We start from the raw sequence: 57,275 nt of genomic DNA on the forward strand, positions 1-57,275 counted from the left end.
TCTGGTGGAGATCGAGATTGCAGACGCAAAGGCCGGAGATGTTCTTCTCTTTGCCTTCAAGGAACACCTGCCTGCCAAACACTGCGCACTGCTGACTACAAACATCAGCGATCCGGTGGCAAAAATCATCCATGCCCATGAGAACCTGCCCGTTGCTGAGGTAGCGTTGTTCGACGGTTGGCGTAGAAAAATCCGCTTTGCCTTCCAGTTTCCAGGGGGTGTGTGATGGCAACGCTGGTGCTCGGAGCTGCGGCCACGGCCTTTTCTGGTGCAATCGGCGCCGGAGCCTTTACCTCGACACTGATCTCAGGCGCGGCAACGGTCGCCGGCGCCTATGCCGACAACCTGCTGGTCTCGGCGATGACGCCCACCAGGAACACCTCCGTCAATGGCCCGCGCATTGGCGATCTGCGTCTGCAAACCTCCACCGAGGGTGCACCGCTGCCGGATGCCTTTGGCCGTTTGCGGCTGGCCGGTCAGGTCATCTGGTCCACCCGGCTGCGGATGGAAGTTTCGACTTCGACCCAAAAAGTTGGCGGCAAGGGTGCCGGTGGCGGCCAGAAGGTCACCACGACCACTTATCTTTATTATGGAAACTTCGCGATCGGGATCTGCGAAGGCCCCATTGTTGGGATCGGCCGGGTCTGGGCCGATGGCAAACTTCTGGACCGGTCCACCTTGCCCCACCGGGTTTACCGGGGAACGGACGATCAGCAGCCGGATCCGCTCATTGAAACCAAGGAAGGAGCGGCGCCCGCCTATCGCGGCACGGCCTATATCGTCTTTGAAGACCTTCAGCTGGAAGGCTTTGGAAATCGGATCCCGCAATTCGAGTTTGAAGTCTTCCGGCGCCTCGGCGGGGTGGAAGAAGACGTTCAAGGGATGGTCGTCATTCCGGGCGCCGGGGAATGGGTTTATGCAGATGAACCGGTGCGCAAAGTCAATCCGGACATCGAAGGCGCCAGTGAGGCTGAAAACACCAACAATCAGGTGGGCGGCACCGATTGGGCGGTGGCGCTCGACAATCTCTCCTTCACCTGCCCGAATGTGAAATCCGTGTTGCTGGTCGTCGCCTGGTTCGGCACAGATCTAAGATGCGGCCACTGCCAGATAAGGCCGGGTGTTGAGTTCGGAACAGGCAAGGACACCACACCGCTGACCTGGTCGGTGCATTCCGACCTTCGCGAGACGGCCCTTGAGATCTCCAGAGACCCGCTCGATCCGACTCGGCCTGTTTATGGCGGGACACCGTCGGATCAGACCGTGGTCCAAGCCATTCGCGATCTGAAGGCCCGCGGTTATGATGTCATCTTTTATCCCTTCATCTTGATGGACGTGCCGCCCGGCAATGGGCTGTCGGATCCTTATGGCGGCGCAGAACAGGCAGCCTATCCCTGGCGTGGGCGCATTACCTGTGATCCGGCAGCGGGTCAGCCGGGAACTGTCGATAAAACCGCAACAGCGGGAGCACAGGTCGATGCACTGTTTGGGACAGCGGCTCCCGGCCATATCAGCCTGTCGGTCGATGCGGCGACGGACGCGGTTGCCTGCAGTTATTCCGGTCCGGCCGAATGGTCCTTGCGGCGCATGGTGCTGCATTACGCCAAGCTCTGCGCGGCGGTGAACGTCATCGATCCGGGAGCGATAAAAACCTTTGTCATCGGTTCGGAAATGGTCGGCCTGACGCAGATCCGGAGTTCTTCCTCGGCCTATCCGGCTGTGAGCCAGCTGGTCAGCCTCGCAAGCGATTGCAAATCGGTCCTGGGCGGCGGTGTCGATATCACATATGCGGCCGACTGGACCGAGTATCGCGGTCATGATCCGGCAGATGGATCCGGCGACTTCTTCTTCCACCTGGATCCGCTGTGGAGTTCCCCGTCGATCGATGCCGTTGCCATCGACAACTATATGAAATTGTCCGACTGGCGTGATGGCAGAACGCATCTTGATTTTCTGGATGGCACCAAGTCGATCTATTCCAAATCATATCTCGCCAGCAACGTCGAGGGCGGCGAGGATTATGACTGGTATTACGCCAGTCCGGCCGACCGCGATGCCCAGGTCCGCACACCGATTACGGACGGATCTGGAAAACCCTGGGTCTACCGCACCAAGGACTTTCGGAACTGGTGGCTCAATTCGCACTATGACAGGCCCGGCGGCGTTGAAAGTGGTGTGGCAACCGAGTGGGTGCCGCAATCCAAACCAGTGATGTTTACCGAATATGGCTTTCCCTCGGTCGACAAGGCTACCAACCAGCCGAATGTCTTTGTCGATCCAAAATCGTCGGAAAGCGCCTGGCCTTATTATTCGGTCCAGGAGCGGGATGACCTCATCCAGCGGCGGGGCATCCAGGCGCTTTTGGACTACTGGGATCCGGCTTCTGGCAACAATACGATCTCCGCTGTTTACGGCGCTCCCATGCTGGATCTTGAGCGGAGCCATCTCTGGACCTGGGATGCACGGCCCTATCCGTCGTTCCCGTATTATTTGAACGTCTGGTCGGACGGGAACAACTGGCCCTATGGCCATTGGGTGCAAGGCAAGTTCGGTGTTGTTGAGCTCGCCGATCTCATCAAGCACATCTGCGCCCAGGTCGGGTTTACCGCGGTTGACGTCTCGCTATTGGAAGCAACAGTCACCGGCTGGCTGCGGCCGGATCTGGCTTCGCCCCGTGACCAGATCGAGGTGCTGGCTCAGCTTTACCGCTTTGACGCGGTGGAAAGCGAAGGCCTGATCAAGTTCATCCCCCGCGGCCTGGCACCGGAGGATGAGATTGAAGCGAAAGATCTGGCCGCGCCTGACCGCCAAAACGCCGACTGGTCGATCACACGGGCTCAGGAGACTGACCTGCCGGTGCGGGCCATGCTCGTTTATTGGGATGCAGAGGGTGACTACCGCCAGACGAGCTCTGCTGCCGGACGGTTGGTGGCGTCGTCTGATCGGGTGACAAGGCTGTCGGCTCCCGCTGTCATCGATCCAGGCATCGCCGGCGGCATGATCGAGGACTGGCTCTACGGCGAGTGGGCAGGCCGGGAACAGGCCGGATTTGCACTGCCGCCATCGCTTATCCGGTTTGATCCGGCAGATGTGGTGTCAGTCGAGATTGCTGCTAGGGCCCGCGACATGCGGCTCAGCCGGATCGTTGATGGTGGCGCAAGGCACTGCGAGGCGGTTTCGGTAGAAACTTCACGTTATCGCCCGACACGGACGGATCCGCCGCCGCCGCCCGCACCGCCGCCACCGATCCCGACCTACGGCGATGCAGTCCTGGAGGTCCTGGACTTACCCGTCATTGAAGAGACCCAGATTGAGCACCGGCCGTGGCTGGCAAGTTTTGCTGATCCCTGGGCCGGTGTCACGGTGCTGGAAGGAAGCCGAATTGTCGGACAGGTGGTTGCTCAGGCAACATTGGGTATCACATCAACAGATCTCTATTCCGGAACACCGTACCGCTTTGACCGGGCCAACTCTGTTACCGTCAAACTCTCCCATGGCACACTTGCGTCCGCATCGGAAGAGACACTCTTGGCAGGTCCGGAGAACGCGCTGGCGATCCGGAACGGCGATGGTGACTGGGAGATCCTGCAGTTTGCCGAAGCGGAACTGGTTGCGCCGCAGACCTGGCAACTCTCCACTCTGCTGCGCGGCCGGCGCGGCACGGAACATGCGATGCGGGATCCGGTGCCAGCCGGCAGCCGCGTGGTTCTACTGGACGAGGCCCTGACACAAGTCGATGTGCCGCTGTCAGATCGCGGCATACCCCGGATTTGGGACTTTGGCCCGTCTCCGCTGCAGTCGACCGATCCCACGTTCAAAAGCCGTTCAAACAGCTTTGAAGCGGTGGCATTAAAACCGTTTGCGCCAGTGCATCTGCGTGGGCAGCGCGATCTAACCGGCAACCTGACCATCAGCTGGATCCGGCGCACACGGCGCAATGGAACATGGGCAAACGGCTCTGATGTGCCGCTTCATGAAGACAGCGAACGTTATGACCTCGAGATCCTGTCTGGATCCACAGTTGTCCGGACCATCACCGGACTGGCAGCACCCAGCCACACCTATACGGCTGCTGATCAAGCAGCGAACTTTGGTAGTGTCCAGGCTTCGGTTCAGGTTCGTGTCACACAAATCTCCGGCACGGTCGGCCGGGGCATTCCCACGGAGAAAAACCTATGAGCACCACCGCACGCCTGAACCTACCATTCATTGCAGCCAGTCAGGCGCAGAAGGAGATCACCCACAATGAGGCGCTAACAGTCCTGGATGCCCTTTCCCATTTGGCGGCACTCGATCGGGATCTGACCGCACCGCCTGCAGTCAGCGACGGCGACAGTTATATTGTTGGAATTGGCGGTTCCGGGGACTGGACCGGCCAGGACGGCAAGATCGCCCACTACGCCGACGGCGCCTGGACATTCCTGGAGCCCTTTGTTGGGCTGATTGCGTTCATTGCCGATGAAGGAACATTGGCGGTCTATACCTCTTCCGGCTGGGCTGACTACGGCGCCCTTCTCTCGCAAGTGGCCACACTCTCACGAACCCCATCAGGTGCCGAAAGCCGGATGTGTACGGTGGAAGAAGAACTGACCGGCCTGAGTGGCGTGAGCGTTGACACCTCGATTGTCATTCCGAACCGGGCGGTCGTCTGGTGTGTGTCGACCCGGACAACAACGGCCATCACCGGGGCAACATCCTATGACTGCGGGATCTCTGGGGAGACCTCCAAGTTCGGCGGTTCGCTCGGGATTGCGGAAGGCTCCACCAATGCCGGGGTGATCGGGCCGCAGGCGTTTTATTCAGACACGAATGTCCGGCTGACTGCGAATGGAGGCAGCTTTACGGCTGGGGCTGTGAAAGTGGCGCTGCATTATCTGCTGCCGGTGGTGCCGTAGGGATGAGACTCCGAAGGATTGTGACGATTGGCCGCTAGCTAAGCCATTTAGCCGGACGGTTTTTGCTGAACACCCTAGAAAAGAAGTCCGGTTGTGAAAGCTGTTTTCACATGCAAGTATCTATCGACACGAGTTGAACAATTGAGACATGCAGAGCGTAGCGCACCATCTTCAAATGCACGCCCACAACAACAATGGGCCAGAGCGCGACGCTTTTGCACGATCCGCTTACAACAGGTATTACTATGCGTGTTTTTTGTCGCTTAGAACGGCCTTTTCTGAAATGAATTCCGACTGGGCTCAAACCGCACACAGGAGCTACCCGGAAATCTTAAGCGGCTCGATTCAACGGCGTCTAAAAAATGAACGCAGGCGGGCCGATAAAGCCGATGATGGACAACTAGTTTCATTAATTGATGGGGCCCTGCGCGCAATCCCAGAACTGTGTAAAATAATGACAGAGGCGAATGCAGCAAGAGTGACTGCCGATTATGAGCCATCAATCCAAGTTGTTTTCAATCAGTCTGACCGATTTTCGCTTAACGGAGTCGAAGTTAGTAGAGCCCACGAATGGCACAACAGAGTGACTACACTTATAGCAAGTCTGCTCGATGCTTGGCGGCAATTCAATGCCTAATATAAAAGAACTCGAAGATACGCTTTCTAGCAAAGGAATAGAACTGGCCGGCCCAATTGTCGTAAACAATACTGACTTAGATGAATACTTTGTATTCGTAAATTCGAAATTGGATAAATCACGAAAGCGGTCTCCCAGCTCACATACGTTAAACCAGATCTCTCAGATGTATAAGGATTCTGGTGCCACTGTTTCTTTTGTAATTGTTGAAGGTGACCGGGATAATATTGATAGCAGCTTGAAGACTATGCTTTTCGGGAGATTTCCTGAAATGGTTCGAAACTCATTTGCATCAATTTCAAATACAAAAGCAGATGTTTGGATTGAACCAAAGAGAAGTTTGACCGAAACTGAAATCAATTCAATTACAAAGTCGATTAACGAGTTTTTAGATTTCCTTAGAATCGAACTTAAGTCCGCAAACTTTACTCAGACAGAATATACGCCGACGCCCATAGCAATTTTGCGTACATTGAGACTAATAGCTCCATGTGAATTGCAAACACTTGTCGCTGCACTAGAGAGCAAACACTTCAATGTACCGAATTCGGTTTGGATGAACCACACACTGGACAAAATGCGCAAAGCTGGAACTGTGGTTCGACGAAAGGACGGCGAATACTTTCTGTCGCTTCGGGGCCTCCATATTCTCGGTAGCGACAAGCATAGACATAGCCCGGATGTTGCAAGGGCTCTTGCACAAACGAAGCAAGGAGAATAATTTTGACGTGTGAGGGCCTCAGGCGCGGGTGTGTATCATGCCCACTAGCCAAGACTATACATAGAAGGGTTCCGACCATGCTGTCGGCGCTCCTTCGAACCACCAACAACATGGTCGGACACTTATGAAAGCCAGCTTTGCTAAATGAGGCTCTCACACAAATATATTGAAAAAATTGCGCTTGTTGCTGGTAGCGCAGAAGATTTGATTACGGCCTTGGGAAATTCTTGCTCACCCGAAGAAAAGGCAGAGATCCAAAGGCTGGTAGATGCTGGTTTGCCCCCGGTTACGTCTAGCGATGCACTGTCAGTTATGACCGGATTTAACCCAGGATTTATTTGGTCGCTAGTTTCGCGTCCAGAAAAGCAATACCGTGTATTCAAAATACCCAAAGGCCGCGAAGAACGGCAAATCGAAGCCCCACGCGTAGCACTAAAACTTATCCAGAAATGGTTTTCGGTACACTTCGAGAATAAATGGGTCGCACATAGTTCCGTACATGGATTTGTTAGAGGACGGTCCCATATTTCGGCTGCAAAGTCCCATTTAGGCGCCGAGTGGGTGGCATCCGTCGATATTCGGAACTTTTTTCCATCTACAACAGCATCTGAAGTAGACAATGCCCTCCGTGACTTGGGGTATGGGGACGAAAGCATAAAGTTGTTGAAGCGCTTATGTTGCTTTGGAGGGAGGCTTTCTCAAGGCGCGCCAACTAGTCCTATACTATCCAACATAGCACTTCATCGTATCGATCTAGATGCTAGTAATGTCGCAATCGAATTAGGCGCTGTATATACGAGATATGCTGATGACATTGTTTTTTCTGGAAAAGGACTTCCACCGCCCGATGTCTTAGAAAAATTGGAAAAACTCTTCACTGGTACGTGTTGGCAGTTGTCCGAGCGAAAGAGGCATATTGCCCAACTACCTGGTCGCTTGAAAGTTCACGGTCTTCTTGTGCATGGCGATAAGGTACGACTCACGAAGGGATACCGCAACCGAGTTCGCGCATATAAGCATCTGGTGTCAAAGGGTCGGATCAATCTTGATGATCGCAACCGAATTGGTGGTCATATCAATTATGCAAAGCAGATAGACGAAGCGAGCGATTAGCTTCCTCTATCAGGATTTTTTCAAAACAACTGTTCACCTGTCTGCGGAAATATACTCGCACCGGATCGAAGCTGACCACGAAACAGGTTTGAACTAGATGCCAAATGAAGTTGCGCGATTTGCCAAACGAAGTTGCGCGCTACATCTGAAACAGGAAAGAGAGAACACCGAAACGGCAATAACGATCAGCCGAATTCTGCTTACACAGTGCTTACACAGCTCTGTTTTCAACAAGTTGAATATATGCTAAGTTATTGGAAAATATGGCGCACCGGGGAGGATTCGAACCCCCGACCCCCAGATTCGTAGTCTGGTGCTCTATCCAGCTGAGCTACCGGTGCATCAAGAACGGTCCGTTTAAGAGAACGATGTGTTCATCTTCGATGGCCGTTCGGTCTGCGAGGCGTTGGTCCGCCCCGGACAGGGCGCTTATCTACTGCGGACCGGCGGGGGATGCAAGCGCCTTTTTGAACTTTTTTTGAAAGTTCTTTGCTCAGCGGCCGCCAACCTCAGAATTCCGCAAGTTCTCTTAAATTATTTGTACACAGGCCAAGCTGTTACGCGCTCACAGCTCCCGGCCTGTACAGGTCGTTCATAAGACGTAACCGTTTGTCAGGAATTGCGGTCCGGCAACTCGATGCGGAAGCAGGTGCCCGGCTGGCTGCAATCCAATTGGATGGTGCCGCCGTGGGCTTTCAGAAGTTCTGCAACGATTGCCAGCCCAAGACCAATGCCACCGGTCTTGGCCCCGCTGTGAAACGCCTTGAACAGCCCCCTTTGCGTGTTTTCCGGGATCCCCGGGCCGGTATCAGACACCTCAATATGTACACAACTTCCGCGCCGTTCCGCTGACAGGCAAATCCGGCGCACCAAAGTGGTATCTTTCTCCGCTTCCAATGCTTGCAGAGCGTTGCGTGTCAGATTGAGCAAGACCCGGAAGATTTGCTCTGGATCTGCATCCACCTCCAAAGTCTCAGCAATCTTGTTTTCAAACTGAACGGTCTCGTGATCGGCCAGCCCCAAAACATCGGCAACATCATCGCCGACACGTTTTAGAGCAATCAACCGGCGCTGCGGCGCCCGCTCCTGCGCCTTGCCGTAGGCCATAACCGCCTGGGTGTAGCTGACAGCCCGGTCAAGCGTTGCCAGGATCTTCGGCGCCAGCCGGTTGACTGTCGGATCAGGCACATGTTCCAGGCGCTCCAAGAACAACTGCGCGGAGGCTAGAAGATTGCGCAGGTCATGGTTGATTTTCGACACGGCCAAACCAAGATCAGCCAAGCGCTGTTTTTGGTGAAGCGCACGCGACAGGGCTTCTTCCATCGCTGCCAGACGGATTTCTGCATCCCCCAATTCATCCCGGCGCGGCGAGACTGTGATGATGCGGGAGACGTCTTCGGGATTGTCGGCGAACTGCTCCATCGAGCGGGTCAGCCGCCGCAAGGGCCGGATAAATAGGGCCTGCAATGTGATATAGACAAGCGTTGCCGTGATGCCCGAAATCACCAGTGACAACGCCAAAATCCGGCCCGAAAAAGCCAGCATATCCTGCTGAAGCAGCGCGATGGGGAACACCACGTCCACCCGTTCCGTATGGCCCATCTGCCCAGCAGCCACCGCCCGCATAACGCCCTTCCCCCGGTAGGTAAGCACAGCGAAACTGTCCAGAACGGACGTCCAGGGCGTGACTTTTGCCATGTCGACAACAAAGTCGATTTGAGCCGGCACGTCGCTCATGGCAATCAACCGGCGCTGAGAACCTTGATCGAGCGCAATGGCAATTGCTCCCGTTGTCTTGAGCAGTTCTTCTTGCAGCCGCGGCGCAATAGTGTTCGTTTCCGCCAGCACTGACGCGGCCACACCAGCAGTGGTCAAGCGGTCCATCAGCCACGTGTTGCGGAAATTCGCGATCGACGGCACGTAAATGAAAACTTCGGCAACCATGACAAACAGGATCGTCAGAAGCAGAAGTTTTCCGGACAAGCCGCCAAACCGGTGCCGGCCAAACTGGTTGCCTGATTCCGGCCTCCCGCTGGCGCCTAAACCATTCTCGTTTGGAGCGACGGCTCCTTCCGGCATGCCCTCATGCTTCATGACAGCTCCGTCCCAACACCGCAGCCAGAACCGTATCAGCCCAATTCATCTTATCCAAACTTACGCAACAAACCGATTCCACGACGTAGCCAAGCATTTTTCGGCGCATCCGCATAGTATGAAATTGCAGCCCGGCGCACCAGTTCACCGAGCGTCGGATAAGGTGCAATAAACCCGGCAAGATCTTTCATGGTCATCTTTTTTGAAATCGCCAGAGACAGAAGATTGATGACTTCACCGGCTTGAGCTCCGACAATATCTGCTCCCAAAAGCCGTCCGCCCGGTCCGGCGATCAGCTTGAGTTTGCCGATGATTTCGCCTTCCGCTTGTGCGCGGTCATTTCCGGCATAGGCCGCGCTCAGGACCTTGACCTTTTTGCCATGCCGCGCTCTGGCTTCTGCCTCGGTCAGCCCAATGTGGCCCAATTCGGGTGAGGTATACGTCACCCAGGGCACGATATCTGTTTGCATTTTGACCGGCAGCCGGAACAGGATCGAACGAATAACAAGGCCCGCCTGATGACCTGCGACATGGGTAAATTGAAGCCCGCCCGCAACATCACCGATGGCATAGATCTTCTTGTTGGACGTGCGCAGGCCATGATCAACGGTGATGCCCTTGTGGGAGTAGGAGACATGGGCGGCCTCAAGACCCAGCCGCTCAACATTGGGCGCTCGTCCGGCTGCCACAAGCATATGGCTGACAGCTCTGGTGACTAGTTCGCCGTCCTCTGACCGGGCCGTTATAAGAACCCCGTCATCGAAGCCTTCGACCTTCTCAACCGCTGTTTTTTCAAAAATTTCGACACCTTCGCTTTTCAAAGTGTCCAGCACGACACCTGCCAGTTCTGGATCATCCTTGCCGAGTGCGGTTTGCGCTTCGAAAACGGTCACTTTTGAGCCTAAGCGCCGATGCGCCTGCGCCATTTCCAAACCGATAGGTCCACCACCAATGATCCCGAGATGTTCTGGCGTCTCACGCAAGGTGAACAGTGTTTCGTTGGTCAGATACGGCACCTGATCAAGGCCAGGAATTGGTGGAACAAGAGCCGTTGATCCAGTCGCGATCACAATTCGCCGGGCGCGGATCTCATGGTCCCCTGCCACCACCACATCAGGTGCAGTGAATTCGGCAGCCTCCCGAAGCACGGTAACGCCAAGCCCTTCAAAACGTTCTTGAGAATCATGTGGCTCAATCGCCGCGATGACTTTCTGCACATGATCATTGGCTTTGGCGAAATCCACATCCGGTTCTTCAAATGGAACACCAAACCTGGCCGCTTTTTGAACATTCTTGACAGCTTTGCCTGCCGCCAGGAGCGCTTTGGACGGGACACACCCGTAGTTCAGGCAGTCACCACCCATTTTTCCCTTTTCAATCAGGACAACCTCAACGCCAAATGCAGCAGCAGCGGCAGCGACAGATAGTCCACCTGATCCAGCACCAATGACACAAATATCCGGGGTCAGCAGCTTCGACATATAAAGGTCCAATTAATTGATGGATTTCCCGCGCGGTTAGGCACTTCAGCGGGTGCGGAGCCGTTTGAGCGCAACCGGTATCAAGCTGGCGATGCCAAGCGCAAAGAAGGCAACTATCAATTGCGGCGTGACCAGGGCGGAGACTTCGACCGCACAGGTGCCAGCGGCCGCACATCCGGGGTTGGCGGCTTCTTGTGCTTCGATCACGCTATCAAGACCGGATCCGATAAAGGCAAAGGCAAATGTTCCAGGAATAATACCAACAAAGGTTGCTAGAACATAAGACCCAAGCGGCATTTGAAACACTGCCGGAGCAATGTTGACCAGCCAAAACGGGAAGACCGGCGTGAGGCGCAAAAAGAGAAGATAATTGAAGGCATCGCGCCGGAACCCTTCGGTTAGCCGCGTGAGAAAGGGCCCTGCGCGCTGGGTCAGCATGTCTCCAAAGGAAGATTTTGCGATCAGAAAAACCACGGCAGCTCCGACTGTCGCCCCGAAAACTGTCGCAAAACCGCCGATGACCCACCCAAAGAGAAAACCGCCTGCAATCGTGAAAAGCGAAGCGCCCGGGAAAGATAACGCAACCGCTACAGAATAGAGCGCGACATAACCAACAACAGTCATCATCAGGTTGTCTGTCACGAGACTGGCCAAATGCTGGCGCTCCATGATCAATGCGGAGAGCGTCAGATGATTGTGAAGGCCTTGGGAGAACGCTAGGATCATCAGCGAAAGAAGCACTGCCAATGGGCTCCACTTGCGCAGCAGTGCGCCTGACGACTTTTCAGCTTCCGGCTTTTGAACCCCGTTGGGCTCATCAGTTCCGTTCATCGCCTCCGCCTCATTTCCCCGCATTGGCCACTCCATTATCCTTAATTCTGCCGCGTTCGGGCGGCAACAGTGCCGATGTCTTACGTCAGGTGTACCTTAAAGCTTGTAAAAAGAAGCTGATTTCACTGATAAGTGAGACAGCGCGGTCAAGCATTCACCTGTGCGTGATCAAAAACGGGTGCGAGAATCTCTGCGGCAAACGTTGACTTCAACCGGCATGACGCTTATAAGCGCGCTCGATCGGGACATGCATTCGGACCCATGGCTGTTTAAAGCTGCGCTGGCTGAGCGCTTCGGGTGCTTCCTCCAAAGAATTTAAAATGAACAAGGGCCGCGCTTAAGCCGCGCGGGGAAGAACAATGAAGCGTACGTATCAACCGAGCCGTCTTGTCCGCAAGCGCCGCCACGGCTTCCGCGCACGTATGGCCACCAAGAGTGGCCGTCAGGTGCTTGCTCGCCGTCGTGCCAAAGGCCGTAAGAGCCTCAGCGCCTAAGCGGCGTCTGCTTGCAGCGCACCAGCTAGACGGTGTCTGCCAACAGCCAAACCGCTGCTATGAACACACTCAAAAAGCGCTCCGAGTTCCTTGCGGTTGCCAAAGGTGGCCGTTTGGGTCGGCGCGCTTTTGTTGTTCAAGGTCTTCAACGGACCAGCGGCGCGTCTTCGCGGATCGGCTATACGGTCACCAAAAAAACCGGCAATTCAGTCGTGCGGAGCCGCATCAAACGGCGTCTGCGGGCGGCTGTGGCTGAGCTGACGCAGGCCGACATACCAAATAATGCCGATTTTGTGCTGGTTGCACGCGATGGCGCGCTAACTCAGCCCTTCCAAAATCTGGTCACAGACCTTAAGTCTGGGCTACACCAGGTGCTAGATCCGGCAACACCGCGCGGCCGCGGCAAACCGCGCAAGGGCAATAGGCCCAAACAAACACATCACCGCGCAGGTAACAGGGGTAAATCCAGTTGATTTCTGAAAACCGCAATACGATTCTCGCGATCGTTCTGTCCCTGGTCGTTTTGCTGGGCTGGCAATATTTTTATGCCGGACCACAACTGGAACGCCAACAGGCAGCTCTTCAGGCCCAACAGGAAGCGGAAGCAGCTCGCCAGGCTGAAAATGGCGGCGTCAATCCAGATGCTCCGAAACCATCCACCTCCGGCACGGCCGTAGCCCCCTCGACCGGTGGTGCACAAGCATTTGCCTCACGGGATCAGGCACTGGCGTCCTCAAAACGTGTAAAGATTAACACCCCGCGACTGGAAGGCTCTGTCAACCTGACCGGCGGCCGCCTCGATGATCTGCGCCTGAAGGACTATCACGAGACAGTCGATAAGAGCAGTCCAACGATTGTTCTGTTCTCACCGACAAACTCCCCTTCGGCCTATTTCGCAGAACACGGCTGGACTAAGGATGCCAACTCCAATGTCCAAGTTCCGGGACGGGATACCGTATGGACTATTGAGGGCTCTGCTGACCTGACGCCAACGACCCCGCTAACCTTGACGTGGGACAATGGCGAAGGGCTCATCTTCAAGCGTGTGTTCTCTGTCGACGAAAACTACATGTTCACGGTTGGGCAATCGGTTACCAACAATTCCGGAGACGCCGTTACGCTTTATCCGTATGGCCTCATCTCCCGGAACGGCATCCCGGAAATGAGCGGCATTTATATTCTTCACGAAGGTCTGCTTGGGGTCTTTGGCGAAGAAGGACTGGTTGAAGTCGACTATTCCGACCTGGAAGAGGACGGACCTGTCCGGCCGGCAGCCGTAGACCGCGGATGGCTCGGAATCACCGACAAGTATTGGGCGGCAACTCTCATCCCGACCCCGGGTCAGGAATTCCAGCCGGGCTTCAGCTACGCGGCCCAGAGCGGCAACTTCCAAGCCGATTATCTTGGAAATGCGATTACCGTTCCAGCAGGCGGCACGGGTGAAACCAGCTCTTATCTGTTTGCCGGCGCCAAAGAAACAGCTCTACTGGATGCCTATGAAGAAGCCCTCGGCATTGAACGGTTTGAGCTTTTGATCGACTGGGGTTGGTTCTACTTCCTGACCAAGCCAATGTTCTTCGCCATTGACTGGTTCTTCAATTTCTCTGGCAATTTCGGCGTTGCGATCCTTCTGGTCACCGTTCTGGTCAAACTCGTCTTCTTCCCGCTGGCAAACAAATCCTATGTCAGCATGAGCAAGATGAAACTGGTGCAGCCGCAGATGACTGAAATCCGCGAAAAATACGCGGACGACAAACAGAAGCAGCAGCAAGCTCTGATGGAGCTTTATAAGAAAGAGAAGATCAATCCATTGGCCGGCTGTCTGCCAATCCTGATCCAGATCCCGGTCTTCTTCTCCCTCTATAAGGTTCTGTTCGTCACGATCGAAATGCGCCACGCGCCTTTCTTCGGATGGATTCAGGATCTGTCTGCACCGGACCCGACCTCCCTCTTCAACCTGTTTGGTCTGATCCCCTGGGATCCGCCACAGTTGTTGATGCTTGGCGTCTGGCCGTTGATCATGGGCATCACAATGTTCATCCAGATGAAAATGAACCCGGCTCCGCCCGATCCGACTCAGCAGATGATCTTCACCTGGATGCCGATCGTCTTCACCTTCATGCTGGCGTCCTTCCCAGCTGGTCTCGTGATCTACTGGGCATGGAACAACACATTGTCAGTCGCTCAGCAGTACGTGATCATGCGCCGCCAAGGCGCCAAAGTGGAGCTTTGGGACAATTTAGGGGCCCTCTTCAAACGCAAGAAACCGGCCGCGACAGACAAAAAGAGCTGACATTCAGGTTTCTAGCTGATAACAGGCAAGGCCTCGCCACACGGCGGGGCCTTTTTCATGACCAAAGATATTTCAGGAGTGCCCGGACAATGATCCACTAAAGCAAAGACCGATATCCCAAGGCGATACCGCCGGCCGGTTGGTCGACTGCGCATGATTAGCGCGCTTTCTTGCCTTGTTTCTTTGCTTCTTGGAGGTCCTATGCACGGTCCAAACCCTGACGTCCGTCACCCGTTCAACGGTGAACCACACACTGTTTTTCTGAAAAATGTTGTCACCCGCCCGAACATCGAAGTGGGCGACTATTCCTATTACAACGATGAGCAACACGCAGCTGACTTCGAAAATCGAAACGTCCGCTATCATTTCGATTTTGTAGGCGACAAACTCAAGATTGGCCGTTTTTGTGCGCTTGCATCCGGAACCACGTTCATCATGAATGGTGCCAATCACGCCATGACCGGATTATCTACCTACCCCTTCAACATCTTTGGAAAAGGCTGGGAAGACGGGTTTGAGCCGGCAACGATTTTTGACCATCTGCGCGGTGACACGCTTGTCGAGAACGATGTCTGGTTTGGCACAAATTCCGTTGTCATGCCGGGCGTGACCATTTGCTCAGGCGCCATCATTGGCGCGCACGCAGTTGTTGCCTCAGATATCCCGCCCTTTGCGGTCGCGGTTGGAAATCCGTCACGTATTGTCCGCCTACGCTTTGATGAAAGGACCATAGAGCGCCTTTTAGAGATCGCGTGGTGGGATTGGCCTGCTGAAAAGATCTCCCGGCACCTCAGCGCGATTCGAAAAGCAGACTTGGCCGACCTGGAAAAGGCAGCCGCAGAACCGGACTGCGTTCTCGACGCAGCCGTCAAGGCGGGTTAGAAGGCTCTCCATGAGTGAAGATCAAACCTATTCTGAAGAAAGCCTGGAAGCTGGGCGGCTTATGTTCGCCCGGCAGTGGGATTTTCTCACCAGCGTCACCGACATGGCCAACCTTCCAGCGACCGCAGGCACCGAAATTGCCTTTGCCGGCCGCTCCAATGTTGGCAAGTCGAGCCTGATCAACGCGCTGACTGGACGCAAGGGATTGGCGCGAACGTCCTCCACACCAGGTCGGACGCAGATGCTGAACTTCTTTGTCGCGCCCGAAACACCTTTGACCATCGTCGATATGCCGGGTTACGGTTATGCGCAAGCGCCCAAAGACCTGGTCGACGCCTGGACCAAACTGGTGTTTTCCTATCTGCGCGGCCGGCCAAACCTGCGCCGGGTCATTCTTCTGATTGATAGCCGCCACGGTATCAAGAAGAACGATCTTGAGACGATGGATCTGCTCGACAAAGCAGCCGTTGTCTATCAGGTGGTCCTGACCAAGGCGGACAAGATCAAGCCTCCGGCCCTCGCCAGACTGATCGACGACACCAAATCCGCCCTGGCCAAACGCGTTGCCGCGCACCCGGAAATCATTGCGACGTCTTCCGAGAAGAACAAGGGCGTTGATGAACTGCGTGCCGAGCTCTGCGTGCTTGCGAACCAATAGCCGGCAGAGTGTCCCAGATTGTTTGGCAGCGCCAAACCGGCTATAGCATTGTCCCCTCGCGCCAAACGCTCCGAATTGATTGAGAATTCCTAGAAATGACAACAGTTGAGTCCGAAAGCCGCGCCCATATCATTGCTCATGCGCTTCCCTATATGCAGCGCTATGACGGCAAGACCGTCGTCGTGAAATATGGCGGCAATGCCATGGGAGATCCGGCCCTAGGCCAGGCTTTTGCCCGGGACATCACCTTGCTGCGCCAATCCGGCGTCAATCCGGTAGTTGTCCACGGCGGCGGTCCGCAAATCGGTAAAATGCTGGACCGGCTCAATATTGTCAGCGAGTTCAAAGGCGGCTTGCGCGTGACCGACAAGGCAACCGTCGAAGTGGTCGAGATGGTACTCGCCGGTTCCATCAACAAGGAAATCGTCCAGCTGATCGATGCGGAAGGTGGCCGGGCCGTTGGCCTGTGCGGCAAAGACGGCAACATGGTGACCGCACGAAAACTCAAACGGACCGTTGTTGATCCAGACAGCAAGATCGAGAGCGTCATAGACCTCGGTTTTGTCGGCGAGCCGGAAAAAGTCGACCCGACCGTCCTCAAACTAGTCTTGAAAGAAGACATCATTCCGGTGGTTGCGCCGGTGGCACCCGGCAGCGATGGTGAAACCTATAATATCAACGCAGATACGGCCGCAGGCGCCATCGCCGGTTCACTCAATGCCAAGCGCTTGCTGTTCCTGACGGATGTTCCTGGTGTTTTGGACAAGGATGGCAAGCTCATCAAATCGCTGACCGTGGCGAAGGCCCGTGACCTGATGGCCGACGGCACTATATCTGGTGGTATGATTCCAAAAGTCGAAACCTGTATCGATGCGCTGGAACGCGGTGTGGAAGGCGTTGTGATCCTCAACGGCAAAGTACCTCATGCGGTTCTGCTGGAGCTCTTCACCGATGGCGGCGCAGGGACGTTGATCCGCCCGTGACCGGAAAACGTATTTTGCCTAAAGAAGGCCGGCATGCCCACCGGCAAGACATGCGGGTTTTCCGCGGTGTCGAGGCGTGGGTGTTTGATCTGGACAACACGCTTTATCCGCATGAAGCCAGTTTGTTCCCGCAAATCAACGAACAGATTGCACGCTACGTGCAAAAGGTTCTCGATTTGGGCCGCGACGAAGCGATGGCCCACCAAAAGGCGCTTTATCACGAATACGGCACCACCTTGCGCGGGTTGATGACCACCCACAAGATCGATCCGGACGACTATCTCGCCTTCGTGCATGATATCGATTATTCGTCGCTTGCACCGGATCCGGATCTTGGCCATGCCATCGAGGCGCTGCCTGGAAAGAAGTTCATCTTTACCAACGGCGACCGGCCGCATGCTGAACGTACTGCTGCCGCGCTTGGGATCTCAGAACACTTTGAAGATATTTTCGATATTGTATCGGCGGACCTGATTCCCAAACCCAACAAAGAAACCTACGACATGTTTCTGGATCGGACGGGCATTGCGCCAGCCCGGGCAGCCATGTTTGAGGACCTGGCGAAAAACCTGAAAGTTCCACACCATCTGGGCATGCGCACGGCCTTGATTGTTCCAAAAGGGTCCAGAGAAGTCCTTCAGGACAACCTGGACCTAGAAGGTGATCCCTACCCGCACGTCGACTTTGTGACCGAGGATCTGACTGGTTTTTTGCGGGCGGTCAAAGGCTCTTTAACCTAAGACAGAACATCGCTGGCCTCCTGAGCACAGATCTTCTAGATTGAGCAAAACTCAATTTTGGATCTGGCTTCTCTATGGCGTCGTTACGCGCACTTAATGCTTTTGCTCTTCTGGCCCGTCATGGCCGGGCAGCACTTGCAGCCGAAAAACTCGGCGTTTCCCCCTCGGCCCTGTCGCATCTCATGCGCAAGCTGGAAAGCGAACTGGGGGCAACGCTCGTCAACCGGGACGGGCGTGGTTTGACCTTGACCGAAGAAGGTCAACGCCTGGCGCTCAGCCTTGGTGATGCCTTCGACCGGATTGAAGAAGCCGTCGACAGTTTTAAGCGGCGCGGGCGGACGGAACTGCGCATCAGCACCGTCTCCACCTTTGCCACGCGCTGGCTGATCCCCCGGTTGCCCCAATTTCAGGCGAGCCAGCCGGATGTCGAACTGCTGCTGTCAACCTCGACCCGCATGATCGATCTGGACCGCGAGAATTACGATTGCGCTATCCGTCTTGGCACCGGCAATTGGCCGAGCGTGGAAAGCCATCTTCTTTGGAAAGAACACCTTGCGGTCGCATTGGCCCCAGGATTGCTGGCAGGAAAGGACGAAAACGATCCGGCAATTTTGGCCGACTTACCCCTGCTCCACAGCGCGTCAAGACGCAGCGACTGGAGCCAATGGCTTGCCGCAGCAGGTCTTGAACATACTGACACAAGTTCTGGCACCGTACTCCAGAGCCGGGATCTGGCCATTCAGGCGGCAATTGCCGGTATGGGCGCAATTGTCATCGACCGCCGGTTTGTCTCCCAGGAACTTGATGCCGGACACCTGGTTTGCCCGGACTGGGCCATTCTGGAACTGGAAACGGGGTACTGGTTTGTCCGTTCCCCTGCCCGCACATTGACCAGGCCTGTCGCCGCTTTCCGCGATTGGTTACAGGATACTGCCTAATTGCTCGATGCACTTCCCCAAAATGCGTCATTCCTGGAAAAGGCGACACATTTGACGCCGGGCAAACCGGATGTAACGGTACTATCCAACGCTCTAAATTGTCTGGGAGACTGAAATGGGAACCGCAATCAAATATGCTTTCATTGCGGTACTGGCGGCACTTACTTTCTGCGTGCAGACGTCGCCCAGTTCGGCCAGCTCTCTGCTCTGGCAGGTCAAAAGCAACCACCCCAACATTCTTGAGATCGAGTTTTATTCCGACACCCGCCGCGGTCACAGTTGGCCGGGCAACAATGAGATTTATCTTCTGGACGACTACTCCACCAAAACCGTGAACATATCCTGCCACCACGGAGAGCTGATTTGTTACGGTGCTTGGGTCCGGAACAGGACTGACATCTATTGGGGTGTCGGCTTCAAATACAGTCAATCCTGCTCAGACTGTTGTTACACCTGCAACGGCGGCCACACCAAGCTGATCATCCTCAACCCTTAAACGCATCGGCCAGGGATCAGCCCCATAAGATGATCCCTAGAACGGCAACAACGATTAAAAAACAGCCCGCAATCTCAGACCGGGCAATCGTTTCTTTGAACACCAACCAGGACGCAAGAAAGGTGAACACCAGCTCGACCTGGGCCAGAGCCCGGACATAGGCAACATTTTGCAAGGTCATCGCAGTGAACCAACCGATAGACCCGGCCACACCGGTTGCGCCGGCCCAAACTGCGACACGCCACGCAGCCAGACTGGCCCGCAGTTGATCTGGTTCACGCAGCACCATCCAAACAACCATTACCCCAGTCTGAAACAGCGTCGCATAAGCAAGCGCAAAGCCTGCCTGCATCGGGATGCCTGTTCCCTCAAGTGATAAGGACGCCACGCGATAAGCTGCAGCCGAAGCCCCGAACATAGCGGCCGAACCAAGCCCAATCAGAGCAGGACGGCCGAACAAAGATTGCCGGACTACGGATGCTGACAAGGTAGTATGCGCCAACGAAATGACAATCACCCCCAAAATGCCGATTAGAATGCACAGCCCGACAACCAGGGAAACGCTTTCGCCCAGTAGCAGAAACCCGAACAAGGCTGCCTGGATGGGTTCGGTTTTGGAATAGGCGGTTCCCACTGCAAAATTTCTGAAAGAGAACAAGTATACGAGCAAGAAAGTCCCGAAAATCTGAGCCAAACCACCCAGCGCGCCAGCAATCAAAAACACTGAGTTGATTTCTGGGATGGGATATTCGAATGCCAGGTGCAAGACGGCCACATAGAGGCAAGCAAACGGAAATCCATAACCGAACCGGACAAAAGTCGCGCCCGTGCTGCCCAACTGGCCTTTCAGATGCTTCTGGACCGCAGATCGCAAATTCTGGCAAAAAGCGGCAAACAGTGTGATTGGGATCCAGAGTTCCATCGGAGTTCCATAGCTATTCTTGACTTCTTCTCACACTACCCATCTAACACTCATTATAAAATATCTTCTTTTTCCATTTATAGATGAGTCATTCTCAAGTTTACGCGATGCCAGAGCGCACATTTGGCCTGTCAGCAGATTGGCCAATGGCAGGGAATTGACGTTTGCTGGTCGGATCCGGTCGCTGCCGTGCTTGACACTTGCCGGTCCGGACGCTTAGTTCCGCGCAGATTTCCTTAAGTTCCGGAGACATGCTTCCAGATGACACACGACCTTGCTGCCCTTTCCAAGACCATTGACGCAGCGTTCGAAGACAGTGCTTCGATCGACACGACCACGACTGGTGAAGTGCGCGATGCTGTTGAGACCACGCTGAACCTTCTCGATCAGGGACACCTTAGGGTCGCGGAAAAGAAAGATGGCGATTGGGTCGTCAATCAGTGGGCCAAAAAGGCGGTCCTCTTGTCCTTCCGCCTCAATCCGATGGACGTGATCAAAGGCGGTCCGGGCGACGCAACTTGGTGGGACAAGGTTCCATCCAAGTTTGACGGCTGGCGCGGTGTTGATTTCGAAAAAGCCGGTTTTCGTGCAGTCCCCGGTTCAATTGTACGGAGCGGCTCATTCATCGGCAAAAATGTTGTTCTGATGCCATCGTTCGTCAATCTGGGCGCTTATGTCGACGAAGGCACAATGGTTGACGGCTGGGCAACCGTTGGCTCTTGCGCGCAAATCGGCAAAAATGTGCACCTGTCCGGTGGCGTCGGCATCGGCGGAGTTCTGGAGCCCCTACAGGCAGGGCCGACAATCATTGAAGACAACTGCTTTATCGGTGCACGATCCGAAGTTGTTGAAGGCTGCATCGTGCGCGAAGGTTCGGTCCTCGGGATGGGAGTCTACATCGGCAAGTCGACCAAGATCGTTAACAGGATGACCGGTGAAGTGACCTATGGCGAAGTTCCACCGTATTCAGTGGTTGTTGCCGGTTCCATGCCGAGCGCCAATGTTATGGGCAATGGCCAAGCTGCCCCGAACCTTTACTGCGCCGTCATCGTGAAAACCGTTGATGAAAAGACCCGGTCAAAAACCGCGATCAACGATCTTCTGCGCGACTAATCAAAGTCTCGCCACCGCAAAAGCAATTGAAACCCCGCCCCCGAGGCGGGTTTTCTTTTGACCGAAGTGGAATCAGACCGCCCAGAGGCGTCCGGCCAGCTCGCCGATAATCAGAGAAATTAGAATATCCAGGAATACAATCCCGATCGCCAGACTTGCAGAAGCTTGCAGCGCGATCCGGGCAATCAAAAACCGGTACCAAAGCACCACGATCAGACAGGTGAACGACAACAGCACCATGATGCCCGATGGGATAATGCCCATCAAATACAGAAGCCCGGTCGCAAGGTACGGCACGGACGCCAGAAGGCTGGTCCAGTTACGCACCACAATGAAAGGCACATATTGGCGCGAAATCCCGATCGGCCCTGCAAGCATCGCCAGTACCAATGGCAGCATCACCCAATCGATGCCAAGGCTCAGGAATTGGGCTAGCCAATAAGTGTTTTCTGGAAACACCTCAGAAAGAATAACGTTCTCGGAAATCAGCAGTTTCTTTTCAGCTAGCGCGCTCACCAGAAACACCGGAGCCAGCAAAAAGATGACCAAAAACGAACGCCAGAACCCTTGGGTCGATTGGTCGAAATAATTCATCCCTTGCGACTGGTTGCGCAAAAGAAGCCAGGATCCATCTAGTGCTGCGCGTATCTCACTGGTGCTGATCAAATTCAGTCCGCTCCCGCAAACTTATGAGAAATAACTGGTTAGAAACCGCCGATAGATTGCCGCCAGGCGGTCAAGATCGTCCACCGCGACACATTCATCAACCTTGTGCATCGTCTGTCCAACAAGGCCAAACTCGACGACAGGACAATAGTTCTTGATGAAACGGGCATCCGACGTACCGCCTCCGGTGGAGAGCTCCGGCGTCCGGCCGGTTTCTTCTCGGATCGCATCACTTAAGGCCGCGATCAGCGTCTCGTCCTTTGTCAGGAAAGACTCGCTCGCATCACGCTTGAACGTAAGATCCATTTGAAGACCGCCGAGGTCGACAGCTTCCAGTGTCTCGGTAATCTTGGCCTTCAGACTGTCCAGCGTCCAAGTGTCATTGTAGCGAATGTTGAAACGGCACTCTGCGCGGGCAGGGATAACGTTGAAGGCCGGATTGCCGACATCAACTGTAACGATCTCTAGGTTGGACGGCTGGAAACGCTCATTGCCGTCATCCAGTTTTAATCCGTTCAGAGCCGTCATCAAGCGGGTTAAGCCCGGGATCGGATTGTCTGCCAGATGCGGATAGGCAGCGTGCCCCTGGACGCCGGTTACCGTCACGATCCCCGAGAGCGAGCCGCGGCGGCCGACTTTAATGGCATCACCAAGAATGTTTGGATTGGTTGGCTCGCCGACAATGCAAGCGTCAAACTTATGTCCCTGCGCTTCGGCCCATTCAAGCAGCTTAACTGTACCATTGACCGCCGGTCCTTCTTCATCGCCGGTGATCAGGAAGGATATGGTTCCGCCAAAACCTGGTCCTTGCGCTTTTACGAAGTCCAGAGCGGCTGCCGCAAAAGACGCTATACCGCCTTTCATATCGACTGCACCGCGGCCGAATAGCACCCCCTCCTCTATCGCACCTTCAAAGGGACCGTGTCGCCAATCGGCGTCCGCGCCAGCGGGGACAACATCGGTATGGCCTGCAAAAACAAAATGCGGCGCACCGGATCCAATGGACGCAAACAGGTTTTCAACGTCCGGCGTATCCTCATCCCGGAATGTCACCCGGTCTACCCGAAATCCGGCATTCTTCAAAAGGCTTTCAAGCTCTGTCAAAGCGCCGCCTTCCAAAGGTGTGACAGACGGGCACCGGATCAAATCACGGGCGATGGCAGAGGCAGGAGACAAGGACATAAGAGGGGGACTTCGTTCGACTTGGGATTGCGTTTCAGGAAGGTCAGCTTTTGCGCCAGTAGCTGTTTGGCAATGGACCGTGCCGATTGGGTTCAGCTTGGCTGGGCACAAAGCCGACGATGAGGACCATGAGGATATTCAACCCGGGGACAAAAATCAGCAAGGCAAAAAAGCCGCTGAAACCCATATCCTGAAGACGCTTAATCACCAGCGCCAATTCAAACCACTGCAAAATGAAGAACAGGAACGGGAAAAGAGGGTTGGATTCCATAAACTGCGAAATTGCGATGGTTTCATCGACAAATTCGATTTCTGCCGATCCCCACCACATGTTCACGGAGATTGCAATTACGGTCCAGACAAGAGCAAAACAAAGCCAATAGGGTTCACGCCCCATTCGCCCGATCGGACTGAGCAGGGCCCAAATTGGACCGGGGGCAATGTTGGCGCCGCGAGCGTTGGTCATAGGTTCCACTTGTAAATGAAAGTTCTGAAAAGGAGTTAGTCGCTTAAGAGATTGGGATCAAGCGCTGTTCACCAGGAAAACGCACGCCGGTACGCCCTCTGGCTTTTCTGACAATATCGCGCCATTAATACCCCAACGTAATTTTATTGCTGATTTCGCGGTTCGTGCAAATCACGCCAACATTTTCTGGAATCGAATTCTGAGAGGGCATCCATGATCCGTGCTTCAAGTAATAGAGACCTCATCTGTGTGCTTCTCTCGACTTTCCTTCTGCTCTTCCCATTGATATCCGCCACGCAAGCCCAGGAAACCGCTTCTGCTCTCCCTCCGGCACTCCAACAAGAAGCGATGGAAAAACTTGCTTCCGACCTTGATCCTCAACAGGTCGGCGCCTTGGCTGATTTGGTGACGCTGCTACAACAAGGGGCGGATGCCAAAAAGACTGCTGGAGCACTTTCCGGCGGAGGACCCGATCTGTTGGAGCGCTTGCAATCCGGCCTGAATGCTTTCGGTGCTATGGTTGTCAGCAATTTTCAAAGTCTACCTGCCCTTGCAACAGGGATCATTGGTGGCATCGGCGCCTTGTTTGCTGGGGATATTGCAGGACCGGTCCACATACTTTTTGGCGCAATTGGCCTGCTGCTCGTTGCCGGGTTTGGCGCAGAATTCCTTTTCAACCGTATTGTGGCCTCGCGAAGAGAGACAATTCAATCGTTAAAACCAACGTCTCTTTATGAAACTGTCAAAATCGTTTCGAGCCGGGCAGGCCTCGATCTTGGCGGCCTCATCATCTTTGCCCTTATCGTTCTCATCGTTGCGAGAGTAGCCGTCTTCGACCCGGTCATGCGGTCTTATGCCCTTCAAGCCGTTTTCTGGATCGTACTGCTGCCGCGTGCTGTCGCAGCCCTGTTGCGCTTTGCGCTTGCCCCGCATCGAAGTGAACTTCGGCTGGTGACCGCCAATGATGCGACGGCCAAATCTCTCTACCGCAGTTTTACAACTCTTTTCGCCTTTGTTGGCGTTGCCTTTTTCCTACGCAATGTGATGCAAGGAGCTGGCGCTGATGTCGGAGAGACCTACCGCTTTTTTGTCGGTTTTGGCGTCAATGCCTGGATTATCGCAATCATTTGGCAAGCCCGGCATGGATTAACCAGCATCATTCTGGGCGATGATGATGATCCGACCAGCGGGCTGGAACGCATGGCACAGTTCTGGCCCTACTTTTCCATGGCCTTCATTGCCTTCAACTGGCTTTTGATTCAGGTGACCTCCAGCATTGGTATCGATTCACTGACGGCTGGCCGCTCGCTTGCGGTCATCGCTTTGGTGGTCTTTGCGCCGTTTCTCGACACCATGGTGCGCGGGATCGTGTCGCACATTGTTCCGCCAATGCAAGGCGAAGGCCCCGTCGCGGAAGCAGCCCATTTGCAGACCCGATATAGCTATGTGCGGATTGCCCGTGTGGCATTGCTCGCATTTCTCATCCTTACCGTAGGCCGCATCTACGGGCTGAACCTGTTGGCCCTTGGAGGTGACGGGGGATCCGGTGTTGCCCGCAACAGCGTCATATTTCTTCTCATCCTCGCAGCTGGATATCTGGCCTGGGAAATTACAAACCTTTGGGTTAGTCAGCAGCTGGCGAAAGATTCGCCTCCACAGGAAACACAGGACGAAGAATCGGAAATGGGCGGAGCCGGCAAATCCCGCTTGGCGACGATTCTGCCTCTAGTCCGGATCGTTCTACAGGTCACCATAGTTACCCTCACCGTGCTGCTAGGCTTGAGCCAACTTGGGGTCAACATCACCCCGCTGATTGCCGGCGCCAGCATTGTAGGCTTGGCAATTGGCTTTGGTGCGCAAACGCTTGTGAGCGATGTCGTCGCTGGCATTTTCTTCCTGATGGACGATGCCTTCCGCATGGGCGAATTCATCAACACTGGCGGTGCTCAAGGCACGATTGAAAAAATCTCGATCCGGTCGATGCAGCTGCGCGGCACCAAAGGTGCCGTCCATGTCGTGCCTTATGGTCAGATTTCCAATCTCACCAACCTGTCGCGCGACTGGGTGATCATGAAGCTGAAGTTCACCATCCCCTTCGACACTGATCAGGAGAAGGTCCGAAAGATCTTCAAGAAAATCGGCCAGGAGATCATGGAGATGGACGAATATAAGGACGACCTTCTCGCCCCGTTCAAAGGCCAGGGTGTTGCCGATGTCGACGATGTTGGCATCGTGGTCCGCGGAAAGTTTACCACAAAACCAGGCAAGCAGTTTGGTGTCCGTAGAGAGATCTACAAACGGGTCCAAAAGGCGTTTGAAGAAAACGGCATTCAATTTGCGCGGAAAGAAGTCCGTGTCCAGCTTCCGGAGACTGCCAAATTGGACGAGCCACAGAAGGAGGCAATTGCAGCGGCCGCTGCTGAGGCTGCTACTCCGAAACCGGCTGTTTGACTGTTTTGAAAAAATACGCCCTTCTGCGCATTGGCGGCAGCACACCTGCAGGCTTATCATCTCCGCACAAGAGGAAATGAATTAAGCTTTTGGGAGGAAGCGGCCATATGAATGATCAGGAGACGCTGAATGCGGGTGTGCGGCCGATGCCGCAGATCAACAAGATTACCGTAAATGACGTCATTGATGCCCTTGCCGCCGGATTAAACGATTTTCGGGCAGCTCCGGTCTACGGTTTGGCTATCGGAGCCTTTTTTGCTGTCGGCGGCCTGTTCGTTATTCTCAGTGCTGCCGCACTTAATTTGAGCTACTTGTCATACCCAGCCGCAGCTGGTTTCGTTTTGATCGGCCCATTTGCCGCAGTCGGCCTTTATGAAGTCAGCCGGCGCCTGAAGACCGGTGAAGAGCTGTCCTGGTCGAAAGTTCTCGGCGCCATGTGGGCGCAAAAGGGCCGTGAACTCTCCTGGATGGCCTTCGTTGTCCTGTTCATCCAGATCATGTGGATGTATCAGGTCCGTTTGCTTTTGGCGCTGTTCTTGGGCTTCCGCTCATTTGCCTCGTTCGAGGAATTTCTGAACGCCGTTATTGGCAGCCCCGAAGGCTTGATGTTTCTCGCAGTTGGTCACGTCGTCGGTGCGGTCTTATCGCTGATCTTGTTCTCTCTGACGGTCATTTCCTTTCCAATGCTTTTGGAAGAAGACCGGGATTTCATCACAGCGATGATTTCCAGCGTCCGGGCCGTTGCGACATCCCCAGTACCAATGATCGGCTGGGCATTTGTGGTCACTGCTGTTTTGATTGTTTCAATGGCGCCCGCCTTTATCGGGCTGATCATCACATTGCCAATCCTCGGGCATACGACTTGGCATCTCTACAAGAAATGCGTGACAATTCCTGAAGAACCCGGCAGCGCTTAAGCGCTGCTGCTTCCGGCTGTTTCTTTATCAGCCGCAGCCTCCATTGCGGCCTTGCGCACCTGCCACTCGGCAAGTGCTTCAATATCCACCTGGGCCGGCCGGTAATCGACGCGGGTGAGATAAAGGCCATCGGCGGGGGCAACCGGGCCACACGCCTTGCGGTCCTTCGCTTGCAAGGCCTTTGTGATGTCCCCTGGTCCCCATCGGCCTTCGCCGATCAGTCGCAACGTCCCGACCATGGACCGGACCTGATTGTGCAGAAAGGACCGGCTGGAACACTCGGCAATGACGAATTCCCCATCCCGATAAACCGAAAAGTGCTCCAGTGTTTTTTCCGGGCTTTTCGCCTGGCAGCGGGAATGCCGGAAGGTGGTGAAGTCGTGATGGCCGACGAACTCCTGAGCAGCCGCATGCATCGCATCAGCATCCAGCTCGTGTTTGACATGCCAAGCAAGTCCCAGCTGATGGGTCAGCGGTGGTAAGCGATTGTGAATACGGTACCGGTACGCCCGACGGATCGCGGAAAAACGGGCATCGAACCCTTCATGCATTTCCTCGCAATCCAGAATGACAACCGGATCTGGCTGGCAATGAAAATTCATCGCCCCCATGATGGTTTTAACTGGCCAAGTCTTTGACAGATCAGCATGGCACACTTGGCCTGTTGCATGTACGCCGGTGTCCGTCCGCCCTGCCCCGCCAATCGTGACATCTTCTCCTGAAAAGGCTTTGATCGCTCCCTCAATCACCGCCTGAACAGAAGGGGCATTTGCCTGGCGCTGCCAGCCGGAAAAGGGCCGGCCATCATATTCCACCGTCAGTTTGTATCGCGGCATGTTCTTGTCTTATTCGAATTCTTCAAACGGCGTGGCAAACGCCACCTCGATCGGCAGATTTTTGGTTCCAGCTTCGGTCAACGCCAGCGCCATAAATGCACCACCGGCATAGGGACCGTGGATCTTCTTTGCCAATTCGGGATCAAAACCGAACCGCGGAAAATATGCCGGAGGTCCGAGAACCAGAACGAGGTCTTCCTCCAGTTCTGAAAGGCTTTTCAAGGAAGACCGGATTAGGCGATCTCCAACACCTTGGCGCTGGACATTTGGCAAGACAGAAACCGGAGAAAGGCATGCGACTTGAATTGCTTGACCCGGCCCAATTGCGGCATTGGTGACCCGGCTGTAGGCAACGTGACCGACAATCGCGCCGTTCTCATCAACAGCCACCTGTTCCAGGACCAAAGCGCCGCAATGGCGCAGCTTGTGGACCAGCCTTGCTTCCATGTCAGATGGATAGACTGCCAGCAGCAATTCGCGCACGATTGCTTCATCCGCGGGCTCCAGATCCCGTACGACCAAGTCAGATCCTGTCATCAGTTCGCTCATGATACGCTCCTGGCGCATGTTAACTGACGGACGCGCCAACAGTAAGGGCAGCTCCGCGCAGGAAATCGGCTCCACTCATCGGCTTTTTGCCGGCACGTTGGACCTGTTCCAACCGCACAGCACCCGAACCGCATGCAATGACCGGGGCATCGTCTACAGCCAGAACGGTTCCGGCAGCACCATTTCCGTCTGCAAGACTGCTGCGTAGGATTTTGACCCGCTCAGTCTTTCCGCCCAGCGACATCTCGCACCAAGCACCAGGAAACGGCGACAGGCCGCGAATATGATTGTGCACGTCTTCTGAAGACAATGACCAGTCGATTTGCGTTTCTTGTTTGGAAAGTTTGGCCGCGTAGGTCACACCGTCTTCAGCTTGCACCTGTTCGCCCAGCGCACCACGGGACAAAGCAGCCAGGGCACGCACCATCAAGTCTCCACCGAGGCTTGACAGCTGGTCGTGCAGTTCGCCCGCGGTCATGTTCGGGCCAATCGCAACTGTTTCCGACATGCAGACGGGACCAGTGTCGAGCCCCTCTTCCATATGCATGATTTGAACCGCGGTTTCCGTATCGCCTGCCATAATGGCCCGATTGATCGGTGCAGCTCCCCGCCAGCGCGGCAAGATCGAGGCATGCAGGTTCAGGCAGCCCTGTTCTGGCGCATCCAGAATCGCCTTCGGCAGCAAAAGGCCATAGGCGACCACAACGGCAACATCCGCATTCAGCTCGTCAAATTGCGCTTGCTCTTCCGGATCTTTCAAGCTGGTGGGCGTAAAGACTGGGATCCCGAAGGATTCAGCGGCCTCATGCACCGGGGACTTTTTCAGGTCCATTCCACGGCCGGCCGGACGTGGCGGCTGGGAATAGCAGGCAACAACATCATGGCCCTGGCCAACGATTTCCATCAGGGTCGGCACGGAAAAATCAGGCGTGCCCATAAAAACAACACGGAGGGACATAGGCTTCCTAGGCGAAGTGTGAGGGTCTACGTGCCTTATGGCGCGATTAGGCCAGTCCAGGCAACAGGGCTTTGAGGCTACCGACTATCATTTCCATCGCAATTGCCGCCAAAATCATGCCCATGAGCCGGCTCATCACGCTTGTCGCGGTCTGACCCAGAAAACGAGACAGCAGCGGTGCAGCGAAAAAAGTCGCGATCAGTACCCCAATCGCTGCCGCGATCGCGGCCACATAAGCGATCTCACTGGAAATCCCAGTCACCTCACCCCGATAGATGATCATCGTCGAAATCGACCCAGGGCCGAGCAGAATTGGAACTGTTAGCGGATAGATCGCCGGATTATCCTGTGCCGCGTGGTGTTCTTTTTCCTGTTCGGTTCCATGATGCGCTTTGCTTTGCTCACCGGAAATCAGGTTCAAGGCGATCAGAAGGATCAGAAAACCGCCTGCAAGCCGGAATGCATCCAGGCTGATGCCGAACATGTTCAGGAGCGCATTTCCGGTCACTGCAATAACCGCGGCGCCAACCGACAGGCTGATCAGAAGAGTAAAGGCTGTCTTGCGTTCAAAAGCCGGTCCGCGGTCGGCCGTCAGCGACAAAAACACTGGCAAGTTCGCGATCGGGTTCATAATCGCGAACAGCGCGGCAAAAAGCTTCAAGAACAATGCTTGATCCATAATGTCCGTCTTTCCATCAGCCGGACACAGGTCTTATAACTTACCAGCCAGCTTTGCCTGTTTGGTGAATTTCTTGACAACGCGGTCGCGCTTCAATTTTGACAGATAGTCAATGAACAGCTTGCCATTGAGATGGTCAAGCTCATGCTGAATGCAGGTCGCCAGCAAACCATCCGCCTTAATTTCCTGTTCCGCGCCCTCGCGGTTGAGAAACTTGACCGCCACTTCCGCTGGGCGTTCCACATCCTCATAGTAGTCAGGGATGGACAAACAGCCTTCCTGATAGACGGACAGGTCTTCACTCGACCAGACGATTTCCGGATTGATGAACACCATCGGTTCTTTGGGTGCATCTTCCTTGGCAACATCCAAAACGAAAATGCGCTTCAATATGCCGACCTGGCTGGCAGCAAGGCCAATGCCCGGGGCGTCATACATGGTTTCCAGCATGTCATCGGCCAGGGCAACAGTTTCTGCATCCACCGTTTCAATCGGTGCGCACACTTCACGGAGAACCGGATCCGGAATCGTAATAATCGAACGTTTTGTCATGGGCCTGACATAGGCAATCCCAGCTTTCCGGTCAACGCGCAATTCCGACAAGTTCGGACCGAATCTTAGGCGGGGAAAGCAGCTTCTCCGCTGTTCTTTGCACCGAATCGTTCTATGTTTGTTTCATGAATGAGATCCTGTTTGTGTTTAGTGGCCGGCCCGTCACGATTTTGGAAACCGCTGTTGCTGGCGGGCTGCTTTTGCTTGCACTTATTGTCTGGCTGGTGATGAAGACCATGCGGGAAATTCGCTGGCGGGCTGAAGCTGATTCTGCGGCTACCGAACGCATACACGAACTGGAAAGCCATCTCTCTCAGTTGCTGAAATCCCAAGGCGAAATGACCGGCCGGATGCAGACCATGGCAGAGGTGTTTGGGTCTCGGCAGTCGGACATGATGCGGGCGGTCAACGAGCGGCTCGACGGGATGGGCCACAAACTCGGCCTGTCTATGGCTGACACCAGCAAACGCACCCAAGACGGCCTCCGGCATCTACACGAACGGCTCGCCGTCATCGACCGGGCCCAAGCCACGATAACAGATCTTTCCGGGCAAGTGGGTCAGTTACAGGCGATCCTGTCGAACAAACAGACCCGTGGGGCTTTCGGTCAGGGCCGCATGGAAGCGATCATTCAGGATCAGCTCGCACCAAGCGGCTATTCTTTCCAAGCGACGCTGTCGAACAACAGCCGGCCGGATTGCTTGATCCATATGCCCAACGGTGCGCCGCCTTTGGCGATCGATGCGAAGTTTCCGCTTGAAGCGTTCAATCTCTTAAAGAAGGCGGAAACAGACGAGCAGCTCAAATATGCTCAAGCCCAGTTCCGCAAGGACTTTACCAAACACATACAGGACATCGGCGACAAATATCTGCTTCCTGGCGAGACCCAGGACACGGCCTTTCTATTCGTGCCATCAGAAAGCGTATTTGCCGAGCTGAATGAGCGTTTTGAAGATCTGATCCAGAAAGCACACCGGGCGCGCGTCGTGATCGTGTCGCCGTCCTTGCTGATGCTTTCTATTCAGGTGATCCAGGCGGTCTTGCGGGATGCCAAGATGCGGGAACAGGCGCATCTTATTCAGGCCGAAGTCGGCCACCTGATTGCCGATGTCAGCCGTCTCAATGACCGCGTCGGAAAGCTGCAGTCCCACTTTGCGCAGGCCAACAAGGATATCGATCAGATCCTGATTTCTTCGGAAAAGATCGGCAAACGCAGCCGCAAAATCGAGGATCTGGAATTGGGCGAAGTGACGTCCGGGGGAGAGACTCAACAAAGCGATGCGCCGCAACTGGCTTTAACGCCTGACCGTTAATCGGTGTTTGGAAAGATCAGGCTAGACGGCGGGCTTTGGTAATAGCGCCCCATTCAGTTGCCGCTATCCGGGCAACGGCTTCATCCAATGCTTCATAGGCCACAGTCATGGTGTGGCCGTTGGCGTGAAGCAGCTGGTTCGGTCCACTGATGATCCCGACGTGTCCTTTCCAGAACAGAAGATCGCCACGGCGCAGCTTGGATAAATCGCTGAAGGAAATTTGGTCTCCGGCCTCAGCTTCCAACATGTCGCTGTCCCGCGGTAAAGAAATCCCGCCGGTCTGCGCTGCCAGTTGAACCAGCGCCGAGCAGTCCAGTCCAAGACTGCTGCGTCCACCCCATAGATAAGGCGTTCCTAAAAACTCCTCAGCAGTCGCAACCCAATTGGTTTCCATGTGATCCAGGGGCACCAGATGTTTTGCCACAACAGCCGAGCCGTCACTCAACAAAGCATATCGGCATCCCCGTGTTTCAGCTTCACCCGTGACTGAAACAGCCGCTCCCATGGACAGGAGGTCCAAGGGCGGCATCTTGAGTTCGGCTGCCGGATAGCGGTAAGTGCGTAAAGCTCTGACGCGATGCGTCGGTGTCTGCCGTTTTTCAATGGCATCTGAGGAAAACCATCCGACATATCCGTCTGTTGCTAATTGCCCCCAGGCCCAGCCTTCCGGGGTTTGCTCATAGACCGTGATCTCTTCTCCAAACAGGGCTTCGGTATCAATCGAGAGATCCGGTCGGGGTTGCGGCCGCAACGCCATCCGGTCAACACAAACTTGAAATACCAGCCCATCCACAAACCTGTCAGCGGATACCTGACCTTCATAGGACCTGGCAGCAAGGTCTTCTCGAACAGGGTGGCGGCGGCGGTCAAAGGTTTTCTGCATAAGAAACAATCTAACTGATGGACTGAAGGAGACAAACAGAGCTCAACCGCTAACGCGGCAGTTCAGCTGCCTTTTCCGCAATAAGATCTCCGAGCTGCTCCAAATAGAGCGCCCCTTCGACTGTGCGGGTGATAATCACGTTGCGTTTGTCGGCATCATCGCGTTTGCGCGATAACAAACGCATGCTGCCCAGCGTATCGAGCGCCCGGGTGATCGCCGGTTTGGTGACATTCAGTTTGGAAGCGAGCCCGCGAACAGTATGGGGCGGTGGCTCGAGATAAACAGTCAATAGGATCGTCAATTGGCGCGCGGACAGATCCTGTTCGCTGCCCCGTACCAGCGTCAAATTGACTTCGTGCATGAGCCTAAGCGCCTGTGCGGCGCGCATTTCTATGGCCATGAATGACGTGTTCCCTACCCCAATCATGACCATTGAAACATAAAAACGTTTCGGGGCCGTTATTGTCCGTTCGAATATCGCTCACTGATGAGATCAAACAAAGCCCGGATGCCCTGCGCTTCACCCCCCATTGGCTTTCCGGGTTTTTCGGCCGGCGTCCAACCGAAAATATCGAAGTGCACCCAGCTGTGAGCCTTCTCAACAAAGCGGGACAAGAAGAGCGCCGCGGTGATGGATCCGGCGAATCCGGTTCCAGAGGTGTTGATGTGATTGATATCGGCGACCTTGCTGTCGAGATATTTCATATACGGCTGCCAAAGCGGCATCCGCCACAAAGGATCGGTGGCCGCTTCGGACATCACAGCAATATCTTCGGCAAGCGCATCGTCATCGGTGTAGAACGGCGGCAGGTCCGGGCCAAGCGCCACGCGGGCAGCGCCGGTCAAGGTCGCCATATCGATCAGAAGGTCCGGACTTTCCTCATCAGCCAGCGCCAATGCATCGGCCAAGACAAGGCGCCCTTCGGCATCTGTATTGCCGATTTCAACGGTCATACCCTTGCGGCTCGGCAAGATATCACCAGGACGGAAAGCATTCCCCGAAATTGCGTTTTCGACACACGGCACAATGACCCTCAATCTGACCGGCAATTCGGCGGCCATGATCATCGACGCCAGGCCAAGGACATTGGCCGCCCCACCCATGTCTTTTTTCATCAAGGTCATCGATCCGCCCGGTTTGACGTTCAGGCCACCGGTGTCAAAAATCACGCCCTTGCCTACCAGAGTGATCTTTGGATGGTTCTCGTTGCCCCACGCATAATCTGCCAATCGCGGTTCACGGGAGCTCGCCCGTCCGACCGCATGCACCATCGGAAACTCTTCTGTCAGCAAATCCTCGCCAACAACACAGCGTCCCGCTCCCCCATGTGCGGCAAACAATGTATCGATTGATTGTGCCAATTCTTCCGGACCAAGGTCGTTGGCCGGTGTGTTGATCAAGTCTCTTGCGAGTTGGACTCCGTCCAGAATCGCGCCGATTCGATCAAGATCGATGCTATCGGGAACCGCCAGGCGCACCGGCTTCTCAGATGCTTTCCGATAGCGGTCAAACTTGTAACCTGATAGCGCAAATCCGAGAGCCGCTTCTTCGGGTTGAGGAAAACCCTCTGCCAAATGATAGTCTCCTGCGGGCAGAGCCTTTGCTAGGCTGCCGAGGGCAAACGCATGAGCGGGGCCATCTTCTTCGACTCCGAACAACACGGCCGCGAGCTGACCACTCAAGCCCGGCACAAGCTGGAACGACGAAGATTTTGCCGAAAAGTTGTTCGCCAGGCACCACTCTTTTGCAGGCTCACCCAAACCGGTCAAAACCTCCTGCAAACTCCCTTCGCTGACAGCCAGCACGGGTATGGAAGATTGGACATCACTTTGACGAACAAGTGTATTGCGCACGGGTTTCCTCCAACTGAAGACCGGATCGTTTGTCCAAGACGTAATCTCCGGAACCGTCAGAAGCAAGCGCTCCGGTTCGTCACGGACATTGCAAACTGCGACCCGCTTAACCAACCATTAGGGTTAATTATCTATGTCTATAGGGAACTTACATGGTGCGGACAGCAAGGATTTGAGAAATGCAAGCGCCCTACACCCGTTCAACAGCAAAACGTTTTGGTCTCGCAAAGACGTTGATGGCAATGACTGCTCTTGTCCTGGTTGCGGGGTGCGCCTCTAACAAGTCCAACACCGGATCCCACTCCCCGGCGTCCGGCGGCTATTATTCCGCGCCAGGATCGGCCCAAGCGCGTGCCGCTGTCTCCAAATGGGCTCAAGCCTATGAAAAGGATAGAAAGAACCGGGCAGCAATTCTTGGCTACTCGGACGCTCTCAGCCAAAACGGCCAGACACCCCAAGCAATGGCTGTTCTGCGCGGCGGAGTAATTTCCTATCCGAAAGACCGCGAGATCGCATCAGCCTACGGCAAAGTTTTGGCCATGAATGGCCGGTTTGATGAAGCCATGAACGTTCTGAAACGCGCCCAGCAACCGGATACACCAGACTGGAAACTGATGTCAGCGCAAGCGGCAATCTATGACCAGATGGGTCAGCATAAAAAAGCACGCAGCCTTTACAAGCAGGCTCTGAAAATTGCACCGGACGATCCGAGCCTTCTGAACAATCTTGGCCTTTCCTATCTCCTGTCGAACGAACTTCCGGATGCGGAATATACACTCCGGAAAGCGGCAGCCCTGCCGGGATCAGACAGCCGGGTCCGGCAGAACCTGGCGTTGGTGCTGGGCATTCAAGGCAAATACGACGAAGCCATCCAGGTCGCTCAGGCTGAACTGGATCCCCGTCAAGCCGAAGCCAATATCGCCTACCTTCAATCCATGATGAAAAAACGTCAGGGCTGAACCTGGCTGGAATGGCAGTTTAGATCGCTGCCCAGGCGTCAGCGCGTTTTTGCGTTATTGCGTTTTATAACTCCAGCAGGCAGATCGGCGCAGCAGAATGCGCCATCTCCCGTCCCCTTTTTCCTTAAACTCCCGAAAATCTCGGAATGATCGTAAAAGCGTTTGCTCCTATTCATACACCTGAAGGGGCAGGACACTTGCTGCGGTAAAGGACGGATTCTTTGCCTGGCAACACCGGACTGCGAGAAACGGGTGGCGCCCGACGCGGTAGATTTAGGGCGCAATATTGGCCGCTTGAACCGTTTGGAGAAAGGTGAAACAGAGAGCTAAGGGCGCCTCAAAATATACTTGAAACGCTTCCGCTCTTCTCACTAAAGGCAATTGAGAATGTCAGTTGCTGTAGCGGTTCATGCTCGCGGGCTTCCGAAGAACAAGCCCTTCCAGTTGACTGGCGTCATTGAAACAACAGAACGTCAAGTTTCTTCATTCCAAGAGACGAAGAAACAGTCGTTGTTTATTTGAATGTGTCCATGACCTGAATGACTGCCGGCGTCAGGATCACGAAAAACAACACCGGAAGAAAGAAAACAATCATGGGGACGGTTAGTTTCGGTGGCAATGAAGCTGCTTTTTGTTCTGCCAGCTGCATGCGTTCAGCACGCGTATCGTCAGCCATATTGCGGATCGCCGTTCCGACTGGCGTTCCGTACCGTTCCGCCTGAATCAACGCCATCATGACGTTTTTCACGCCGTCTACACCTGTCCGGGCCGCGAGATTTTCATAGGCGGTTCGCCGTTCACTCAAGTAGGATAGTTCAGCTGTCGTGAGTGTGAGTTCTTCTGCAAGATCTACTGATTGTGCCCCAATTTCCTCAGCTACCCTTTGAAAGGCAGCTTCGATCGACATTCCCGACTCCACACAAATCAACATCAAGTCCAAAGCATCCGGCCAAGCCCTTTGAATGGCCAGCTTACGCTTATCGATTTTGTTTTTGATGTAGACATTTGGCAGAAACGCGCCACACCCGGAAATTGCGAGGCAAAAGCAAATCTTTGAGAAGGCAGGCAAAGTGGCCGGCAGAAACAGAAATGCATAGACAATTGAAATAACAAAGAGGACACCCGGGACAGCGATCCTTGCAGTCAAGAAGTAATAAATGGGTGCAGTCCCGCGGTAACCAGCCATCCGAAGACGCTCTTGCGTAGAATCATCGGCAAGCATCTCTCTGAGGTTCAGCCGGTCAACGAACCTCTTCATTTTCGCTTTGGGCTGATTGCGCAGCGAGGCTTTGGCATCTCCTTGATTTGCCTGTAAACGCGCACGCTCTTGCGCTCTAATCCGATCGCGCTCCAACGCAACATTCTTCATGCGCGCTTTCAGCGTGTCGCGCGACAACAGCGGCATGACGAGAGAAAATATCGTTCCAGTGACAGCGATCATCGCTAGAAAAGCGGCAAGAACCTGACCTGAAGCAAGTGCTTGAAAATCCATGATAGCTCCTAGAAGTCGAAGTTAATCATGGCGCGCATGACCATAATACCGCAGAACATCCAGAATAAGCATCCCGCAATTATGAGTTTTCCGGAACTCGATGTGAAAAGGATCATCATGTAGTCCGGAGCGATTAGGAACAGTATTCCGCCAACAGCAAACGGTAGAGAACCGATAATCCCTGCAGACGATTTTGCCTCAGAACTCAAAGCCTTAATCTTGGCTTTCATAGCCTTCCGCTCACGCAGGACTTTAGACAAGTTGCCCAAAGCTTCAGCCAATCCACCACCAGCTTTTTGTTGAATACTGACGACGATCGCCAGGAAATTCGTTTCAGGCAAAGGCACCCGTTCAGGCATTTTTGAAATCGCCTCGGCTAGGGAGATCCCCATCACCTGCGTTTCGGTGATTTTCCTGAATTCCGTTGCAACCGGTTCACGAGCCTCCCTGGCAACAACTTTCACGCAATCGCCAAGCGGAAGGCCTGCCTTAACGCCACGGACAATGATGTCCACTCCGTTAGGCAACTCCTCAAGAAAGGCGTTGAACCGGCGCTTTCTTTTGCTGCCAACATACCAACGTGGAAATCCGAAACCGCCGAAAAAGGCGAAAGCAACCGCAATCAAGATGTTCCCGCTAGCCACAAACGAAATCGCCATAAAAATTATCGCACTGACGACACTAAAGATTACAAAATGGCGCATTTCCCACGTAAGGCCAGCCTGCTCCATTTTGACTTTCAGTGAAATATTCTGCTGGCGTTCCTGCTTGGCCTTTTGGCGGTCTTCGAAGTCCTTCAACTGATCCTGGATCGACTTTTTGCGCCGGTTGGTGTCGCGAACTTGTTTGCGTTGGTTTTCATTCTGGGGACGCGCAGAAACAGCGGTCATCCGCTCGTCACGCCGCTTAGTTCCAGACAATGACGGCAAAAACAGCCCAAATATGATGCCGCCAACACTCAACATCACTAGAATAGCAACTGCGGTACCAGTGACGGCCGGTGTCATAAATTGTTCGAATCCGGACATAAGTTCACCTATTCCGCCATGTATTCAGGCATTTCAGAAGCATCAAGGGCTTCAGCCAAACGCGTCTCATCATTAAAGTAACGCGCACGTTCCCAAAACTTCGGACGGCCGATCCCGGTTGAGCGGTGGCGTCCAATGATCTTGCCGTTGGGATCTTCACCAACAATGTCGTAGAGGAAGATATCCTGGGTCGTGATGATGTCCCCTTCCATACCCATGACTTCCGTCACATGGGTAATCCGGCGGGATCCATCGCGCAGGCGTGCGGCCTGGACGACGACGTCAATCGACGACACAATCATTTCGCGCAAAGTACGGGAGGGCAGGGAAAAACCGCCCATCGTAATCATTGATTCCAGTCGAGATAGGGCTTCACGAGGCGAGTTGGCGTGCAACGTCCCCATGGATCCGTCGTGACCCGTGTTCATTGCCTGCAACAGATCGAATGCTTCGGGTCCACGAACCTCGCCCACGATAATACGTTCCGGGCGCATACGCAGACAGTTCTTGACCAGATCGCGCATGGTAATTTCACCCTCACCTTCAAGGTTCGGAGGGCGGGTTTCTAGACGGACAACATGCGGCTGCTGCAGCTGCAATTCTGCGGAGTCTTCGCAGGTGATGATACGTTCGGTGTTTTCAATATAAGCTGTCAAACAGTTCAACAGCGTCGTTTTGCCGGAACCTGTACCGCCTGAGATCAGTACGTTACAGCGTGACCGGCCAATGACCTGAAGGATTGTCGCACCTTCTGGCGTAATCGAGTCGAACTTGACCAGCTGATCTAGGGTGAGTTTGTCGCGTTTGAATTTACGAATAGTCAGTGCAGGCCCATCAATGGCGAGCGGCGGTGCAATCACGTTCACACGAGACCCATCGGGAAGACGCGCATCACAAATTGGGCTTGCATCGTCGACACGGCGGCCAACCTGACTCACGATTCGCTGACAGATATTCATCAGCTGCGCGTTGTCTCTGAAGGCAACACCGGTCTGCTCAACTTTGCCCTGGGTTTCGATGTAAACCGTGTGGGCGCCATTGACCATGATATCTGCAATGTCGTCCCGGGCCAGCAATGGTTCGAGAGGACCATACCCGAGAACGTCGTTACAAATATCCTCTAGTAGATCTTCCTGCTCGGAGATCGACATCACCACATTTTTCAAGGCGATAATGTCGTTCACAACGTCACGGATTTCATCCCGGGCGTCTTCGGCATCAAGGCGGGCAAGCTGTGACAGATCGATCGCCTCGACGAGGGCATTAAAGATCTGCGCCTTTGTTTCGTAGTACTCGTTATTCTTTTTTCTGGCTGGTGTCCCCTGCTCGCCCTCCGACTGCGGATTTGCCGCTGCTACAGGAGGACTTGCCGGTTTGCGGGGAACTTGGCTAGGGCTCGGAGGTGGAGGTTCCGGCAGTTTGTCAGCCACAGGCTGAGCCGGCGCCTCGGAAACTTCCGGAACGCCCCCAGGCCTCATATGAGGCATTCCAGACGATGAACTGCCGCGTCTACCAAACATTATATTACTGCTCCGCTGGCCTGGTCACTTAGCCGGCTTTCCGTTTCAGTTTTGAAAACAGTTCTCCCAAAGGAGAACGGGAAGATTTAGTTGGCTGTGCCTTCCCGGAAACCGATTGCGCCAGATCCTCAAACATGCGCGCTATCGCATGTTTGCCATCAAGTTCACCTATCATTTGGCCATTATTGGCCGCCGTTCCGAACAATTGAGGTTCGAACGCGATTGCGGCCTGGACATCCAATCCTAAAGCACTTGCAAATTCATCCGGTTTAATCTCCGGACGCTTTGGTACGTTCACTTTGTTCATCACCAAATGCGGTGGCCGGTCGTTCGGGCGCAGCTGCTTGAGCAGATCCACCATATTCTTCGCATTCCGCAAATTCGCGAGATCGGGTTCCGCCACCAAAACAATCTCATCGGCATTGAGCAAAGTGTTCTTAACCCAAGAGTTCCAAGTGTGTGGAACATCCAAAACGACATGCGGAGTGCTGAGCCGCATCGTATCGATCAACTGATCAAACGTTTTTTCGTTATGATCGTAAGTTCGCTCCAGCGTGGCTGGCGCTGCCAATAGACTCAAATGCTCGTTGCATTTTGCAAGGATACGATCCAGGTAGGTTTCGTCCAGCCTTTCGGGAGAAGAAATCGCCTCAAAGACACCTTGCAAAGGATCCTGATTGTAGTCGAGACCGGCCGTTCCAAAGGGCAGGTCGAGGTCTGCAACCAAAACTTCGCTGTCGAATTTCCGCGCTAAACACCAAGCGCCATTGTGCGCAACGGTTGATGCGCCGCAGCCGCCCTTTACACCGTAAAACGCAACTGTACGGCCCAGCGGCTCGGCTTCCGGATCATTGTACAGATTGCTGATAGCTCCAATCAGCTGAAAGATCGACACCGGGGCAATGAGATACTCGCTCACCCCGCGCGTGATCAGTTCCCTGTAGAGAGTGACGTCGTTCACATCACCGATTACAATCACTTTCGTTCCGGCATCGCAGTACTCGGCAAGCCGGTCGAGGCTTTGAAGAAGGTCTTCGCGTGCGCCGGATGTTTCCACGATAATTAGGTTGGGTGTCGGTGCCTGTTCGAAAGTACTGATTGCAACGGGAATTCCTCCCATCTCAATCTTCATGTGAGCCTTTAGCATCCGGCGATCTTCAGTTGCCGCCTCAACCGTATGCATCGTGCTCTCACTTAGGCAAAAGCTTTGGACGGTGATCCGCGGGATCATTGCAACGTCCTTTGCGTCCACCGAACCTGAGTAGCCGTTGCCACCGTGATCCGTTGACGGATCAGGATTACCGGACATTCCCATAGCATCTGAATCAACATTCATTGGATCATCACTCCGAAACTTCTGCGCCAACACCTTCGGTGTATTGGGAAGCAGTTGTTTCACCCTTCCTATACTTTTCGAATACGACTGCTCTGCGGTTCTGATCACCAGGTGTGCTCGACCGCGGAGTGATCAGATCGGAAGGGTTCTCCACCATCGCCGCAAGATTAGACTGAGTTGCACAGCCAAAGTTTTGGTAATTTGTATTCTGGGTGATACCGCCACCGATGTTCTTCGGCCAGGAACCGCATTCGCCGGTTGTTGCCTTCATGCGGGCATACGACAAGCGGATTGGCGCATCAGCGGACGGGTCTGATGACGGATAGGTCCGCGTCGAGATCTGAGAGCGGCTGAGACCTCCCTGTTTCAAGGCACCACGGATGTCCCGGGTAACCGCGTGAACCGCCGCTTCATTGGCAGCACCTGTTGGAACAAGGATTTCAACTCTTCCATTGCCTTGCCGCCTGGAATCCATTGCAAAGGAGGCAATTGAATCGGTCACCGGTCCACCTAGCCGGCGGGTATTCCTGCCAATCGGAAGATCCAATGTTTCAGGCGCTTCACTCACCACAATTGGATGTTGGTACCGATAGTCATGCGACGCCAGCAATTCTGCATTTGACTGCTTTTGGGATTGACAACCAGCGACCAGAAGACCTGTCAATAATACCACGCCAGTGGAGGCGGGCAGCTTAAACCGGGAATGTAGTGTCATTTTCATCCGACTGCCCTCACTTGTAGATGAAGCCAACTTGGCCATGGTAAGTGCCTTCCGCCTGCTGTCCGGCTGGGTTGAATATCTTGTTCAACCGGTTCAAGAACACGGTTTCCGCATCTGATGGGGCAAACAGGTTTTTGTCCGGCCGAACCATCTTTTGTGCCGCAACTGGGCGGACAGCATATGGTGTGACAAAGACCGCCAGTTCTGTTTGCTGCTTCAAAAAATCCCGGCTCTTAAACAATGCGCCAATGACTGGTAACTGCATCAGCCCAGGAACCCCTTCAATTGCCTGCTGGTAGGATTCCTTCAACAAACCGGCCATAACAAGCGTCCCTCCAGAGGGCAGCTCCATCGTCGATTCGGCCCGCCGAACTTTCAAAGCCGAAATTGTAATACCACCTGCTGATACAGCCCCTTCATTGGACAATTCGCTGACTTCGGTCTTAACGCGCAGGCTGATCCGGCCGCCGGACAAGACCACAGGTGTAAAGTCCAACCCAACACCAAACTTCTTGAACTCGACCGAGATCTTGTTGTCTTCTTGGGCTATCGGAATTGGAAACTCACCACCGGCCAGGAAGCTGGCGTTTTCGCCGGATATTGCCGTCAAAGTGGGTTCAGCAAGCGTCCGGATAACACCGTCCCGCTGCAGAGCGTCTACCTGTGCAGTGAGCGACGTTGCACCGGTTGCGAAAGTGACACCTGCGGTCGCCTGATTGACGATAGACGGGTTCACATTGAAAGACGGTAAGCTATCGCCGAACGGATTGTAGTTGCCAGCTGATATGCTTCCACTAAACCGGACACCCAGCTGCTTGATAATGGAGCGCTCGACTTCAGCAACAGTGACTTTCAAGTGCACCTGATCGGAGCCGGATACGGATATTAGATTAACGATTCCTGCGGCGCCCTCGGCGCCCTGAAATTTTGCAGCTATATCGGCCGCTTGCTGTGCTTCGATCGTGCTTTTGGCAGTTCCGGACAATACGATATTGCCGTTGATGGACTCAGCCGAAACATTTGCTCCTGGAACAAGTCTTCGAATGATCCGAGTGATATCGGATGTATCCTTTTCAACACGAATGCTAAAACTGGCCAATTCACGGCCACTGCGGCCAAAAAGCACCAACCGGGATTGGCCGGCTGTGTTGCCGAGGACGAAAATCCGACGCGGTGTTCTTAAGACAGCGTCCGCAATCTCCGGATTGGAAATCAAAACATCTGCGGCATCTTCAGCCAAATTGATGACGACTGAGCGGCCAATGCCAACATTCAGTATCCGGCCACTGGCCCGTTCTCCAGCAGCAATGTGCACTTGGCTTGGAAACACCTCTTGAGCCTGGACGTTTTGCGGTTCAGCGAAGAAGGCGGTCGCCGCGAGCGCCCCTAGAAACAATGCTCCTTGCTTGAGCGTATTGCCGTTCTGGCGAAAGCGGATTTTTGGAATGAATTTTGTCATTTCACGCCTGCCTGGCTGGTAATGCCGTATTTTACAAAACTGACGCCCCGGCGGGTTTCCGTCGGTTCCGCGTCATCTGCAGAATCTTGAGCGCTGCGCAGTGCCAGCGCTATTGTTCCGACCTGTTGTGATTGCGCGACAATCTCCGACTGCCCAAGTGTTAGCTCAAGGGTCGCAGTCCGTTTCGGTGAAAGGTTCTTTTGATCTTGCTCGCCTGCGGTGGTCGTATCGATAGCCAGAACCCGAATGTTTTCGAGAATGGTTTCGCTCATCGCTCCCTCGTCGGAACGGCGTGTCAGGATCAGGTCAACTTTGTCACCAGGTAAGATGAACCCGCCTGCGGTGGTTTCCGCTTCGACTGCAACGGCAATTGCACGCTTCCCTTTCGGCAAAAGCGCAGACATGAACCCCTTGTCGGTGTTAATGAGGCGCTCAGGCCGGATAGGTTCACCCTTGTAGATCCGTGTCTTGGCGATTTGCCCGTGAAGATCTTCATGGGCTTCGGGTTTTGCCTTTTTAGTAACAGCACCAATCGGAACTGCTTCTTCCGGCCAATCCGTCCAGACCATATCCTCAGCAGACAATTTTCCACCCAGCAGGATATCATTTGCCGCAGTAAGCACTTGCTCTTGAGCCTGTTTGACCGGTTGCGGCGCCTCGGCGACCTGTTCAGAAGGCCCGCCAGACATCATCACCATCCGGAATGCCAAGATTCCGGCAGCCACGGCTACAGCCAAGACAAGAAGGCGTGCTAATTTCATGACCAACCATCCAATAATGCAGAGCGCAAATGCGCCGATATCAGCTAATTTGACTGGAATTGGTCAAAACATGGTTAATCGGATGTAGATAATTTTGGTAAATATCTGTTTACGTTACTTACCAATCAATTAATTTGCAGCAATTTGCATAAAATCTAAGAAAACCACATCCGGAATTCGCTAAAACTGTTGCTCGCCGACGTATTGGAATCAATGTCCGATGTAACCGAACCAATCGGACATCGGATACATAAGCAATGCCGCGGCAGCAATTGCGATCCCATAGGGAATACCGCTCTTTTCGTCATGCAAGCGGAGCAACCAGTCCTGGTTCGTCAACGGTTCAGGCAACACGACAAAATACCGTCTCACCATCAATATGGAGACCGTCAGAACGCAGCCGAAAACCGCAACAAAAAACAAGAACTCGACAAGCAACGGCGAAAATCCGAACCACAGCCCTATCGAACTAATGAGCTTCACATCTCCGCCACCCATCCAACCGGCAGCAAAAAAGGCGAAACATGGAAAAAAGACAACGAGAAGCCCGAGGCCATGCATCCCCCAAGCCGCCAGAGGCAACTCAAGCGCCAATGCCAAAAGCCCAAATCCGAAAATGAGCAGGATTGACACCCGGTTCCCGATTTTCATTGTCAGAAGGTCTGACGCGCCGGCAAATGCAACCAGCATCGGAAAAAATACAATAACTAACGCTTCAATCATGACATACCCATTAGTGGGAGATCTGCAATGTGACCAAAGAATCGTATTGTTATTTGATTAATAACCGGGAAACGAAAAACGGGCGGTAACCCGCCCGTTCTAAAACTCTAAGCTTGGTAGAGTTGAAAACTATTAACCGCCGGCAGTAGCTGCGCCGGAAGACAGTGCGGTGTTGATGGTAGTAAAGATACCTGTCAGGCTACCGCTCATTGTAGTCAGAATACCAATAATAACCACAGACAGCAGACCAGCAATCAAACCATATTCGATCGCGGTTGCACCGGATTCGTCTTTTACGAAACGGGAGATAAGAGATTTCATAATTCTGCTCCAAGTACCACTTTGTTGACAGCTTCAAATCCGACGGATCTTTTTGCGGTCCGTTCGAGATGAATTCACTCTAGGTCAGAGTCATTTCCAAGGAGTTAAATTTACCATCTCGAATTGAAATACACTTGATAAAAATACATATGGTTAACAACAGGTATACATTAAATCTACATAAATATCAGTTAAAATTTTATCAAAACCAGCACAATCAAACTAAAACTCATTATTATTTCACGTGAATTCTCGAGATATATTTTTGAAATTCTCGCTTTCGTATAAAAAAACCATCAATTAACGCATGCCTCAGGTCGAGATCTTTCAGCTTTTACCTAAGTCTATAAATATACAAAACAGTCAGTCCTGCCGCCGTTGCGGGTCTATCTTCACACTTCTTTCGCCGCGTTGTTAGCAGAACATTCACCATGTTCGAGTTAAAGTCTCGCTCGCATGGAAAGAGTAGGGATAATTCGAGATGCGCAGAAACCTGATCAGACTTGCCTTTGTGCTTTTGAGCGGAACGTTTGCAACGACGGCCGTTGCTGATGACGGCCCTGTGCTGGTTACGGTTGACCGCGCTAAGATTTTCCGGGTCGAAGACGGAGCCTCAGCAGTGATTGTTGGCAATCCATTTATCGCAGATGTTTCGATGTTCGATCAGAACACCGTCGTCATCACCGGAAAGAGCTACGGGACAACCAATCTGGTCATCCTGGATCAAGACAACAAACCAATCGTCGATGAAATCGTTACTGTACGGGCGTCGGAAGACGGTGTGGTGTCCGTGTACAGAAACGCAGCACGAGCGACCTTGTCATGCAGCCCTGAATGCGAGCCAACATTACGGCTTGGCGATGCAGCAGAGTCTTTTGAAATGATGGCGACCCAAGCAGAGTCTCGAAACAAAATGGCTGAAGATGCAGCAACCGGCGGATAGATGAGCGAGTAAATGCAGGTAGATACGTTCCATCGAATGAGAAACAGTCCGGCCCGCATTTGGTTGCGGCGCAGATTGCGTTCGTTCGCACGGGACAAAGATGGCGTGACAGCAATTGAATTTGCATTCGTCGCGCTGCCATTTTTTACCGTAGTTTTTGGAATTCTTGAGTTGGGATTGGCTTTTCTCGTCAATCGCATGGTGGACAACGCGGTGATTGAAGCTTCGCGCTTGATCCGCACCGGCCAAGCCACAAGTTCAAGCTTTTCTGCTAACGATTTTGCCGATCAAGTCTGCAACGCATTGCCCGGTTTTTTGTGTCAATCCGACCGGATACGGGTGAACGTGAGCAAAGCGAACGACTTCACCAACATCACATCTTTGGATTCGCTCTATGACAGCGAAGGAAACATCGTCGATGACAATGCCTATGCATCGTCGAACGAAAGTGAAATCGTCGTCGTAAATGTGGTCTACAGGTGGCCGATGTTCTCATCCTTTATGAACCTCAGTGCATTAGATCACGGCTCAGAACGTCACTTATCCTCAACCATGGTGTTTCGAAATGAACCGTGGTCTTAAAATCTTGCGGTCTTTTGGCGGCCGCAGCCAAAATCTTCCCGCTGCCCTTTTCCGCTTTTGTGCGGACAAGCGCGGTGTGTCGGCCATTGAATTTGCAATGATTCTACCGTTTATGTTGGTCCTGTTGCTTGGCATGGCTGAAGTTACGGACGCGCTTAATCAGGATAGAAAAGTCAGTCGGATGGCCAACGCCATTACCGACCTTGTGGCGCAGGCCGAAACTGTCACGACCGGTGAGCTCGACAATGTTCTGGCCCTTGGCGCAACCATTTTGCAACCCTACTCGACCACGAATTTGAACATTACGATCGCGAGCGTTTCCTTTGATGAAGACGGCGATGCCAGTGTCGACTGGAGCTATGACGACGCAGGAAACACCCCTTGGCCGTCTGGTTCCCCACCGCCAATAACGCTCCCCGGCACAGTCGCTGCCGCAAATACTTCAATTGTTTTGGGCCAAGCCACACTTGGTTATACGCCGCCATTTGCGGGCGTACTCAACCAGTATTTTTCAAGATCTTCCTCCATCACGCTCAGCGACACATACTATCTGCGCCCCCGGCTGACCGGCCAAGTGCCCTGCAGCAACTGCTAATAAGCTTTTCCTGTTACATAATGGCTTTGCCGTGTTTTTTACGTTGCATTGCGCTGCTAGGTATCCGCCTAATGCTGCATTGCGGCGGTTTTGGTATTTCCAGGAGACAGGCGGCCAATGGCTACGAACCGGACTTATGACCAAATCAAGGTTGGAGACACCGCGGAAATCGTCCGGGAGTGTTCCTCCAATGATCTGCTCGTCTTTGCGCACGCATCCGGCAACCGCAATCCGATCCATTTGCCCGATACCGATTGGACCGGCGACGGCGTAGTCGACAAACCGGTCGCGCCCGCCATGTGGGTCGGGGGACTGGCCTCCGCGGTTCTCGGCAACATCCTTCCCGGTCCGGGTACGATGTACAAAGCTCAGTCCTTCCGGTTCCTCGGACGGGCGGCCGTTGGTGACCAACTGATAGTCCGGGTGACCGTCACAGAAAAGAAACCGGACAACATTCTGATCATGGATATGGCGGTCCTGCGCCAGGACGGTTTGCGGCTGGTTGAAGGCGTGGCGGAAGTCATCGCACCAACGGAAACAATCGAGTTTGATTCCAGCGACATCCCGGCCCTTCTGGTCCAGCGGCACCGCCACTTCAACCGCATGATTGAGTTGGCTAAGTCCCTTCCGGCATTAACAACGGCTGTGGTGGCCCCTGATGACCCAAATTCATTGGAAGGCGCGCTGGTTGCGGCCCGGGAAGGCCTAATTCATCCGATCCTGATTGGCGCAAAATCCCGCATTGAAAGTGCAGCTCAAGAGTTAAACGAGAACCTGACCGGGTATGAACTGATCGACATTGAGGATGAATCGGAAGCGGCCGGCCGGGCCGTTCAAATGGTTCACGAAGGAACAGTCAAAGCGGTTATGAAAGGTCACCTTCATACCGACCATTTGCTGCAGCATGTGGTGAAAAAGGATGGTGGCCTCAGAACCAAACGCCGGATTAGCCATGTGTTTGTCATGGACATCCCTGGCCGAAAAACCCCGGTTCTCATTTCGGATGCCGCGATAAATATCTCGCCGGACCTGAACACCAAGGTCGATATCACCCAAAATGCCATCGATGCGGCCCGGTCTCTTGGACTTCAGTCACCAAGGGTGGGCGTATTGTCGGCTATTGAAACCGTCAATCCTGCGATTCCATCGAGCCTGGATGCCGCAGTACTTTCGAAAATGGCAGAACGGGGTCAGATAAAGGGCGGTATCGTTGATGGTCCGCTGGCCATGGACAACGCCATTGATGTGCAGGCAGCCCGGTCCAAGGGCATCACATCCCTCGTTGCCGGACGCGCGGAAGTCCTGATCGTTCCCAATTTGGAGTCCGGCAATATGCTGGCTAAGGAACTGACCTTCATTGCCCACGCGGAAGCTGCAGGACTGGTTATTGGGGCTAAAGTGCCAGTCATGCTGACCAGCCGGGCAGATGACAGCCGGGCCCGCCTTGCCTCTTGCGCCCTGGCTCTCCTTTACACCCATTGGCAAACCAACGAGGTCCCCGTCGGCATTCTGGATCGTGATGGGGAGTGATCATGGTACCGGTAATTCTGGTCCTGAACTCAGGATCGTCTTCGATAAAGTTTTCGCTGTATCAGGACGAGGCCGAACAAATTGCAGGGCAAATTTCCGGGCTCGGTGCCGAACCGCGCCTCGACCTTTTGTCCCGAATTTCCGGAAAGACAATTGATCGGGCACTAAACTCTAGCGAAGCGCGGTCCCACAACACTGCTCTTCAGGCGTTATTGCCTGTCATTGATGAAGAGCTTGGCGGAAGACCGGTCACAGCGGTCGGACATCGGGTGGTCCATGGCGGCACGGATCACGATCTCCCTTTAAAGATCACTGACGAAATTATGGACGAGTTGCGTGCACTCGAACCGCTGGCGCCGCTCCATCAGCCACACAATCTCGCAGGAATTGAAGCCGCACGCGCGACCTTTCCCGAAGCCATCCAAACGGCTTGTTTCGACACAGCTTTTCACCGCAAACATCCATGGGTCAACGACACCTTCGCCCTGCCCCGCTCACTCTATGATGAAGGGGTTCGCAGGTACGGGTTTCATGGATTGTCCTATGAATACATCTGCGAGCACCTGAAGCAGAACGATCCGACGGCCTATAGTGGCCGTGTCATCGTTGCGCATCTGGGAAATGGCGCGTCCATGTGCGCCATCCACGGCGGGCAAAGCATCGGATCAACGATGGGGTTTACGGCCCTTGATGGGCTACCGATGGGCACGCGGTGCGGCCAGCTGGACCCTGGTGTTGTCCTCTATCTGCTCACGACAAAGGGCATGAGCCCGAATGACGTCTCAGACCTTCTTTATAAACAATCAGGTTTGAAAGGGTTGTCCGGTGTCAGTCAGGATATGCGCACACTCACCCAGAGTGACGATCCAAGAGCAAGAGAAGCGATCGACTATTATGTCTTCCGCATCCGCCGTGAGTTGGGCGCTATGGCCGCCGTTTTGGGAGGCATTGATACGATTGTCTTTACAGGTGGGATTGGCGAAAACTCTGCGCTCATCCGCCGGCGGGTTTGCGACAGTCAGGAATGGCTCGGTTTCGAGATCGATCCAGAGCTGAACGAAGCCGGAGCGCTGAGAATCTCAACGGAAAAGTCAAAGATCTCCGCGATGGTGATCCCGACAAACGAAGAAGAAATGATCCGCCGGCATACGTCTGCGTTGCTGTCGGCTGAGACGACACCGGCCTGACTTGAAATCTCGTCATTTGGCCGCCAAACAATTATTGGACGCCTGCAGTGCCCCCTCCGGAAGATGGAATCTCATAAGTTCTCAACACGGGACGATAGTCGGCGTGTCCAACCGGCTCAAAACCACCCGGCAAATCTGGTTCGATCGCAAGGTAAGCTGCCGGTTGTTCGCGCCTAAGGTCCATCAGCCCAGCACGTACGGTCCGCTTCAGCACATCAGGCAAGTCCGAGCGGATGGTGTGTGCGGAGTATGGGATTGGCGGTGACCGCCAGATGATTTCCAGATCTTCAAATCCGCTGCCACCGGACAAATAATAGTCATTTAAAGTTCCGGACGTGAAACCGTTTTTCGCTTCCCCGGCCAGGGATGACCAACCAAGGGACGCCTGAACCCGGCCATCTAGAATGGCACGAATGCCTTCTACCGGATTGCGAACTTCCACCAGTGCGTCAAAATACTCCCGCACATCAATGCCGTCTGCTGCAAGATTTGCGACAGGAACCCGGTATCCCGCCACCGCATGTTTGCCCCCGACTGCAAGCCGTTGATGCCGCAAATTCTCAAGATTTGCGGGCGTTTCGCCGCGCCTGCCAATCATGATGGCGTAAAATCGTGCTGGAAAATCATCCGGCCCGGCAGTCACCAAAGGCTCAACACATTCACACAATTGAAAAGTGGCCGCATAACCAGATGGCGACAAACGGATGTAATCGATCTTGCCGGACGCCAGTGCTTCAATTCCATCGGCCATGGTCTGCATCAAAAAGAGATCTACCGGAAGATCGGCAATGTCCTCCAGCGCCTGGCGGAAAGGTTCAACCCGATCACGCGCTGTGTCATCTGCGGCAACCACCACGCCTAAACGCAATCGATCGGGTTGAACTTGGCCACCTTGCGCGGCTATGACTGATTGAGGAAATACGAAACCCACAACCAACACCAAAAGCAAAAATAGCTTTTTCATCACAGTCACATATCCACGTAGAATAGACACCTGAACAGCACCAATACTGTTTGCGAACCAGCCTTGCCGGAAAAACTCATGAGCCAATCAATTACCCACGTCGTCTTCGATATAGGAAATGTCCTGATTGAATGGAATCCGGAATATCTCTACTGCGACCTTATACCGGATAATGAAGAACGGCAGAAATTCCTCGACACCGTCTGCACGCCGGATTGGAATTTGCAACAAGACCTGGGGCGGTCCTGGGATGAAGCAATCGAGCTGCTGTCAGCGCAACATCCGGACAAAGTCGAGCTGATCCACGCATACTCCGAACGCTGGCATGACATGGTGCCCGGCGAGGTATCTGGAACGCCAGCTTTGCTCGCTGAACTGAAGGAGAAAGGTGTCCCGCTTTATGCAATAACCAATTTCTCGTCCGAAAAGTTTGTAGAAGCGCAAGATCGGTTTTCATTTCTGAAATCCAGCTTTCTCGACATCGTAGTCTCAGCCGAGGAACGTTTGCTCAAACCAGATCCACAAATCTATAAAGTGCTGTTTGAGCGGAACAAACTTGATCCCGCGAATTGTATCTTTATCGACGATTCCCTGGCGAATGTTGCAGCCGCACGGGCGCTCGGGATGGCCGGACATCATTTCACGAGCGCTCATATCCTTGAAAAGGAGCTGACAGACCTTGGCTTGCTCGTGCGTTAAGTTTGCCGGGCTCGCTGGCTAGTTTTAGGGGCTCTCGCCTTAACCGGCGAAGCCCTCTAAAACATTGACACAATTGGTTCCAAGTGCGTCCACTGCATAGCCGCCTTCCAAAAGGAATATTGTTGGAACCCCAACCCGCGCAAGCCTTTGGCCAAGACGAATGTAATCTTCGGATTTGAACTTAAAACCCGAGATCGGATCGTTTTCATAACAATCCAACCCCAAAGACACGATCAAGGCTTCCGGTTTGTAAACCAGTAGCCACCGGCAAGCCTCATCCAGCGCAGTGATATAGGTGTCCCAGTCAGTTCCGAGCGGCAGCGGCCAGTTCCGTGTAAATCCGGTTCCGGCATGTTCGCCCGTTTCATCTGCATATCCCAGGAAATAGGGATATTCCTGTTTGGGGTCTGCATGCAGGGAAAGGAATAGAACGTCGGGCCGGTCATAGAACAGCGCCTGAGTGCCGTTCCCATGATGATAATCGACATCCAGGATCGCCACCCGGTGAAGACCATAGTCCCTCAAGTACTGGGCTGCGATCGCCGCGTTGTTGAAAAAGCAATACCCGCCAAAAAAGTCGTGACCGGCATGATGTCCTGGCGGACGGCAAAGAGCAAAGGCAGACTTTTCTCCGTCCTGGATGAGCTTTGCGGCTGTTAGTGCAGAGGCGGCAGACGCGTGCGCCGCCCGGAAAGTGTGTTCGCCGAGTGGTGTGCCAGCATCCATGGAATACCGGCCCAACAGCCCATCCACATGTTCCACCTGAGTGTCTTGGCGCAGACTTCGGATTGGCCAAACAAACGGAAATGCTTCCGACGTCCGTCCAATTGCCGTCCACATGGACCAAAACGTCTCAAGGAAGGAGACATATTCAGGGGAGTGCACCCGGTGAATCGGCCGGATCGGAAATTCCATCGGCTCAATTACATCCCCGACACCGCGCTCTTTGACAGCGGATAAGACCATTTCCGCCCGGCTTGGGGTTTCGACCGCCGGCTGGAGACTGCCATCAGAAATCTCCTGTTTCGGCGCATGGGCAAGCTGGGTAGATGAAAATACCGTCTTCACAATTTGCCACCAGTCCTGATGAATTTCCGTTCTTTGAGAATACTCTAACCGATCTTACGAGAAACGGAATTCCGTAACGTGATTATAATTCTCCGAGGGCTGTAACAAGACGTCTGTAAACTCTTTGTGGTTGACGCTGTCCGGCCAGCGCTGTGTTTCCAGACACACCCCCGCATGAGCACCATAGTCTCTGCCTGCCAATCCGGAAACCGGGACGTCTAACTTTCCGCCATCATACAACTGGAGCCCAGGTTCTGTCGTCCAGACTTCCATCCGCATATCACCTGCTGCGTCCTCCAAAGCCGCTGCGAACTCAACCTTTTCCCGCGGTACGCCTGCCAGGCAAAAATTGTGATCGTAGATGACATCCTGTTCTCCGGATTTCCGCCGAAGACGGCGGCCATCTTGAAAGTCGTAGGGTGTCCAGGCAACATTGCGGACCTCTCCGATCGGAATAAGGTCGGTGTTCACCGGCAGATAGGTTTCTGCGGCAATTTCCAGCTGGTGATCGAGGATCGTGTCGCTGCCATCCAAATTGAAATAGCTGTGCTGAGTTAAGTTGACTGGGGTCAGCTGGTCCGTCGTGGCCGACATTTTCACCCGGAGAGCGCCAGATCCTGTCAAAGTGTAGCGAACCAGTACTTCGACTGTCCCCGGATACCCCATATCGCCATCTTCGGAGATCAGCTTGAGCAGAACGCTCGCCTTGTCACTTTGTTCGATCTGCCAAAGGCGGTTGGAAAAGCCAGCTGATCCGCCATGCAAATGATGACCGCTGTCGTTTAGATCCAGTTGATATTCTTGTCCGCCGAGCACCATCCTGCCATTGGCAATGCGGTTCGCGCAGCGGCCAACAACAGCCCCAAAATAGGGTGAATGGTCTAGATAATCTTGCAGCCGTTCAAACCCAAGTACAACCGATCTTCCATTGACCTTCAGGTCCCGGACAATCGCTCCATAATTCAGGATTGATGCTTCCAAACCGCCTTTTTTGAGCGTGATTTCGTCTACAGGCGATCCATCTGGAAGTGTGCCAAAATCCTGGATCATGGATGAAATCTCCTGAAGAAAACCAAAAAGGCGGCGAGAGTTTCGCCGCCTTAATCAAGCGAGGTCAAGACTTTAAAGGGTTTGATTGTATTCGCCGACTTCCGGGTTTTCCCGCAAAACCGCGTCTACCGATTTGAACATTTCATGGAGACGGGCTTCCGAAACCGGGCTTTCGACAACAACAACAAGCTCAGGCTTGTTGGAAGATGCCCGTACCAGGCCCCAGGTTCCATCTTCGCTGACAACCCGGACTCCGTTCACGGTGATGAGGTCCGAAATTGCCTGACCGGCAAACTGATCACCAGCGCTATGCATTTCCTTAAACCGGCTAACAACCCGGTCGACAACGTCGTATTTGATTTCATCGGCGCATTTTGGCGCCATGGTTGGCGAGCCCCAGGTCTTCGGTAGATCCCGGCGAAGATCAGCCATCGTCTTATCTGGATTGCGATCCAGCATATCCAAAATGGCAATGGCCGAAACCAGACCATCGTCATAACCGCGACCGATGGGTGCGTTGAAGAAATAGTGGCCAGACTTTTCAAAACCAACGATGGCTTTGAGATCGGTAACGCGGCGCTTGATGTAGGAGTGCCCGGTTTTGAAGTAATCGGTCTTGGCGCCATTGGCCTGAAGAACCGGATCTGTCTTGAAGAGGCCTGTCGATTTAACGTCGACAACAAATTGGCTGTTCGGATGAAGCGCGGAGATATCCCGGGCCAGCATCACCCCAACCTTGTCGGCAAAGATCTCTTCCCCCTCATTGTCGACAACACCGCAGCGGTCTCCATCGCCGTCAAACCCAAGCCCGACATCGGCGCCAACTTCCAGCACCTTGTCGCGCAAGGCATGAAGCATCTTCATGTCTTCCGGGTTCGGGTTGTAACGCGGGAACGTGTGGTCAAGCTCCGCATCAAGCGGAATGACTTCCGCGCCCAGTGCTTCCAGAATCTTCGGCGCAAAAGCACCGGCGGTGCCATTACCACAGGCCGCAACAACCTTGATCGGGCGCTTGAGTTTCTCGCGTTCCGTCAGGTCCTTGAAATAGACATCGGCAAACCCGTCTACAAAACGGTAGCTGCCGCCGCCTTTCAGATCGAAAGTGGCATCCAGGACAATGTCCTTGAGCCGGCCCATTTCATCCGGACCGAACGTGAGCGGCCGGTCGATGCCCATCTTCACGCCCGTCCAGCCGTTGTCATTGTGTGAGGCTGTGACCATCGCGACGGCCGGTACATCTAATGCAAACTGCGCGAAATAAGCCATTGGCGACAGTGCAAGTCCGATGTCATGCACGTTAATTCCGGCCGCTAGGAGACCATTCACAACAGCCATCTTGATAGAGGCCGAATAACCGCGGAAATCATGTCCAACAACAATGTCAGGGCGCACGCCACGCTCATGGATCAGGGTGCCAATCCCCATCCCGAGTGCTTGCATACCCATAAGGTTGATTTCTTTTTCAAAGAGCCAACGCGCGTCATATTCGCGAAACCCGGTCGGTTTCACCAGCGGCAGTGTCTCATATTCATAGGTGTTCGGCGTGAGAGCAGGTTTCGGCTTTGGAAACATAAAATCCTCGAAAAACTTTCGCATCTAAGGTCTTTATAGGAGGCCTTTGTGACAACAAAGACAAATTTACTGGATGAGTACAAGGGTGCCGTTTGAAATGTCAAACCGATCCAGTTCGTTCAACGCCGTCATTCCCAGAAGCGGCGTTGATAGGCTTTCATCCCGCAGAACAAGCGCATCAATGTTTCTAAGGTTGATACGGCCAATCTTAAGCCTGTCTATGATGGCGCTCGCACCATAGGTCGCGCCGTTTGCGGTGCTCACGCGGTATTTGAAATCTTCTCTTTTCGGAAAGATGCCGACATCCTCGGCGACCGACAAAGGAAGGACGGTTGTCGAAGCGCCGGTGTCGACCAGCATTTCATGCATCTGCCCGTTTAAATGGACATCGGCAACAAATTGCCCGCTGCGATTTGCCGAAATGCGATGTCGTCTCGCGCCGGAGACATCATCTGTTTCCAGGACCGTGGCCGCCGAACCACTTGTCTGGTCTGCCTGATAGTCCAGCAACAGCGGAACCAGCGGTACCAATCCCACAAAAACCAGCAAAATGATTACAAAACGAAACATGGCCGCTCCGGCTGACGATGCCGATTACGTAGCAAATCTTCCTTATCGGGCCGTAAAAGTACCACTGACCAATTGAACCATTTCCGGGTTCGAACAATGATTCAATGGTTTATGAGCAAAACAAAAAACGCGGCACCAAAGGCACCGCGTTCACAAAGGCCAAGTCCGAAGCCTTTATTTTGTGCCGTACATCCGATCGCCGGCATCACCGAGACCAGGAACGATGTAGCCTTTTTCGTTCAGTTTCTCATCAACAGCAGCTGTATAGATCGGCACATCCGGGTGCATTTCATTAAATTTCGCAACACCTTCCGGTGCTGCTAGCAAGCACAGAAACCGGATATTGTTGGCGCCGCGTTCTTTCAGTTTCTGAACGGCCGCAATCGCCGAATTGGCAGTAGCCAGCATGGGATCTACAACAATTACAAGCCGCTCGTTCAGATCTTCCGGCGCTTTGAAGTAATATTCGACCGGCTGCAGCGTTTCGGGATCCCGGTAAAGGCCGACGTGTGCAACGCGGGCCGACGGCACCAGCTCCAGCATGCCTTCCAGCAGCCCATTTCCTGCGCGCAGCACAGATGCAAAAACCAGCTTTTTGCCGGCCAGCATCGGTGCCTGCATTTCGGCAAGTGGCGTTTCAATTGTCTGGCGAACCAGCGGCAGGTCCCGGGTGACTTCGTAACACAGAAGGGTCGAGATTTCGCGCAGCAACCGGCGGAACCCCTGGGTGGATGTCCCCTTGTCGCGCATGATGGTCAGTTTGTGCTGGACCAGCGGATGGCTGATGACATTTGCTCCGGACATATCTGCCTCTCTTGATGTGGGCCGCCTGAAACTGAGGGCCGTCTTAGGAATTTCTATTGTTCGGGACCTATGCCCCGAACGGCAACCAAAAAATAGTGCTGGGGTTCAGGAATTTTGCGAGTTTTTCGCGCAAGGCTCCGTTTTCCCGAAGTATCTCTGCTCCGGCCCGGTTTGTTCCGCCTTCAAGGATACACGACAACGGCAATTGCTCGGCCTCGACTTCCAGTTCCTTGCGCAACATATCAGCCAATTGATCGATCAAGGCACCTGTAATTGCACGCAGTTCAATCATCCGGTCGTTTGCCTGTTCAGAGGTCAGATCTGCCTCATCACTCGTGATCCTCAGAACACCCGCTTCCACAAACAAAGCTGCATGTTCGGCGTCTGCTGGACCAGTCAATGTGTCAAGCTCATCAACTTCATATCCGGCCCAGGCCAGCGGTTCGACGAGCGAATACACCATCACCTGCGCCGTCAAATGGAACGGTATGGTTCGAGGACCATCCTGTCCGCTTTCTCCGCTAAATTCAAAGCTGTCACCAAATGACACATCGCCTTTCGCCGCTCCGCCTTCCCAAAGAGGAGCAAGACTTTGAAGCAACCGATCGAGAATGGCAGTCGCATCAACCGATCCCCAACCTTCGCTACCAAGTTTCACGAGAAGGTTTCCAGGCCGGGTTGTTTCCCCTTCACCGAACAAATCCGCGCGCAAAGCCAAAGCTTCGCCAAAGCGCTTGAGATGGCGCTGTAATTTTTTCAGAAGCGCCGCATCTCGTCCTGCATTCCATTGAAGT

General features: G+C 54.0%; 56 protein-coding genes and 1 tRNA gene (2 of these 57 cut by a window edge). 25 read left to right on the forward strand and 32 right to left on the reverse strand.

Translation table 11 applies throughout. From position 1 onward, the window contains the following. From FJ695_RS00420 to FJ695_RS00440, 5 genes are all read left to right on the forward strand, one after another. A protein-coding gene (locus tag FJ695_RS00420; protein ID WP_141183608.1) for a peptidase P60 crosses the window boundary here: on the forward strand, window positions 1-226 show its 3' portion. 230 nt of this gene lie to the left of the window's left edge; only the last 226 of its 456 coding nucleotides appear in the window; the start codon falls outside the window, past its left edge; the stop codon is at window positions 224-226. Further along, entirely contained in the window at window positions 226-4,179 is a 3,954-nt protein-coding gene (locus FJ695_RS00425) for a glycoside hydrolase/phage tail family protein (protein WP_141183609.1), read from the forward strand. Before FJ695_RS00420 ends, FJ695_RS00425 begins: the two co-directional genes overlap by 1 nt. Then, window positions 4,176-4,895 (forward strand): DUF2793 domain-containing protein, encoded by a 720-nt coding sequence (locus tag FJ695_RS00430; protein ID WP_141183610.1) that lies wholly within the window; start codon window positions 4,176-4,178, stop codon window positions 4,893-4,895. Before FJ695_RS00425 ends, FJ695_RS00430 begins: the two co-directional genes overlap by 4 nt. 611 nt (window positions 4,896-5,506) lie before the next feature. Beyond that, on the forward strand, window positions 5,507-6,253 hold the full coding sequence (locus FJ695_RS00435; RefSeq protein ID WP_168206223.1) for a hypothetical protein: 747 nt from the start codon (window positions 5,507-5,509) through the stop codon (window positions 6,251-6,253). A 144-nt stretch (window positions 6,254-6,397) separates the two neighbouring features. Further along, window positions 6,398-7,366 (forward strand): reverse transcriptase family protein, encoded by a 969-nt coding sequence (locus FJ695_RS00440; protein WP_141183612.1) that lies wholly within the window; start codon window positions 6,398-6,400, stop codon window positions 7,364-7,366. A 264-nt stretch (window positions 7,367-7,630) separates the two neighbouring features. Here the strand turns inward: FJ695_RS00440 and FJ695_RS00445 are convergent. From FJ695_RS00445 to FJ695_RS00460, 4 genes are all read right to left on the reverse strand, one after another. Then, a tRNA-Arg gene (locus tag FJ695_RS00445) sits at window positions 7,631-7,707 on the reverse strand. A gap of 271 nt (window positions 7,708-7,978) precedes the next feature. Further along, on the reverse strand, window positions 7,979-9,460 hold the full coding sequence (locus tag FJ695_RS00450) for an ATP-binding protein (RefSeq protein ID WP_141183613.1): 1,482 nt from the start codon (window positions 9,458-9,460) through the stop codon (window positions 7,979-7,981). Window positions 9,461-9,510: 50 nt separating this feature from the next. Next, window positions 9,511-10,941, reverse strand: a complete 1,431-nt coding sequence (locus tag FJ695_RS00455; protein WP_141183614.1) for an NAD(P)/FAD-dependent oxidoreductase — start codon at window positions 10,939-10,941, stop codon at window positions 9,511-9,513. 45 nt (window positions 10,942-10,986) lie between these two features. Then, the gene (locus FJ695_RS00460) at window positions 10,987-11,796 is read right to left on the reverse strand and encodes a TVP38/TMEM64 family protein (RefSeq protein ID WP_141183615.1); all 810 of its coding nucleotides are present in this window, start codon (window positions 11,794-11,796) and stop codon (window positions 10,987-10,989) included. 335 nt (window positions 11,797-12,131) lie between these two features. Between FJ695_RS00460 and rpmH the strand changes: the two genes are divergently transcribed. The 9 genes from rpmH (at window position 12,132) to FJ695_RS00505 (ending at window position 19,256) form a co-directional block, all read left to right on the forward strand. Continuing rightward, the gene (rpmH, locus tag FJ695_RS00465; RefSeq protein ID WP_081450549.1) at window positions 12,132-12,266 is read left to right on the forward strand and encodes a 50S ribosomal protein L34; all 135 of its coding nucleotides are present in this window, start codon (window positions 12,132-12,134) and stop codon (window positions 12,264-12,266) included. 59 nt (window positions 12,267-12,325) lie between these two features. Next, the gene (gene rnpA, locus FJ695_RS00470; RefSeq protein ID WP_141183616.1) at window positions 12,326-12,739 is read left to right on the forward strand and encodes a ribonuclease P protein component; all 414 of its coding nucleotides are present in this window, start codon (window positions 12,326-12,328) and stop codon (window positions 12,737-12,739) included. Further along, complete coding sequence (gene yidC, locus FJ695_RS00475; RefSeq protein WP_141188498.1) at window positions 12,739-14,559, forward strand: membrane protein insertase YidC; 1,821 nt, start codon at window positions 12,739-12,741, stop codon at window positions 14,557-14,559. The genes rnpA and yidC overlap by 1 nt, the downstream gene beginning before the upstream one ends. Window positions 14,560-14,712: 153 nt before the next feature. Beyond that, window positions 14,713-15,441, forward strand: coding sequence for a CatB-related O-acetyltransferase (locus FJ695_RS00480; protein ID WP_371708912.1), 729 nt, complete (start codon window positions 14,713-14,715; stop codon window positions 15,439-15,441). 10 nt (window positions 15,442-15,451) lie between these two features. Further along, the gene (yihA, locus tag FJ695_RS00485; RefSeq protein WP_141183618.1) at window positions 15,452-16,099 is read left to right on the forward strand and encodes a ribosome biogenesis GTP-binding protein YihA/YsxC; all 648 of its coding nucleotides are present in this window, start codon (window positions 15,452-15,454) and stop codon (window positions 16,097-16,099) included. A gap of 95 nt (window positions 16,100-16,194) precedes the next feature. Beyond that, complete coding sequence (argB, locus tag FJ695_RS00490) at window positions 16,195-17,082, forward strand: acetylglutamate kinase (protein ID WP_209010852.1); 888 nt, start codon at window positions 16,195-16,197, stop codon at window positions 17,080-17,082. Further along, window positions 17,079-17,822 (forward strand): pyrimidine 5'-nucleotidase, encoded by a 744-nt coding sequence (locus FJ695_RS00495; RefSeq protein WP_247653765.1) that lies wholly within the window; start codon window positions 17,079-17,081, stop codon window positions 17,820-17,822. The genes argB and FJ695_RS00495 overlap by 4 nt, the downstream gene beginning before the upstream one ends. 74 nt (window positions 17,823-17,896) lie before the next feature. Then, the gene (locus tag FJ695_RS00500; RefSeq protein WP_141183619.1) at window positions 17,897-18,760 is read left to right on the forward strand and encodes a LysR substrate-binding domain-containing protein; all 864 of its coding nucleotides are present in this window, start codon (window positions 17,897-17,899) and stop codon (window positions 18,758-18,760) included. A gap of 115 nt (window positions 18,761-18,875) precedes the next feature. Continuing rightward, on the forward strand, window positions 18,876-19,256 hold the full coding sequence (locus tag FJ695_RS00505) for a hypothetical protein (protein WP_209010853.1): 381 nt from the start codon (window positions 18,876-18,878) through the stop codon (window positions 19,254-19,256). 16 nt (window positions 19,257-19,272) lie between these two features. Here FJ695_RS00505 and FJ695_RS00510 read toward each other — a convergent pair whose 3' ends face one another. Beyond that, the gene (locus tag FJ695_RS00510; protein ID WP_141183620.1) at window positions 19,273-20,178 is read right to left on the reverse strand and encodes a DMT family transporter; all 906 of its coding nucleotides are present in this window, start codon (window positions 20,176-20,178) and stop codon (window positions 19,273-19,275) included. Between the two features lie 261 nt (window positions 20,179-20,439). Between FJ695_RS00510 and dapD the strand changes: the two genes are divergently transcribed. Then, window positions 20,440-21,291, forward strand: coding sequence for a 2,3,4,5-tetrahydropyridine-2,6-dicarboxylate N-succinyltransferase (gene dapD, locus FJ695_RS00515; protein WP_141183621.1), 852 nt, complete (start codon window positions 20,440-20,442; stop codon window positions 21,289-21,291). A 72-nt stretch (window positions 21,292-21,363) separates the two neighbouring features. Here the strand turns inward: dapD and FJ695_RS00520 are convergent, their stop codons facing one another. Genes FJ695_RS00520 through FJ695_RS00530 form a run of 3 tightly spaced genes read right to left on the reverse strand, consistent with a single transcriptional unit; the run spans window position 21,364 to window position 23,605 of the window. Then, entirely contained in the window at window positions 21,364-21,957 is a 594-nt protein-coding gene (locus FJ695_RS00520) for a hypothetical protein (protein WP_209010854.1), read from the reverse strand. Between the two features lie 21 nt (window positions 21,958-21,978). After that, complete coding sequence (dapE, locus tag FJ695_RS00525) at window positions 21,979-23,139, reverse strand: succinyl-diaminopimelate desuccinylase (RefSeq protein ID WP_141183622.1); 1,161 nt, start codon at window positions 23,137-23,139, stop codon at window positions 21,979-21,981. 43 nt (window positions 23,140-23,182) lie between these two features. Next, window positions 23,183-23,605 (reverse strand): DUF805 domain-containing protein, encoded by a 423-nt coding sequence (locus FJ695_RS00530; protein ID WP_209010855.1) that lies wholly within the window; start codon window positions 23,603-23,605, stop codon window positions 23,183-23,185. A gap of 213 nt (window positions 23,606-23,818) precedes the next feature. Between FJ695_RS00530 and FJ695_RS00535 the strand changes: the two genes are divergently transcribed. Together FJ695_RS00535 and FJ695_RS00540 are read left to right on the forward strand one after the other, a co-directional pair. Next, the gene (locus tag FJ695_RS00535; protein WP_141183623.1) at window positions 23,819-26,056 is read left to right on the forward strand and encodes a mechanosensitive ion channel family protein; all 2,238 of its coding nucleotides are present in this window, start codon (window positions 23,819-23,821) and stop codon (window positions 26,054-26,056) included. 107 nt (window positions 26,057-26,163) lie between these two features. Further along, window positions 26,164-26,973 carry a DUF2189 domain-containing protein gene (locus FJ695_RS00540; RefSeq protein WP_141183624.1) on the forward strand — a complete coding sequence of 270 codons (810 nt, stop codon included), beginning with the start codon at window positions 26,164-26,166 and terminating at the stop codon, window positions 26,971-26,973. Here the strand turns inward: FJ695_RS00540 and truA are convergent. Genes truA through def form a run of 5 tightly spaced genes read right to left on the reverse strand, consistent with a single transcriptional unit; the run spans window position 26,970 to window position 30,547 of the window. Then, window positions 26,970-27,809, reverse strand: a complete 840-nt coding sequence (truA, locus tag FJ695_RS00545) for a tRNA pseudouridine(38-40) synthase TruA (RefSeq protein ID WP_141183625.1) — start codon at window positions 27,807-27,809, stop codon at window positions 26,970-26,972. The two genes, FJ695_RS00540 and truA, sit on opposite strands and share 4 nt — an antisense overlap. 9 nt (window positions 27,810-27,818) lie before the next feature. Further along, the gene (locus FJ695_RS00550) at window positions 27,819-28,358 is read right to left on the reverse strand and encodes a GNAT family N-acetyltransferase (RefSeq protein ID WP_141183626.1); all 540 of its coding nucleotides are present in this window, start codon (window positions 28,356-28,358) and stop codon (window positions 27,819-27,821) included. Between the two features lie 19 nt (window positions 28,359-28,377). Continuing rightward, on the reverse strand, window positions 28,378-29,316 hold the full coding sequence (gene fmt / locus FJ695_RS00555) for a methionyl-tRNA formyltransferase (protein WP_141183627.1): 939 nt from the start codon (window positions 29,314-29,316) through the stop codon (window positions 28,378-28,380). Between the two features lie 46 nt (window positions 29,317-29,362). Then, window positions 29,363-29,995, reverse strand: coding sequence for a MarC family protein (locus tag FJ695_RS00560; RefSeq protein WP_141183628.1), 633 nt, complete (start codon window positions 29,993-29,995; stop codon window positions 29,363-29,365). Between the two features lie 33 nt (window positions 29,996-30,028). Beyond that, window positions 30,029-30,547, reverse strand: coding sequence for a peptide deformylase (gene def, locus FJ695_RS00565; protein ID WP_141183629.1), 519 nt, complete (start codon window positions 30,545-30,547; stop codon window positions 30,029-30,031). A 125-nt stretch (window positions 30,548-30,672) separates the two neighbouring features. On the opposite strand from def, the gene FJ695_RS00570 reads away from it, so the two are divergent. Next, window positions 30,673-31,860, forward strand: a complete 1,188-nt coding sequence (locus tag FJ695_RS00570) for a DNA recombination protein RmuC (protein WP_141183630.1) — start codon at window positions 30,673-30,675, stop codon at window positions 31,858-31,860. A gap of 16 nt (window positions 31,861-31,876) precedes the next feature. Here FJ695_RS00570 and FJ695_RS00575 read toward each other — a convergent pair whose 3' ends face one another. From FJ695_RS00575 to FJ695_RS00585, 3 genes are read right to left on the reverse strand one after another with little or no spacing between them, the layout of a single operon-like run. Then, window positions 31,877-32,743: an NlpC/P60 family protein gene (locus FJ695_RS00575; RefSeq protein ID WP_141183631.1), complete on the reverse strand. Its 867-nt coding sequence runs from the start codon at window positions 32,741-32,743 to the stop codon at window positions 31,877-31,879. 49 nt (window positions 32,744-32,792) lie between these two features. Beyond that, window positions 32,793-33,143, reverse strand: a complete 351-nt coding sequence (locus tag FJ695_RS00580; protein WP_141183632.1) for a MarR family transcriptional regulator — start codon at window positions 33,141-33,143, stop codon at window positions 32,793-32,795. Window positions 33,144-33,202: 59 nt separating this feature from the next. Next, the gene (locus FJ695_RS00585) at window positions 33,203-34,597 is read right to left on the reverse strand and encodes a M17 family metallopeptidase (protein ID WP_141183633.1); all 1,395 of its coding nucleotides are present in this window, start codon (window positions 34,595-34,597) and stop codon (window positions 33,203-33,205) included. A 179-nt stretch (window positions 34,598-34,776) separates the two neighbouring features. On the opposite strand from FJ695_RS00585, the gene FJ695_RS00590 reads away from it, so the two are divergent. Continuing rightward, window positions 34,777-35,556 carry a tetratricopeptide repeat protein gene (locus tag FJ695_RS00590; RefSeq protein ID WP_141183634.1) on the forward strand — a complete coding sequence of 260 codons (780 nt, stop codon included), beginning with the start codon at window positions 34,777-34,779 and terminating at the stop codon, window positions 35,554-35,556. A 514-nt stretch (window positions 35,557-36,070) separates the two neighbouring features. On the opposite strand, the gene FJ695_RS00595 is transcribed toward FJ695_RS00590, so the two are convergent. The 9 genes from FJ695_RS00595 to FJ695_RS00635 all read right to left on the reverse strand — a co-directional run bounded on the left by FJ695_RS00595 (window position 36,071) and on the right by FJ695_RS00635 (window position 44,917). Beyond that, window positions 36,071-37,048: a type II secretion system F family protein gene (locus FJ695_RS00595; RefSeq protein ID WP_141183635.1), complete on the reverse strand. Its 978-nt coding sequence runs from the start codon at window positions 37,046-37,048 to the stop codon at window positions 36,071-36,073. A gap of 8 nt (window positions 37,049-37,056) precedes the next feature. Next, window positions 37,057-37,779 (reverse strand): type II secretion system F family protein, encoded by a 723-nt coding sequence (locus FJ695_RS00600; protein WP_209010856.1) that lies wholly within the window; start codon window positions 37,777-37,779, stop codon window positions 37,057-37,059. A gap of 305 nt (window positions 37,780-38,084) precedes the next feature. Further along, a complete protein-coding gene (locus tag FJ695_RS00605; protein WP_141183637.1) occupies window positions 38,085-39,596 on the reverse strand; it encodes a CpaF family protein in 1,512 nt (503 codons plus the stop codon). Window positions 39,597-39,624: 28 nt separating this feature from the next. Continuing rightward, a complete protein-coding gene (locus tag FJ695_RS00610) occupies window positions 39,625-40,932 on the reverse strand; it encodes a CpaE family protein (RefSeq protein WP_168206224.1) in 1,308 nt (435 codons plus the stop codon). Window positions 40,933-40,939: 7 nt separating this feature from the next. Then, entirely contained in the window at window positions 40,940-41,692 is a 753-nt protein-coding gene (locus FJ695_RS00615; protein ID WP_371708922.1) for a CpaD family pilus assembly protein, read from the reverse strand. Beyond that, window positions 41,664-43,112 carry a type II and III secretion system protein family protein gene (locus FJ695_RS00620; RefSeq protein WP_141183638.1) on the reverse strand — a complete coding sequence of 483 codons (1,449 nt, stop codon included), beginning with the start codon at window positions 43,110-43,112 and terminating at the stop codon, window positions 41,664-41,666. The genes FJ695_RS00615 and FJ695_RS00620 overlap by 29 nt, the downstream gene beginning before the upstream one ends. After that, window positions 43,109-43,873, reverse strand: coding sequence for a Flp pilus assembly protein CpaB (gene cpaB, locus FJ695_RS00625; protein WP_141183639.1), 765 nt, complete (start codon window positions 43,871-43,873; stop codon window positions 43,109-43,111). Before cpaB ends, FJ695_RS00620 begins: the two co-directional genes overlap by 4 nt. 210 nt (window positions 43,874-44,083) lie before the next feature. After that, a complete protein-coding gene (locus FJ695_RS00630) occupies window positions 44,084-44,596 on the reverse strand; it encodes a prepilin peptidase (RefSeq protein ID WP_141183640.1) in 513 nt (170 codons plus the stop codon). 132 nt (window positions 44,597-44,728) lie between these two features. Beyond that, window positions 44,729-44,917, reverse strand: a complete 189-nt coding sequence (locus FJ695_RS00635) for a Flp family type IVb pilin (protein ID WP_141183641.1) — start codon at window positions 44,915-44,917, stop codon at window positions 44,729-44,731. A gap of 481 nt (window positions 44,918-45,398) precedes the next feature. On the opposite strand from FJ695_RS00635, the gene FJ695_RS00640 reads away from it, so the two are divergent. The 5 genes from FJ695_RS00640 to FJ695_RS00660 all read left to right on the forward strand — a co-directional run bounded on the left by FJ695_RS00640 (window position 45,399) and on the right by FJ695_RS00660 (window position 49,754). Further along, window positions 45,399-45,860 carry a pilus assembly protein N-terminal domain-containing protein gene (locus FJ695_RS00640; RefSeq protein ID WP_141183642.1) on the forward strand — a complete coding sequence of 154 codons (462 nt, stop codon included), beginning with the start codon at window positions 45,399-45,401 and terminating at the stop codon, window positions 45,858-45,860. A gap of 12 nt (window positions 45,861-45,872) precedes the next feature. Continuing rightward, the gene (locus tag FJ695_RS00645) at window positions 45,873-46,442 is read left to right on the forward strand and encodes a TadE/TadG family type IV pilus assembly protein (protein ID WP_209010858.1); all 570 of its coding nucleotides are present in this window, start codon (window positions 45,873-45,875) and stop codon (window positions 46,440-46,442) included. Then, window positions 46,426-47,037, forward strand: a complete 612-nt coding sequence (locus tag FJ695_RS00650; RefSeq protein ID WP_141183643.1) for a TadE/TadG family type IV pilus assembly protein — start codon at window positions 46,426-46,428, stop codon at window positions 47,035-47,037. The genes FJ695_RS00645 and FJ695_RS00650 overlap by 17 nt, the downstream gene beginning before the upstream one ends. Before the next feature lie 117 nt (window positions 47,038-47,154). Continuing rightward, the gene (locus FJ695_RS00655; protein ID WP_141183644.1) at window positions 47,155-48,567 is read left to right on the forward strand and encodes a bifunctional enoyl-CoA hydratase/phosphate acetyltransferase; all 1,413 of its coding nucleotides are present in this window, start codon (window positions 47,155-47,157) and stop codon (window positions 48,565-48,567) included. 2 nt (window positions 48,568-48,569) lie between these two features. Beyond that, a complete protein-coding gene (locus FJ695_RS00660; RefSeq protein ID WP_141183645.1) occupies window positions 48,570-49,754 on the forward strand; it encodes an acetate/propionate family kinase in 1,185 nt (394 codons plus the stop codon). Between the two features lie 31 nt (window positions 49,755-49,785). On the opposite strand, the gene FJ695_RS00665 is transcribed toward FJ695_RS00660, so the two are convergent. Then, window positions 49,786-50,718: a PhnD/SsuA/transferrin family substrate-binding protein gene (locus FJ695_RS00665; RefSeq protein ID WP_209010859.1), complete on the reverse strand. Its 933-nt coding sequence runs from the start codon at window positions 50,716-50,718 to the stop codon at window positions 49,786-49,788. A gap of 78 nt (window positions 50,719-50,796) precedes the next feature. On the opposite strand from FJ695_RS00665, the gene FJ695_RS00670 reads away from it, so the two are divergent. Next, window positions 50,797-51,417, forward strand: a complete 621-nt coding sequence (locus FJ695_RS00670; protein WP_141183646.1) for an HAD family phosphatase — start codon at window positions 50,797-50,799, stop codon at window positions 51,415-51,417. A 39-nt stretch (window positions 51,418-51,456) separates the two neighbouring features. Here FJ695_RS00670 and FJ695_RS00675 read toward each other — a convergent pair whose 3' ends face one another. The 6 genes from FJ695_RS00675 to FJ695_RS00700 form a co-directional block, all read right to left on the reverse strand. After that, the gene (locus FJ695_RS00675) at window positions 51,457-52,485 is read right to left on the reverse strand and encodes a histone deacetylase family protein (RefSeq protein ID WP_141183647.1); all 1,029 of its coding nucleotides are present in this window, start codon (window positions 52,483-52,485) and stop codon (window positions 51,457-51,459) included. A gap of 54 nt (window positions 52,486-52,539) precedes the next feature. Then, window positions 52,540-53,535 carry an aldose epimerase family protein gene (locus tag FJ695_RS00680; RefSeq protein ID WP_141183648.1) on the reverse strand — a complete coding sequence of 332 codons (996 nt, stop codon included), beginning with the start codon at window positions 53,533-53,535 and terminating at the stop codon, window positions 52,540-52,542. Window positions 53,536-53,607: 72 nt separating this feature from the next. Further along, window positions 53,608-55,107: a phosphomannomutase/phosphoglucomutase gene (locus tag FJ695_RS00685; RefSeq protein ID WP_141183649.1), complete on the reverse strand. Its 1,500-nt coding sequence runs from the start codon at window positions 55,105-55,107 to the stop codon at window positions 53,608-53,610. Window positions 55,108-55,173: 66 nt separating this feature from the next. Then, window positions 55,174-55,677 (reverse strand): TIGR02281 family clan AA aspartic protease, encoded by a 504-nt coding sequence (locus FJ695_RS00690; protein WP_141183650.1) that lies wholly within the window; start codon window positions 55,675-55,677, stop codon window positions 55,174-55,176. Window positions 55,678-55,851: 174 nt separating this feature from the next. After that, window positions 55,852-56,481: a uracil phosphoribosyltransferase gene (gene upp / locus FJ695_RS00695; RefSeq protein WP_141183651.1), complete on the reverse strand. Its 630-nt coding sequence runs from the start codon at window positions 56,479-56,481 to the stop codon at window positions 55,852-55,854. A 67-nt stretch (window positions 56,482-56,548) separates the two neighbouring features. Continuing rightward, window positions 56,549-57,275, reverse strand: partial view of a DUF1688 family protein gene (locus FJ695_RS00700; protein WP_141183652.1) — the 3' portion only. It continues 527 nt past the right edge of the window; only the last 727 of its 1,254 coding nucleotides appear in the window; its start codon lies off the right edge, out of view; it ends in the stop codon at window positions 56,549-56,551.

The organism is Labrenzia sp. PHM005 (assembly GCF_006517275.1).
Lineage (GTDB): Bacteria > Pseudomonadota > Alphaproteobacteria > Rhizobiales > Stappiaceae > Roseibium.

Coding starts and splice junctions, on each gene's coding strand:
- dapD (WP_141183621.1), top strand. CDS start 20,440: ATGACACACGACCTTGCTGCCCTTTCCAAGACCATTGACGCAGCGTTC.
- FJ695_RS00430 (WP_141183610.1), top strand. CDS start 4,176: ATGAGCACCACCGCACGCCTGAACCTACCATTCATTGCAGCCAGTCAG.
- FJ695_RS00440 (WP_141183612.1), top strand. CDS start 6,398: ATGAGGCTCTCACACAAATATATTGAAAAAATTGCGCTTGTTGCTGGT.
- FJ695_RS00425 (WP_141183609.1), top strand. CDS start 226: ATGGCAACGCTGGTGCTCGGAGCTGCGGCCACGGCCTTTTCTGGTGCA.
- FJ695_RS00665 (WP_209010859.1), bottom strand. CDS start 50,718: ATGAAAAAGCTATTTTTGCTTTTGGTGTTGGTTGTGGGTTTCGTATTT.
- FJ695_RS00590 (WP_141183634.1), top strand. CDS start 34,777: ATGCAAGCGCCCTACACCCGTTCAACAGCAAAACGTTTTGGTCTCGCA.
- FJ695_RS00455 (WP_141183614.1), bottom strand. CDS start 10,941: ATGTCGAAGCTGCTGACCCCGGATATTTGTGTCATTGGTGCTGGATCA.
- FJ695_RS00505 (WP_209010853.1), top strand. CDS start 18,876: ATGGGAACCGCAATCAAATATGCTTTCATTGCGGTACTGGCGGCACTT.
- argB (WP_209010852.1), top strand. CDS start 16,195: ATGACAACAGTTGAGTCCGAAAGCCGCGCCCATATCATTGCTCATGCG.
- FJ695_RS00530 (WP_209010855.1), bottom strand. CDS start 23,605: ATGACCAACGCTCGCGGCGCCAACATTGCCCCCGGTCCAATTTGGGCC.
- FJ695_RS00450 (WP_141183613.1), bottom strand. CDS start 9,460: ATGAAGCATGAGGGCATGCCGGAAGGAGCCGTCGCTCCAAACGAGAAT.
- FJ695_RS00535 (WP_141183623.1), top strand. CDS start 23,819: ATGATCCGTGCTTCAAGTAATAGAGACCTCATCTGTGTGCTTCTCTCG.
- FJ695_RS00540 (WP_141183624.1), top strand. CDS start 26,164: ATGAATGATCAGGAGACGCTGAATGCGGGTGTGCGGCCGATGCCGCAG.
- FJ695_RS00685 (WP_141183649.1), bottom strand. CDS start 55,107: ATGTTTCCAAAGCCGAAACCTGCTCTCACGCCGAACACCTATGAATAT.
- FJ695_RS00680 (WP_141183648.1), bottom strand. CDS start 53,535: ATGATCCAGGATTTTGGCACACTTCCAGATGGATCGCCTGTAGACGAA.
- FJ695_RS00690 (WP_141183650.1), bottom strand. CDS start 55,677: ATGTTTCGTTTTGTAATCATTTTGCTGGTTTTTGTGGGATTGGTACCG.
- dapE (WP_141183622.1), bottom strand. CDS start 23,139: ATGTCCTTGTCTCCTGCCTCTGCCATCGCCCGTGATTTGATCCGGTGC.
- rnpA (WP_141183616.1), top strand. CDS start 12,326: ATGAACACACTCAAAAAGCGCTCCGAGTTCCTTGCGGTTGCCAAAGGT.
- FJ695_RS00460 (WP_141183615.1), bottom strand. CDS start 11,796: ATGCGGGGAAATGAGGCGGAGGCGATGAACGGAACTGATGAGCCCAAC.
- FJ695_RS00650 (WP_141183643.1), top strand. CDS start 46,426: ATGAACCGTGGTCTTAAAATCTTGCGGTCTTTTGGCGGCCGCAGCCAA.
- FJ695_RS00635 (WP_141183641.1), bottom strand. CDS start 44,917: ATGAAATCTCTTATCTCCCGTTTCGTAAAAGACGAATCCGGTGCAACC.
- def (WP_141183629.1), bottom strand. CDS start 30,547: ATGACAAAACGTTCGATTATTACGATTCCGGATCCGGTTCTCCGTGAA.
- FJ695_RS00620 (WP_141183638.1), bottom strand. CDS start 43,112: ATGACAAAATTCATTCCAAAAATCCGCTTTCGCCAGAACGGCAATACG.
- FJ695_RS00575 (WP_141183631.1), bottom strand. CDS start 32,743: ATGCAGAAAACCTTTGACCGCCGCCGCCACCCTGTTCGAGAAGACCTT.
- FJ695_RS00615 (WP_371708922.1), bottom strand. CDS start 41,692: ATGGCCAAGTTGGCTTCATCTACAAGTGAGGGCAGTCGGATGAAAATG.
- FJ695_RS00510 (WP_141183620.1), bottom strand. CDS start 20,178: ATGGAACTCTGGATCCCAATCACACTGTTTGCCGCTTTTTGCCAGAAT.
- FJ695_RS00595 (WP_141183635.1), bottom strand. CDS start 37,048: ATGGATTTTCAAGCACTTGCTTCAGGTCAGGTTCTTGCCGCTTTTCTA.
- FJ695_RS00480 (WP_371708912.1), top strand. CDS start 14,713: ATGATTAGCGCGCTTTCTTGCCTTGTTTCTTTGCTTCTTGGAGGTCCT.
- FJ695_RS00500 (WP_141183619.1), top strand. CDS start 17,897: ATGGCGTCGTTACGCGCACTTAATGCTTTTGCTCTTCTGGCCCGTCAT.
- cpaB (WP_141183639.1), bottom strand. CDS start 43,873: ATGAAATTAGCACGCCTTCTTGTCTTGGCTGTAGCCGTGGCTGCCGGA.
- FJ695_RS00435 (WP_168206223.1), top strand. CDS start 5,507: ATGCTTGGCGGCAATTCAATGCCTAATATAAAAGAACTCGAAGATACG.
- truA (WP_141183625.1), bottom strand. CDS start 27,809: ATGCCGCGATACAAACTGACGGTGGAATATGATGGCCGGCCCTTTTCC.
- FJ695_RS00630 (WP_141183640.1), bottom strand. CDS start 44,596: ATGATTGAAGCGTTAGTTATTGTATTTTTTCCGATGCTGGTTGCATTT.
- FJ695_RS00560 (WP_141183628.1), bottom strand. CDS start 29,995: ATGGATCAAGCATTGTTCTTGAAGCTTTTTGCCGCGCTGTTCGCGATT.
- FJ695_RS00600 (WP_209010856.1), bottom strand. CDS start 37,779: ATGGAGCAGGCTGGCCTTACGTGGGAAATGCGCCATTTTGTAATCTTT.
- FJ695_RS00660 (WP_141183645.1), top strand. CDS start 48,570: ATGGTACCGGTAATTCTGGTCCTGAACTCAGGATCGTCTTCGATAAAG.
- FJ695_RS00580 (WP_141183632.1), bottom strand. CDS start 33,143: ATGGCCATAGAAATGCGCGCCGCACAGGCGCTTAGGCTCATGCACGAA.
- FJ695_RS00655 (WP_141183644.1), top strand. CDS start 47,155: ATGGCTACGAACCGGACTTATGACCAAATCAAGGTTGGAGACACCGCG.
- yihA (WP_141183618.1), top strand. CDS start 15,452: ATGAGTGAAGATCAAACCTATTCTGAAGAAAGCCTGGAAGCTGGGCGG.
- FJ695_RS00640 (WP_141183642.1), top strand. CDS start 45,399: ATGCGCAGAAACCTGATCAGACTTGCCTTTGTGCTTTTGAGCGGAACG.
- FJ695_RS00605 (WP_141183637.1), bottom strand. CDS start 39,596: ATGTTTGGTAGACGCGGCAGTTCATCGTCTGGAATGCCTCATATGAGG.
- FJ695_RS00550 (WP_141183626.1), bottom strand. CDS start 28,358: ATGAGCGAACTGATGACAGGATCTGACTTGGTCGTACGGGATCTGGAG.
- rpmH (WP_081450549.1), top strand. CDS start 12,132: ATGAAGCGTACGTATCAACCGAGCCGTCTTGTCCGCAAGCGCCGCCAC.
- fmt (WP_141183627.1), bottom strand. CDS start 29,316: ATGTCCCTCCGTGTTGTTTTTATGGGCACGCCTGATTTTTCCGTGCCG.
- FJ695_RS00670 (WP_141183646.1), top strand. CDS start 50,797: ATGAGCCAATCAATTACCCACGTCGTCTTCGATATAGGAAATGTCCTG.
- FJ695_RS00610 (WP_168206224.1), bottom strand. CDS start 40,932: ATGAATGTTGATTCAGATGCTATGGGAATGTCCGGTAATCCTGATCCG.
- FJ695_RS00570 (WP_141183630.1), top strand. CDS start 30,673: ATGAATGAGATCCTGTTTGTGTTTAGTGGCCGGCCCGTCACGATTTTG.
- FJ695_RS00645 (WP_209010858.1), top strand. CDS start 45,873: ATGCAGGTAGATACGTTCCATCGAATGAGAAACAGTCCGGCCCGCATT.
- upp (WP_141183651.1), bottom strand. CDS start 56,481: ATGTCCGGAGCAAATGTCATCAGCCATCCGCTGGTCCAGCACAAACTG.